The sequence below is a fragment of the Luteibacter sp. genome, from assembly GCF_036499525.1.
Classification (GTDB): domain Bacteria; phylum Pseudomonadota; class Gammaproteobacteria; order Xanthomonadales; family Rhodanobacteraceae; genus Luteibacter.
This window is the reverse complement of the sequence record NZ_DASYDO010000055.1, coordinates 1-52,887: the sequence shown is the minus strand read 5'-3', so window position 1 is coordinate 52,887 and position 52,887 is coordinate 1. Positions and strand designations below refer to the sequence as shown.

Annotated in this window: 48 protein-coding genes and 3 tRNA genes; 18 read left to right on the top strand and 33 right to left on the bottom strand. The window is 64.6% G+C overall.

Going from position 1 to position 52,887, the window contains the following annotated elements:
• The first annotated feature begins 56 nt into the window (after positions 1-56).
• Both VGM71_RS10440 and VGM71_RS10435 read left to right on the top strand, forming a co-directional pair.
• Positions 57-132 (top strand) — tRNA-Glu (locus tag VGM71_RS10440).
• A gap of 70 nt (positions 133-202) precedes the next feature.
• Positions 203-279 (top strand) — tRNA-Asp (locus VGM71_RS10435).
• Positions 280-514: 235 nt separating this feature from the next.
• Here the strand turns inward: VGM71_RS10435 and VGM71_RS10430 are convergent.
• Entirely contained in the window at positions 515-994 is a 480-nt protein-coding gene (locus VGM71_RS10430) for a DUF1249 domain-containing protein (RefSeq protein ID WP_331544785.1), read from the bottom strand.
• A gap of 30 nt (positions 995-1,024) precedes the next feature.
• The gene (ppsR, locus tag VGM71_RS10425) at positions 1,025-1,840 is read right to left on the bottom strand and encodes a posphoenolpyruvate synthetase regulatory kinase/phosphorylase PpsR (RefSeq protein WP_331544783.1); all 816 of its coding nucleotides are present in this window, start codon (positions 1,838-1,840) and stop codon (positions 1,025-1,027) included.
• A gap of 188 nt (positions 1,841-2,028) precedes the next feature.
• On the opposite strand from ppsR, the gene ppsA reads away from it, so the two are divergent.
• Entirely contained in the window at positions 2,029-4,401 is a 2,373-nt protein-coding gene (gene ppsA, locus VGM71_RS10420; RefSeq protein ID WP_331544781.1) for a phosphoenolpyruvate synthase, read from the top strand.
• Positions 4,402-4,540: 139 nt separating this feature from the next.
• Here the strand turns inward: ppsA and VGM71_RS10415 are convergent, their stop codons facing one another.
• The 3 genes from VGM71_RS10415 to VGM71_RS10405 are packed head-to-tail and all read right to left on the bottom strand — an operon-like array spanning position 4,541 to position 7,067.
• Entirely contained in the window at positions 4,541-5,311 is a 771-nt protein-coding gene (locus tag VGM71_RS10415; RefSeq protein ID WP_331544779.1) for a DeoR/GlpR family DNA-binding transcription regulator, read from the bottom strand.
• Positions 5,308-5,928: an HAD family phosphatase gene (locus tag VGM71_RS10410; RefSeq protein ID WP_331544777.1), complete on the bottom strand. Its 621-nt coding sequence runs from the start codon at positions 5,926-5,928 to the stop codon at positions 5,308-5,310. The genes VGM71_RS10415 and VGM71_RS10410 overlap by 4 nt, the downstream gene beginning before the upstream one ends.
• A gap of 20 nt (positions 5,929-5,948) precedes the next feature.
• Complete coding sequence (locus VGM71_RS10405; RefSeq protein WP_331544775.1) at positions 5,949-7,067, bottom strand: MFS transporter; 1,119 nt, start codon at positions 7,065-7,067, stop codon at positions 5,949-5,951.
• A gap of 109 nt (positions 7,068-7,176) precedes the next feature.
• Between VGM71_RS10405 and lexA the strand changes: the two genes are divergently transcribed.
• The 5 genes from lexA (at position 7,177) to VGM71_RS10380 (ending at position 13,713) form a co-directional block, all read left to right on the top strand.
• A complete protein-coding gene (gene lexA, locus VGM71_RS10400; RefSeq protein ID WP_331544773.1) occupies positions 7,177-7,803 on the top strand; it encodes a transcriptional repressor LexA in 627 nt (208 codons plus the stop codon).
• Positions 7,804-7,805: 2 nt separating this feature from the next.
• The gene (imuA, locus tag VGM71_RS10395; protein WP_331544771.1) at positions 7,806-8,435 is read left to right on the top strand and encodes a translesion DNA synthesis-associated protein ImuA; all 630 of its coding nucleotides are present in this window, start codon (positions 7,806-7,808) and stop codon (positions 8,433-8,435) included.
• Between the two features lie 72 nt (positions 8,436-8,507).
• Entirely contained in the window at positions 8,508-9,917 is a 1,410-nt protein-coding gene (locus tag VGM71_RS10390) for a DNA polymerase Y family protein (protein WP_331544769.1), read from the top strand.
• Between the two features lie 153 nt (positions 9,918-10,070).
• Positions 10,071-13,217 (top strand): error-prone DNA polymerase, encoded by a 3,147-nt coding sequence (locus VGM71_RS10385; protein ID WP_331544767.1) that lies wholly within the window; start codon positions 10,071-10,073, stop codon positions 13,215-13,217.
• A gap of 205 nt (positions 13,218-13,422) precedes the next feature.
• On the top strand, positions 13,423-13,713 hold the full coding sequence (locus VGM71_RS10380; protein WP_331544765.1) for a hypothetical protein: 291 nt from the start codon (positions 13,423-13,425) through the stop codon (positions 13,711-13,713).
• A 68-nt stretch (positions 13,714-13,781) separates the two neighbouring features.
• On the opposite strand, the gene VGM71_RS10375 is transcribed toward VGM71_RS10380, so the two are convergent.
• Positions 13,782-14,006 (bottom strand): RNA-binding S4 domain-containing protein, encoded by a 225-nt coding sequence (locus VGM71_RS10375; protein WP_331544764.1) that lies wholly within the window; start codon positions 14,004-14,006, stop codon positions 13,782-13,784.
• Positions 14,007-14,017: 11 nt separating this feature from the next.
• The gene (locus VGM71_RS10370; protein ID WP_331544762.1) at positions 14,018-15,130 is read right to left on the bottom strand and encodes an S-(hydroxymethyl)glutathione dehydrogenase/class III alcohol dehydrogenase; all 1,113 of its coding nucleotides are present in this window, start codon (positions 15,128-15,130) and stop codon (positions 14,018-14,020) included.
• A 538-nt stretch (positions 15,131-15,668) separates the two neighbouring features.
• Between VGM71_RS10370 and VGM71_RS10365 the strand changes: the two genes are divergently transcribed.
• Positions 15,669-15,821: a hypothetical protein gene (locus VGM71_RS10365; RefSeq protein ID WP_331544760.1), complete on the top strand. Its 153-nt coding sequence runs from the start codon at positions 15,669-15,671 to the stop codon at positions 15,819-15,821.
• Between the two features lie 53 nt (positions 15,822-15,874).
• Here VGM71_RS10365 and VGM71_RS10360 read toward each other — a convergent pair whose 3' ends face one another.
• Positions 15,875-16,447: a DNA-binding protein gene (locus tag VGM71_RS10360; RefSeq protein WP_331544758.1), complete on the bottom strand. Its 573-nt coding sequence runs from the start codon at positions 16,445-16,447 to the stop codon at positions 15,875-15,877.
• Positions 16,448-16,643: 196 nt separating this feature from the next.
• Here VGM71_RS10360 and VGM71_RS10355 point away from each other — a divergent pair, with 196 nt between their 5' ends.
• Positions 16,644-16,829 carry a CsbD family protein gene (locus VGM71_RS10355; RefSeq protein WP_331544756.1) on the top strand — a complete coding sequence of 62 codons (186 nt, stop codon included), beginning with the start codon at positions 16,644-16,646 and terminating at the stop codon, positions 16,827-16,829.
• Positions 16,830-16,922: 93 nt separating this feature from the next.
• On the opposite strand, the gene VGM71_RS10350 is transcribed toward VGM71_RS10355, so the two are convergent.
• A complete protein-coding gene (locus VGM71_RS10350) occupies positions 16,923-17,048 on the bottom strand; it encodes a hypothetical protein (protein ID WP_331544754.1) in 126 nt (41 codons plus the stop codon).
• A gap of 145 nt (positions 17,049-17,193) precedes the next feature.
• On the opposite strand from VGM71_RS10350, the gene VGM71_RS10345 reads away from it, so the two are divergent.
• Together VGM71_RS10345 and VGM71_RS10340 are read left to right on the top strand one after the other, a co-directional pair.
• Complete coding sequence (locus VGM71_RS10345; RefSeq protein ID WP_331544752.1) at positions 17,194-19,215, top strand: hybrid sensor histidine kinase/response regulator; 2,022 nt, start codon at positions 17,194-17,196, stop codon at positions 19,213-19,215.
• Positions 19,216-19,279: 64 nt separating this feature from the next.
• A complete protein-coding gene (locus VGM71_RS10340) occupies positions 19,280-19,429 on the top strand; it encodes a hypothetical protein (protein WP_331544750.1) in 150 nt (49 codons plus the stop codon).
• 5 nt (positions 19,430-19,434) lie between these two features.
• Here VGM71_RS10340 and VGM71_RS10335 read toward each other — a convergent pair whose 3' ends face one another.
• From VGM71_RS10335 to VGM71_RS10315, 5 genes are all read right to left on the bottom strand, one after another.
• Entirely contained in the window at positions 19,435-22,269 is a 2,835-nt protein-coding gene (locus VGM71_RS10335) for a TonB-dependent receptor (RefSeq protein ID WP_331544748.1), read from the bottom strand.
• Between the two features lie 202 nt (positions 22,270-22,471).
• Positions 22,472-22,708 carry a hypothetical protein gene (locus tag VGM71_RS10330; RefSeq protein WP_331544746.1) on the bottom strand — a complete coding sequence of 79 codons (237 nt, stop codon included), beginning with the start codon at positions 22,706-22,708 and terminating at the stop codon, positions 22,472-22,474.
• Between the two features lie 65 nt (positions 22,709-22,773).
• A complete protein-coding gene (locus VGM71_RS10325) occupies positions 22,774-23,013 on the bottom strand; it encodes a DUF2188 domain-containing protein (RefSeq protein ID WP_331544744.1) in 240 nt (79 codons plus the stop codon).
• A 165-nt stretch (positions 23,014-23,178) separates the two neighbouring features.
• Positions 23,179-23,940: an NADPH-dependent F420 reductase gene (locus VGM71_RS10320; RefSeq protein WP_331544742.1), complete on the bottom strand. Its 762-nt coding sequence runs from the start codon at positions 23,938-23,940 to the stop codon at positions 23,179-23,181.
• Positions 23,941-24,035: 95 nt separating this feature from the next.
• Positions 24,036-25,046 (bottom strand): DUF4105 domain-containing protein, encoded by a 1,011-nt coding sequence (locus tag VGM71_RS10315; protein ID WP_331544740.1) that lies wholly within the window; start codon positions 25,044-25,046, stop codon positions 24,036-24,038.
• A 109-nt stretch (positions 25,047-25,155) separates the two neighbouring features.
• Here VGM71_RS10315 and VGM71_RS10310 point away from each other — a divergent pair, with 109 nt between their 5' ends.
• Positions 25,156-25,833 carry a BON domain-containing protein gene (locus VGM71_RS10310; RefSeq protein WP_331544738.1) on the top strand — a complete coding sequence of 226 codons (678 nt, stop codon included), beginning with the start codon at positions 25,156-25,158 and terminating at the stop codon, positions 25,831-25,833.
• Positions 25,834-25,845: 12 nt separating this feature from the next.
• Here VGM71_RS10310 and VGM71_RS10305 read toward each other — a convergent pair whose 3' ends face one another.
• The 3 genes from VGM71_RS10305 to VGM71_RS10295 form a co-directional block, all read right to left on the bottom strand.
• On the bottom strand, positions 25,846-26,217 hold the full coding sequence (locus VGM71_RS10305) for a hypothetical protein (protein WP_331544736.1): 372 nt from the start codon (positions 26,215-26,217) through the stop codon (positions 25,846-25,848).
• Between the two features lie 151 nt (positions 26,218-26,368).
• A complete protein-coding gene (locus tag VGM71_RS10300) occupies positions 26,369-28,078 on the bottom strand; it encodes a patatin-like phospholipase family protein (RefSeq protein ID WP_331544734.1) in 1,710 nt (569 codons plus the stop codon).
• 76 nt (positions 28,079-28,154) lie between these two features.
• On the bottom strand, positions 28,155-28,514 hold the full coding sequence (locus VGM71_RS10295; RefSeq protein ID WP_345786173.1) for a DUF1304 domain-containing protein: 360 nt from the start codon (positions 28,512-28,514) through the stop codon (positions 28,155-28,157).
• A gap of 105 nt (positions 28,515-28,619) precedes the next feature.
• Between VGM71_RS10295 and VGM71_RS10290 the strand changes: the two genes are divergently transcribed.
• Positions 28,620-28,907: a hypothetical protein gene (locus VGM71_RS10290; protein WP_331544732.1), complete on the top strand. Its 288-nt coding sequence runs from the start codon at positions 28,620-28,622 to the stop codon at positions 28,905-28,907.
• A 43-nt stretch (positions 28,908-28,950) separates the two neighbouring features.
• Here VGM71_RS10290 and VGM71_RS10285 read toward each other — a convergent pair whose 3' ends face one another.
• The 6 genes from VGM71_RS10285 to tpiA form a co-directional block, all read right to left on the bottom strand.
• Positions 28,951-29,382: a hypothetical protein gene (locus VGM71_RS10285; RefSeq protein WP_331544730.1), complete on the bottom strand. Its 432-nt coding sequence runs from the start codon at positions 29,380-29,382 to the stop codon at positions 28,951-28,953.
• A gap of 29 nt (positions 29,383-29,411) precedes the next feature.
• Positions 29,412-30,581, bottom strand: coding sequence for an RloB domain-containing protein (locus VGM71_RS10280; RefSeq protein ID WP_331544728.1), 1,170 nt, complete (start codon positions 30,579-30,581; stop codon positions 29,412-29,414).
• 2 nt (positions 30,582-30,583) lie between these two features.
• Positions 30,584-31,816, bottom strand: coding sequence for an ATP-binding protein (locus VGM71_RS10275; RefSeq protein WP_331544726.1), 1,233 nt, complete (start codon positions 31,814-31,816; stop codon positions 30,584-30,586).
• A 169-nt stretch (positions 31,817-31,985) separates the two neighbouring features.
• A tRNA-Leu gene (locus VGM71_RS10270) sits at positions 31,986-32,070 on the bottom strand.
• A gap of 23 nt (positions 32,071-32,093) precedes the next feature.
• Entirely contained in the window at positions 32,094-32,525 is a 432-nt protein-coding gene (secG, locus tag VGM71_RS10265; RefSeq protein ID WP_331544724.1) for a preprotein translocase subunit SecG, read from the bottom strand.
• A 25-nt stretch (positions 32,526-32,550) separates the two neighbouring features.
• The gene (gene tpiA, locus VGM71_RS10260; protein ID WP_331544722.1) at positions 32,551-33,303 is read right to left on the bottom strand and encodes a triose-phosphate isomerase; all 753 of its coding nucleotides are present in this window, start codon (positions 33,301-33,303) and stop codon (positions 32,551-32,553) included.
• Positions 33,304-33,461: 158 nt separating this feature from the next.
• Here tpiA and VGM71_RS10255 point away from each other — a divergent pair, with 158 nt between their 5' ends.
• A complete protein-coding gene (locus VGM71_RS10255; protein ID WP_331544720.1) occupies positions 33,462-35,864 on the top strand; it encodes a DUF3772 domain-containing protein in 2,403 nt (800 codons plus the stop codon).
• Here VGM71_RS10255 and VGM71_RS10250 read toward each other — a convergent pair.
• From VGM71_RS10250 to VGM71_RS10230, 5 genes are all read right to left on the bottom strand, one after another.
• Entirely contained in the window at positions 35,818-37,452 is a 1,635-nt protein-coding gene (locus VGM71_RS10250; protein WP_331544718.1) for a serine hydrolase, read from the bottom strand. The two genes, VGM71_RS10255 and VGM71_RS10250, sit on opposite strands and share 47 nt — an antisense overlap.
• A 66-nt stretch (positions 37,453-37,518) precedes the next feature.
• A complete protein-coding gene (locus VGM71_RS10245) occupies positions 37,519-38,421 on the bottom strand; it encodes a DMT family transporter (RefSeq protein ID WP_331544716.1) in 903 nt (300 codons plus the stop codon).
• 68 nt (positions 38,422-38,489) lie between these two features.
• On the bottom strand, positions 38,490-40,322 hold the full coding sequence (locus VGM71_RS10240) for an ABC transporter ATP-binding protein (RefSeq protein ID WP_331544714.1): 1,833 nt from the start codon (positions 40,320-40,322) through the stop codon (positions 38,490-38,492).
• A 120-nt stretch (positions 40,323-40,442) separates the two neighbouring features.
• Positions 40,443-41,084: a Pr6Pr family membrane protein gene (locus tag VGM71_RS10235; RefSeq protein ID WP_331544712.1), complete on the bottom strand. Its 642-nt coding sequence runs from the start codon at positions 41,082-41,084 to the stop codon at positions 40,443-40,445.
• 11 nt (positions 41,085-41,095) lie between these two features.
• Positions 41,096-43,015, bottom strand: a complete 1,920-nt coding sequence (locus tag VGM71_RS10230) for a M1 family metallopeptidase (protein WP_331544710.1) — start codon at positions 43,013-43,015, stop codon at positions 41,096-41,098.
• Positions 43,016-43,184: 169 nt separating this feature from the next.
• Here VGM71_RS10230 and gnd point away from each other — a divergent pair, with 169 nt between their 5' ends.
• Positions 43,185-44,189, top strand: a complete 1,005-nt coding sequence (gnd, locus tag VGM71_RS10225; protein WP_331544708.1) for a phosphogluconate dehydrogenase (NAD(+)-dependent, decarboxylating) — start codon at positions 43,185-43,187, stop codon at positions 44,187-44,189.
• Between the two features lie 122 nt (positions 44,190-44,311).
• Here gnd and VGM71_RS10220 read toward each other — a convergent pair whose 3' ends face one another.
• From VGM71_RS10220 to VGM71_RS10200, 5 genes are all read right to left on the bottom strand, one after another.
• A complete protein-coding gene (locus VGM71_RS10220) occupies positions 44,312-45,253 on the bottom strand; it encodes a cation diffusion facilitator family transporter (RefSeq protein ID WP_331544706.1) in 942 nt (313 codons plus the stop codon).
• 92 nt (positions 45,254-45,345) lie between these two features.
• Entirely contained in the window at positions 45,346-46,329 is a 984-nt protein-coding gene (locus VGM71_RS10215) for a malate dehydrogenase (RefSeq protein WP_331544704.1), read from the bottom strand.
• Between the two features lie 34 nt (positions 46,330-46,363).
• A complete protein-coding gene (locus VGM71_RS10210) occupies positions 46,364-47,563 on the bottom strand; it encodes an aminotransferase class I/II-fold pyridoxal phosphate-dependent enzyme (protein WP_331544702.1) in 1,200 nt (399 codons plus the stop codon).
• A gap of 190 nt (positions 47,564-47,753) precedes the next feature.
• Complete coding sequence (locus VGM71_RS10205) at positions 47,754-48,260, bottom strand: peptidylprolyl isomerase (protein ID WP_331544700.1); 507 nt, start codon at positions 48,258-48,260, stop codon at positions 47,754-47,756.
• A gap of 124 nt (positions 48,261-48,384) precedes the next feature.
• Entirely contained in the window at positions 48,385-50,130 is a 1,746-nt protein-coding gene (locus VGM71_RS10200; RefSeq protein ID WP_331544698.1) for a 3-hydroxybutyrate oligomer hydrolase family protein, read from the bottom strand.
• A gap of 164 nt (positions 50,131-50,294) precedes the next feature.
• On the opposite strand from VGM71_RS10200, the gene typA reads away from it, so the two are divergent.
• Complete coding sequence (typA, locus tag VGM71_RS10195; RefSeq protein ID WP_331544696.1) at positions 50,295-52,139, top strand: translational GTPase TypA; 1,845 nt, start codon at positions 50,295-50,297, stop codon at positions 52,137-52,139.
• 213 nt (positions 52,140-52,352) lie between these two features.
• Positions 52,353-52,887: hypothetical protein (locus tag VGM71_RS10190; protein ID WP_331544694.1), on the top strand; the 535-nt coding region annotated here is incomplete at its 3' end.

Sequence of the window (52,887 nt, the reverse complement as noted above, 5' to 3'; positions counted from 1 at the left end):
ATGGCATGCAGGAGGTCGCCGGTTCGATCCCGGCTGGCTCCACCAACTTCTAGTACGTCCCCATCGTCTAGAGGCCTAGGACATCACCCTTTCACGGTGGCGACCGGGGTTCGAATCCCCGTGGGGACGCCACTTTCCGGTCCGCCGGAGAGTGTAAAGGACTAAGGAAGTTGGTTTGTTGTTGGAAGTTGGAAAGTAGTGTGGAGCGGTAGTTCAGTCGGTTAGAATGCTGGCCTGTCACGCCGGAGGTCGCGGGTTCGAGTCCCGTCCGCTCCGCCATTACTTCCAAAGAGAATCCGCCGTCTGGCGGATTTTTTTTGCCTTGGATTCGTGCTCGCCCACCTTCGGTGGTACCAACCTGCCTTTGGTTGGTGCTGGCCTGCGTTCGGTGGTCCTGACCTGCTTCGGTGGTAGGAGCGCGCCTTGCGCGCGACATGTTTTGGGGCCGTCACCCCCGAGCTGGCGCGCAAGGTTGTCGATCGGGGCGAAAAGATGTCGCGCGCAGGGCGCGCTCCTACAACGGCGCTTTTTCGCCGTCGAGGCGCTCCAGGGTGCCGATCGAATGCCCCTGCTCCGCCAGGTATTCCAGCCAGCGGCTGAGGAAGCCGTTCATGCGCAGGCGGTGCTGGAGCACGGTGTGTGCGGGCGGGAACGGGCCCAGTACCTGCCACAGCTTGCGTCCGGGATGGCAGTGCATGGCCTCGGCCACGTGCGCATCGGTATACATGCGCAGCTGCGCGGACGGCGACCGCTGGCCCGTGGTCTCGTCGAGGAAGTCGTAGGTCAGCTCGAGTTCGAGCGTGTACGGGTGCTTCTCCTGCACGTCCAGAAGCACCTTCAGCCCGTCGTCCACGTCGGAAACGTATCGCCCCGGTGCCAGCCGCTGCGGCGCGAACAACCGCGCCAGGCGGTGGTAGTTCTCCGCGTACAGGCCCATCAGGAACTCGAAGCGTCCCGGAATGAGGGCGATTGGGCGTTCGATGACGGCAGTCATGAGTGTGGCGTTGCTCCGTGAGGTTCTCGTCTAGTACATGTGGCGCTCGATACCGAGGTATTCGAAGATCTTGCTTGAAATTTCCTCGATCGACGTATGCGTGGTGTTGAGGACCGGTATGTTCTCCCGTCGCATCAGCCGGTCGGCCTGCTCCAGTTCCCAACGGCATTGTTTCAACGTGGCGTAGCGGCTGCCGGGACGGCGCTGCTCGCGGATCTGCGCCAGGCGGACGGGATCGATGGTGAGCCCGAACAGCCGGCTTCGATAAGGGCGGAGGCGCATCGGCAATTCGAGCTTGTCGAGGTCGTCGTCCGTGAGGGGGTAATTGGCGGCGCAGACCCCGTAATGCAAGGCCATGTAGAGGCAGGTGGGGGTCTTGCCCGAACGGGACACGCCCACCAGCACCACGTCGGCCTGGTTGTAATCCACGTCCAGCCCATCGTCGTGGGCCAGCGCGTAGTTAGTCGCCTCGATGCGGGCTTCGTAACGCTCGAAATCCACCAGGCCATGGGAGCGGTTCACCGCACCGGACTGCTTCGCGCCCAGTTCCGCCTCCAGCGGCTCGATGAAGGGGGCGAACACGTCCAGCATCAGCGCCCCGCTGCCGGCGACGATGTCGCAAAGATTCCTGGAAGTCATGGTATTGACCACGATGGGGCGCTGGCCGTCCTGGGCGTACTTGGTCTTGATCCGCAGGCAGGCCGCCTCGGCCTTGGAGGGGTTGTCGATGAAGGGCAGCCGGTGGGTATCGAACTGGACCCCCTCGAACTGGGCGAGCATGCTGTTGCCGATGGTTTCGGCCGTGATACCGGTGGAATCGGAGATGAAGAACACGGTGCGGCGCATCGGGCGTTTTCCCTGCGGTGGTCCATGGAACCACCATAGCTCAAGACGCCACCATGACAATCCACCCCGCATGATCGCTGAACGTTGGTGCGTCGCGCCTTGTTTCTGCGCCGACTGCCCCACGACAATAAGCGGATTTTCAAGCGCGGCCCGCCGCCGATCCGACGAACCGATGTGAGGACTTCCCTTTGAGCGACCTGGTACTTTGGCTCGACGCGCTACGCATGACCGACCTGGGCAAGGTGGGCGGCAAGAATGCCTCCCTTGGCGAGATGATCGGCAACCTGGCGAAATTGGATGTCTCCGTGCCCGGCGGCTTCGCCACCACGGCGGACGCCTTTCAGGCCTACCTCGAGAAGAGCGGCCTCGCGAAGCGCATCGCGGAGCGCCTTTCCATCCTCGACGTGGACGACGTGGACGAACTGACCCGCGGCGGCAAGGAGATCCGTGGCTGGATCGTCGACACCGCCCTGCCCGCCGACCTCGAGCAGGCCATCCGCGAGGCCTACATCAAGCTCTGCAAGGACGCCGGTGCCACCGACATCGCCGTGGCCGTGCGCTCCTCCGCCACCGCGGAAGACCTGCCCGACGCCTCGTTCGCGGGCCAGCAGGAAACCTTCCTCAACGTGGTGGGCATCGACGACGTGCTGCACAAGGTGAAGGAAGTCTTCGCCTCGCTGTACAACGACCGCGCCATCGCCTACCGCGTGCACCAGGGCTTCAAGCACGAGGACGTGTTCCTCTCCGCCGGCGTGCAGCTGATGGTGCGCTCCGACGTCGGCGCCTCTGGCGTGCTGTTCACCCTCGACACCGAATCCGGCTTCCGCGACGTGGTGTTCGTCACCGGTTCCTACGGCCTCGGCGAGATGGTCGTGCAGGGCGCCGTGAATCCGGACGAGTTCTACGTGTTCAAGCCCACCCTGCGCGACGGCAAGCCGGCGGTGCTCCGCCGCAGCCTGGGTGCGAAGCAGCAGCGCATGGTCTATTCCGACCAGCCGGGCGAACGTGTGCGCATCGAGGAAACCCCGGCGCAGGACCGTCATCGCTTCTGCATCGACGATGCCGACGTGGAAGAGCTGTCGCGCCAGGCCCTGGTCATCGAAAAGCACTATGGCCGCCCGATGGACATCGAATGGGCGAAGGACGGCCACACCGGCAAGCTGTACATCGTGCAGGCGCGTCCGGAAACGGTGAAGTCCCGTTCCCATGCCACCACGCTGGAGCGCTTCCAGCTTGGCGAAAAGGGCAAGGTGCTCACCGAAGGCCGCGCCATCGGCCAGAAGATCGGTGCCGGCAAGGCCCGCGTCATCCGCTCGCTTTCCGACATGAACAAGGTGCAGCCCGGCGACGTGCTGGTGGCCGACATGACCGACCCCGATTGGGAGCCGGTGATGAAGCGTGCCGCGGCGATCGTCACCAACCGGGGCGGCCGTACCTGCCATGCCGCGATCATCGCGCGCGAGCTCGGCGTCCCGGCCGTGGTCGGTTGCGGTAACGCGCTGGATACCATTCCGGACGGTGCCGACGTCACCGTGTCCTGCGCCGAGGGCGATACGGGTACGATCTACGAAGGCATCCTGAAGTTCGAACGCATCACCGCCGACCTGGGTGCCATGCCCGAGGCACCGCTCAAGATCATGATGAACGTGGCCAACCCGGAGCGCGCGTTCGACTTCGGCATGCTGCCGAATGCCGGCATCGGCCTCGCCCGCCTCGAGATGATCATCGCCAGCCATATCGGCGTGCATCCCAAGGCGCTGCTTGAATACGCGAAGCAGGACGCAGAGACCAAGGCGCGCATCGACACGCGCATCGCCGGTTACAAGGATCCCGTCTCGTTCTACGTGGACCGCCTCGGCGAAGGCATCGCGACCATCGCCGCCTCGGTGTATCCGAAACCGGTGATCGTGCGCCTGTCCGACTTCAAGTCCAACGAATACGCCGGCCTGCTCGGCGGCTCGCGCTACGAGCCGCACGAAGAGAACCCGATGATCGGCTACCGCGGCGCCAGCCGTTATGTCGATCCGGACTTCGCCGAATCCTTCGCGCTCGAGTGCAAGGCCGTGAAGTACGTGCGCGAAACGATGGGCCTCACCAATGTCTGGGTGATGATCCCGTTCGTGCGCACGCTGGACGAAGGCCGCAAGGTGGTCGACGTATTGCGCAAGAACGGCCTGGTCCAGGGCGAGCACGATCTGAAGGTCATCATGATGTGCGAAGTGCCGTCGAATGCCTTGCTGGCGGACGAATTCCTCGACATCTTCGACGGCTTCTCGATCGGTTCGAACGACCTCACCCAGCTCACCCTCGGCCTCGACCGCGATTCGAGCATCGTCGCCCACCTGTTCGACGAGCGCGACGCGGCGGTCAAGAAGCTGCTCGCGATGGCGATCCGCACGGCACGGGAAAAGGGCAAGTACGTGGGCATCTGCGGCCAGGGCCCCTCAGACCATCCGGACCTTGCCGAGTGGCTGATGGAACAGGGCATCGAATCGATGTCGCTCAATCCGGATACCGTGGTGGATACGTGGTTGCGCCTGGCCAGGAAAAAGGCGGGTTGATACAGGAAACGGCGAGCTAAGGCCCGCCGTTTTTTTGTAGGAGCGCGCCCTGCGCGCGACATCTTTTCGCCTCTGTCCGCGAGTTCACGCGCCAGCTCCATGTCACGGCCTTAAAACATGTCGCGCGCAGGGCGCGCTCCTACATGTGTACGGTGACACCTGCCGCGCGATAGCGCGCCAGCATCGCCGGATCAGTATCGGTGGACACCACCAGGTGCGCGATACCCGCCACCGGCACCGTATGGTGCGTCGCCGAGGCCACCAGCTTGTCCGGCGTGGCGATGGCCACTGTCTCCCCGCTGGCCTCGATGATGGCCTGCTTGAACACGGTCTCCTCCTCGTCGAAGGTCCACAACCCACGTTCGGGATCGATAGCGCATACCCCGGGAAAACACAGGTCGGCGCGGATGTCCTGCGCCTGGCGCACCGTGCGCGAACCGATCGCGCCGCCGATCCGCGGATCCACGCGGCCGCCAAGCAGGATCACCTCGAAGCCGGGGCGACCAAGCACCGCCATCGCCACGTCCGGCGCATTGGTCACCACCGTGAGGCCGCGATGATCCGGTAGCGCCTTGGCCAGTGCGGTATTGGTCGAGCCGGCATCGATGAACACGATCTGTCCTTCCCCGACCAACCCCGCGGCGACGCGCGCGAGGGTGCGTTTCAACTCCGCCCGCTCGCGATGACGCTCGTCCAGCGGCGCCACATGCTGCATGAGCAAGGCACCACCGTACACGCGCCGGCACAATCCCCGTGCAGCGAGGTCGCGCAGATCGCGCCGGATGGAATCCTCCGAGATGCGGAACTCCAGGGCGAGATCAGTGGCCACCACCTTGCCGTCGCGCCCCAGCCGCTCGAGGATCAGCTGCTGTCGCTCGCGCGGCAGCGTGGTGTCGAACGTCGCGTTCATCGCGGTAGGAATCCGAGTTCCACCAGTTCGGCGCGCAACTGAACCGGCGTATGGAAGTGAATGCCATGGATGCAAAGGGCTTCCGCGGCTTCCACGTTTGCCTTGTTGTCGTCGATGAAGACGGCGCACGACGGATCGATGTCGTAACGCTCGAGCAGGGTTTCATAAAGCTTCGGATCGGGCTTCACCATGCCCTCCTTGCCCGACACCACGATGCCGTCGAACAGGGCGAGGAAGTCGAAGCGCTCCACCGCCACCGGGAAGGTTTCCTGCGACCAGTTGGTGAGGCCGTAAAGCGGATGCCCCGCTTCCTTCAGCTCGCGCAGGATGTGCAGGCTGTCGTCGATGGGCCCACCGAGCGTCTCCTCCCAGCGGTGCTGGTAGGCCGCGATGAGTTCCGCCTTGGTGGGGTGTTCCGCCGTGAGCAGGCGCACGGCCTCGTCCCACGAGCGTCCCGCGTCCTGCTGCAGGTTCCATTCCGGCGTAGTGACTTCGGCAAGGAACGTTTCCATCGCCGCCTCGTCGTCGCCGAACAGCTTGCGGTAGAGGTAACGCGGGTTCCAGTCGATCAGGACACCGCCGAAATCGAAGATCACGACATCGCGCTTGCTGTGCATGGTGGTTCCCCCTGTAACAGTTAACGCCGCGCGATGGACGCGCAGGCGGAGACGACGACCAGCAAGGCGGCCACGCCGCCAAGGGCGATGGAAAGGCTGCTTTGCTGGGCCACGAAACCGATCGCCGCCGGCCCCGCGAGCATGCCCGCATAGCCCAGCGACGTCACCGTGGCGATGGCGATGCCCGGCGAAGTATGGGGCTGGCGGCCGGCGGCACTGAACAGCACTGGGACGATGTTGGACGCGCCGATGCCGACGAGAACGAAGCCCAGCAGCGCCATGGGCCCCCAGGGCAGCGCGGTGGCGAGGCAGAAACCCAGCGCCGCGAGGAAGGCACCGCCGCGCACGATCGTCACCGGCCCCACCGAGGCCGTCATGCGATCGCCGAGGAGGCGTCCGCAAGCCATGGCGATGGAGAACGCCGCATAGCCCAGACCAGCCAGCGAAGGATCGAAGCCGCGTGAGTAACGCAAAAAAACCGCGCTCCAGTCCAGCATCGCGCCTTCGGCCAGGAACACCACGAGACAGAGGAAACCGAGCAGGAGCACGGCGGCGGAAGGCAGGCGGAAGATGGAATGCGTTTCGCCCGTATCGTGCAGCCGGACGATGAAGTGCCGCCACTGCGTGGCCACGATCGCCAGCAAGCCACCCGACACGGCCAGCGCGCTAGCCGTGAGGGGCGCACCCGCTTTCAGCAAAGCGGCCATGCCTGCCGAACCGACCAGGCCACCCACGCTGAAGAGGCCATGGAAACCCGACATCATCGGCTTGCCGACATGCGTCTCGACATCCACCGCATGCGCGTTCATGGCTACATCCACGACACCCAGCGACGCGCCGAAGAACAGCAGTGCGGCGCCCAGCCAGTACGCGTTCGGCGCGATCGTCAGCAAGGGCAAAGCCACGCACACGAGCAAGGCGCTGACACCGATCACGTCGCGGTTTCCGTAGCGATGGGTGAGAAAACCTGCCAGCGGCATCGCCACCACCGCACCGCAACCCATGCATAGCAGCACCAGGCCGAGCGTGCCCTCGTCGAGGCCCAGCCTGGCCTTCGCGTAGGGAACTATCGGCGCCCAACTGGCCATGCCGATGCCGGAGAGGAGGAAGATGAGGCGGGTCGCTCGTGCGGGACGCATGGGGCTTCCTTGCGGGGAGAGAGTGCGCATCACTGTACGAAATCGTGCAACAACGTGCAAATCACCTCGCCTCTTGCGCCGCCCTCCGGACACCTGTACAAATGTACACATGTCGACACCTTCCCTTACAGAGCGTCAGCTAAAGACCCTCGCCTTCCTGCGGGAATACTTGCAGAGCCAGGGACTTCCTCCCACGTTGCGCGAGATCGCCGAGGCCATGGGCTTCTCCAGCCACAGCTCCGCGCAGGCTTGCGTGGAGTCGCTGGTGAAGAAGGGTGTACTGGAACGCTCGCCGCAGCATCGCGGCCTGCGCCTGCCGGCCGGCGACACCGGTTACCGCGGCATCGCTGCCGCGAACGACCTGCCCTTGATCGGCCGCGTCGCCGCAGGGTCGCCCATCCTTGCCGAAGAGAACGTCGAATCGCAACTCGAGGTCGATCCCGCGTTGTTCCGCCCGCGCGCCGATTACCTCCTCCGCGTGGTGGGCATGAGCATGCGCGACGCCGGCATCCTCGATGGCGACCTGCTCGCCGTGCACAAGACCGCCACGGCTAGCGACGGCCAGATCGTCGTGGCGCGCCTCGACGACGAAGTCACCGTAAAGCGCCTGAAGCACGAGCGCGACCGCCTCCTGCTGCTACCCGAAAATCCCGACTTCGATCCCATCGAAGTCGATCCTCGTCGCCATGCGTTCGCCATCGAAGGGCGTTACGTCGGCATCATCCGCAGGACCTGACCATGAACGCCATCGCCACCCCGACCCTTGCCCAGGTGCTCGACCATCCCGGTATCTGGCGTCGGTCAGCCGATCGCCAGCCGCGCGTGCGCGCGCTGTCCACGGGCTGGACCTCGCTGGATGAGAAGCTTCCCGGCGGCGGCTGGCCGCAGGGTGCGCTGAGCGAGATCCTGTTCGAGCACGACGGCCTCGGCGAACTGGACCTGGTGATGCCCGCACTGGCCGCGCTTACCCAGGAACACCGCCGGGTGATCTTTGTCGCCCCGCCCTATCTTCCTTATGCGCCCGCGCTCGCGTCGGCCGGCGTCGACCTGCGCTTCCTGCACGAAATCCACGCCGGCAGCACCGAGGCCGCATGGAGCATGGAGCAGTGCCTGCGCTCGGGTTGCTGTGGCGCCGTGGTCGGCTGGTTGCCCGACATCGATTACCGCAGCCTGCGCCGACTGCAGCTGGCTGCCGAAAGCGGCGACGCCTGCGCCATGATTTTCCGTCCCGCCGCGCAGGCCGCGCAGAACAGCCCGGCCGCACTACGCCTCAAGGTCAGCAACAGCGACGAAGCCACCTACGTGGACGTGCTCAAGTCGCGGGGGCTGCTGACCACCACCGCTCCGCTGCTGCGCATGCGGGCCTGATGGAAGCCGTCATGACGAAGCGCATGCACGCCGTCATGACGAACGTACCGTCGTCGCCATTCTTACGCAGCCATGCTTTGGGCCTGTCTCCGTTTTCCCGGCCTGGCGTTCTCCGCCGCCTTCGCCGCGACACCGGAGGCAGGCCCCTCCGCCCTGCTGGACCACAAGGCGCGCCAGCGTCTGATCGCCGCGGCGAACACCGGGGCCTCATCCCTCGGTGTTCGTCGCGGGCAAAGCCTGGCCGCTGCGCGCGCCTTGTGTCCCGCTCTCGAAGTACGCCCGCGCGATCCCGATGCGGAAGCGCGCCTGCTCGCCGAACTGGCCGCCTGGTGTTACCAGTTCAGTGGCCACGTGAGCCTCGTGCCGCCCAACGCGATCCTGATGGAAGTCGGCGCCAGCCTGCGCTTGTTCGACGGATGGCCCCTGCTGGCCGGACGGCTGCGCGAAGGCCTGACCGGACAGGGTCATGCGCATACGCTGGCAGCTACGCCGTTCGCCGCCGCTTCCTGGGTGTTCGCCGCTAGCGCCGACGGCATGGTGTTGCCCGAGCATGAGGGCGTGCGGCGCATGCTCGGCACTTTGCCGCTGAAACAGAGCGGGCTGCCTGCCGCCACGGTGACCTCGCTGCAGGCGATGGGCTTCCGCCGCCTCGATGAAGTGATGCGCCTGCCGCGTCCCGAACTGACGCGGCGCATCGGGCGCGAGGGCGTGAACTGGCTCGACCGCGTGCAAGGCCATGCGTCCGACGTGCTGCCGGCATGGCAGCCGCCGGCAAGCTTCCGGCAGAAGATCGAGTTCGATGGCGAACTGGACGGCAACCAGCCACTGCTCTTCCCGCTACGCCGTCTCACGCGAGCACTTGCCAACCAGCTTGCCGCGCGCGATGGGGGTGTGCAGCGCTTCACCCTTACCCTCGAACATGCCCGCGGCGAGGCCACGTCTGTCGTCGTCGCCATGGCCGCACCGCAACGCGAGGCCGAGCGCTTGTTCGAACTGGCGCGCACGCGCCTGGAGCGCACGTCCCTGCCCGCTCCCGCGCGGTCGATCGAACTCGACGCCGCCGAACTGCCGGTGTTCCGGCCGCCCGTGCGCGACCTGTTCGAACCCGTGCGCGGCGACGGCCTGGACTGGCCCACGCTTGACGAGCGCCTGCGCGCACGCCTCGGCGACGCGGCATTGCGCCAGATCACGCTGGTCGCCGATCACCGGCCCGAATACGCGTCCCGCTACGGCAAGCCCACCGGCACCGTATCGCCACCGCGCCGTCGCCGGCCGCTGTGGCTTCTGCCGCGACCGCAACCGATGCGGCCCGAACCGGCTGCCGTGCTCGCCGGTCCCGAGCGCATCGAAAGCGGCTGGTGGGACGGCGGCGACACGCGCCGCGATTACTACATCGTTCGCACTACGGAAGGGCAACAAGCCTGGGCCTACCTACCTCCCGGTACCCTCGATGGCTGGATGCTGCATGGCTGGTTCGCCTGACATGCGTAGAACCAGACGCAAAAGCCATTGTAGGAGCGCGCCCTGCGCGCGACAGTCTTTCGCGCCAGTTCCCGGCTTTACGCGCCCGCTCCGGGTCACGGCCTCAAAACATGTCGCGCGCAAGGCGCGCCCCTACAGGTCTGCCCATCGCTGATGAAGCAGATTGATACGAGCTGCCTGGTACCGGCCAACGACGGCGACGTCGAGGTTCCCGGCTATGCCGAGCTTCATGCGCTCAGCGACTTCAGCTTCCAGCGCGGCGCGTCCAGTGCGCGGGAACTGTTCGAACGGGCGCGTGCCATCGGTTACTCGGCGCTCGCCATCACCGACGAGTGTTCGCTTTCCGGCATCGTGCGGGGGCTGGAGGCGTCGATCGAGACCGGATTGCCCCTGATCGTGGGTAGCGAGCTCCGTCTTTCCGACGGAACCGTCGTGGTCCTGCTCGTCGAAAACCAGGTGGGATACACGGAGCTTTGCAGGCTGATAACGCTTGGCCGACGACGCGCGCCCAAGGGACATTACGAACTCCATCGCGGCGATCTCGAAGCGCTCGGCCCGGGCCTCTGCCTGCTCTGGGCGCCAGGCTCCTACGCCGCCACGGAAGCGGCGACGCACGAAGCGCGCGCCAGCTGGGTAGCAACGCATTTCCCGGGACGCGCATGGCTTGCCGTGGAGTTGCATCGCGGCCAGCACGACGACGCCGAGCTGGCCGCGCTACGCCAGCTCGGCGAACGTTACGGCCTGCCTTGCGTGGCCGCGGGCGACGTCCATATGCACGTGCGGAGCCGCCGCGCCCTGCAGGACGTGATGACCGCGATCCGCATCAACACGCCATTGTCCGAAGCCGGGCATGCCCTCTTCCCCAACGGGGAACGCCACCTGCGCAAACGCGAAACGATCGCCCGCATCCATCCGCGCGACATCGTGGAGGAAACCCTCGCCATCGCCGCGCGCTGCACCGGATTCGACATCCGCAGGATCAACTATGTTTATCCACGCGAACTGGTACCCGCAGGACTCGACCCGGCCACCTACCTGCGACGCCTGACCTACGAAGGCGCCGCCACACGCTGGCCGGACAAAGTGCCCCCGCTCATCGTCGAGCGCATCGAAAAGGAACTGGCGCTCATCGCGCGCAAGGAATACGAAGCCTTCTTCCTCACCGTCGAAGATATCGTCCGCTTCGCGCGTTCGAAGCAGATCCTCTGCCAGGGCCGGGGTTCGGCGGCCAACTCCGTGGTCTGCTTCTGCCTCGGCATCACCGAGGTGAATCCCGTCCAGGTTTCGATGCTGTTCGAGCGCTTCATTTCGATCGAACGCAACGAACCGCCGGACATCGACGTGGACTTCGAGCACGAGCGGCGCGAGGAAGTCCTCCAGTACGTGTTCAACAAGTACGGGCGCGAACGCGCCGCCCTCGCCGCCACGGTGATCAGCTACCGCTCCAAGAGCGCGGCGCGCGACGTCGGCCGCGCTCTTGGTCTTTCCGAAGACCAGCTCGACCAGCTCAGTCGTGCCTATTCGCATGCCCATGGCGACGTGTCCATCGTCGAACGCCTGGCCGAACGTGGCTTCGATGTCACCAGCCGCACCATCCGCCAGCTCATCCTGCTGGTGGAGGAGCTGGTCGGCATGCCTCGCCATCTCTCGCAGCACGTCGGGGGCTTCGTCATTTCCGACACGCCGTTGCACTACCTCGTGCCGGTGGAGAACGCCGCGATGGACAATCGCACCATCATCCAGTGGGACAAGGACGACCTGGAAACCATGAAGCTGCTCAAGGTCGATTGCCTCGCCCTGGGCATGCTCACGTGCATGCGCAAGGCGATCGACCTGCTGCGCGCACAAGGAGGCCCGGATTACCGGCGACTTGCCGATATTCCCGCGGAGGATGACGCCACTTACGCCATGATCCAGGAAGCGGACACCATAGGCGTGTTCCAGATCGAATCCCGCGCGCAGATGTCCATGCTGCCGCGTCTTCGACCCGAGACCTATTACGACCTGGTGATCCAGGTAGCCATCGTTCGCCCCGGACCCATCCAGGGCGGCATGGTCCATCCCTATCTGCAACGGCGACAGAACAAGGAAAAAGTCGTCTACGAAAAAGGCGTGAAACCCGTGCTGGAACGCACACTGGGTGTGCCTATCTTCCAGGAACAGGTCATGGCGCTCCTGCAGGTGGTGGCGAACTTCACCGCCGACGAATCCGACGACCTTCGTCGCTCCATGGCCGCATGGAAACGCCGCGGCGGCGTGGAAAAATTCGAACCGAAGATCCGCGAGAACATGGCGGGGAACGAATATTCGCCGGAGTTCACCCAGCAGATCATCGACCAGATCAAGGGCTTCGGCAGTTACGGCTTTCCGGAATCGCATGCGGCGGGCTTCGCGCTCATCGCCTATGCGTCGTCGTACATGAAATGCCACCACCCGGAAGTCTTCACCTGCGCCCTGCTCAACAGCCAGCCCATGGGCTTCTACGCACCTGCGCAACTCGTCGCCGATGCGCGCAAACACCACGTGGAGGTTCGGCCACCGGACGTCACGTCCAGCCACTGGGATTGCACGCTGGAACCCGTCGACGGGAAACCCGGCAGGCATGCGCTTCGTCTCGGGCTGCGTCTGGTGAACGGTCTGTCCGCCGGCCTGGGCGAGCGCATCGTCGCCGCGCGCGACGCGGCGCCCTTCCGCGACCTCGCCGACCTCTCCCGCCGCGCGGACCTCACCCGGTTCGAACGCGAGCGTCTGGCCGATGCCGGTGCCCTGCGCGTGCTCAGCGGGCATCGCCATCGTGCACGCTGGGAAAGCTCCGGCATCGAACGCAGCCTGCCCCTCATCGACGCCGTCGCGGAAGCACGCCCGACCTTACGACCGCCCACCCTGGCGGAAAACGTTTTCGCCGATTACGCCACCCACGGGCTTTCGCTCACCGCGCATCCGCTTCGTCTCATTCGCAAAAACCTGCTGGCCCGCCGTGTGCGGCGGGCCAGCGATCTCGATCGCGAACGCAACGGCGCCTGGTTGCGCCACGCCGGCCTCGTTACCGTGCGCCAGCGCCCGCAGACCGCCAGCGGCATCACCTTCGTCACGCTGGAAGACGAGACCGGACAGGTCAACGTGATCGTTCGTCCCAAGGTGGCCGAGGCCTGCCGCCACGCCTTGCTGGATGCTGTTTTGCTCGCCGTGGATGGGCAATGGCAGGCCATCGACGGTGTACGCCATCTCGTGGCGACCCGCTTGCACGATTTCAGCGACCTGCTGCCGGCCATGGGATCCGTGTCCCGCGACTTCCACTAGCCATGACGTAGACCATGCCATCACTTAACGGACGCTGTGTTTCTCCTGAACGGTTGCCGAAGATTTGTTGCTTTGCGATCACCACGCGAGCCAGAAAAGGAATAGCTTCAGCAAACCTTTGCAGGTCCGGTCTTACCGGTGAGCGATGCCTTCGCGCCGAACATCGCAATGCTTCCCCAGGCGCACCCGTTCCAGGAGACTCGTCATGCGCAATACAAAACTGATCGTCGCCATGCTCGCCGGCTGCATGGCCGTCAGCGGCGCCGCTCTCGCCCAGCAGTCCGCTCCCACCCCCGCCTCGACCGCCGCTACCCCGACGAGCACCAGCCACGACTCGATGAAGAAGAGCGGCGACTCGATGAGCCACGGCACGATGGGCCACGACTCGATGAAATCCGACGAGAACGGCTCGATGAAGTCGACCCACAAGAAACACAAGATGAAGAAGGACGGTTCCATGTCCGAACCGGCGAAATCCTCCACCTCGGGCATGTGATCCCTCGCGTGCGAATAAAAAACCCGGCGCCTCGCGGTGCCGGGTTTTTTGTTGGCGCGGGAAAAAAGTCAGTCGAGTTCGGGCAGGACGCTGATTTCCTCATCGCCGATCGTCACCACCTGGCCTGCGCGTACCTTGTAGGTCTTGCGCAGTTCCTGCGCGCCGTCGACGGCGACGCGGCCGTCGGCGACCATACGTTTGCCCTCGCCGCCGCTGCCGGCGATACCCACCAGCTTCAGCAGGAGGTTGAGTTCGACATAGTCGCCTTCGAGGCGAAATTCCTGGAATGCCATGGGACGGGGCCTCAGTAGATGATGACGGAACGGATGGACTTGCCCTCGTGCATGAGGTCGAAGGCGCGGTTGATGTCTTCCAGGCCCATCGTGTACGTGATCATCGGATCGATCTTGATCTCGCCACCCATGTAGCGCTCCACATAACCCGGCAGCTGGCTGCGGCCCTTCACGCCGCCGAAGGCGGAACCGCGCCAGACACGGCCCGTCACCAGCTGGAACGGCCGTGTGTGGATCTCCTGCCCCGCACCAGCCACGCCGATGATGATCGACTCGCCCCAGCCCTTGTGACAGCACTCCAGCGCGGCGCGCATCACGTCCACGTTGCCGATGCACTCGAACGAATAATCGACGCCACCGTCAGTGAGGTCGACGATCACCTGCTGGATCGGCGTGTCCGGGTAGTCGCGCGGATCCACGCAATCCGTGGCGCCAAGCATCTTCGCCATGGCGAACTTGGACGGATTCCTGTCGATCACCACGATGCGCCCGGCTTTCGCCATCACCGCACCCTGGACCACCGACAGGCCGATGCCGCCCAGCCCGAACACGGCCACCGTGGCGCCCGGTTCCACCTTGGCGGTGTTGAGCACCGCACCGATGCCCGTGGTGATGCCGCAGCCCAGCAGGCAGACCTTCTCCAGCGGAGCGTCCTTGTTGATCTTCGCCAGAGAGATCTCCGGCAGCACCGTGTATTCGCTGAAGGTGCTGGTGCCCATGTAGTGCAGCAGCGGCTTGCCGTTCAGCGAAAAGCGCGAGGTGCCGTCCGGCATCAGCCCCTTGCCCTGGGTGACGCGGATCTTCTGGCACAGGTTGGTCTTGCCCGAGCGGCAGAACTTGCACTCACCACACTCGGGCGTATAGAGAGGAATCACATGGTCGCCGGGCTTCAACGAAGTGACGCCCTCGCCCACTTCCTCGACGATGCCGCCGCCCTCATGACCGAGGATCACCGGGAAAGCGCCTTCCGGATCATCGCCGGACAACGTATACGCGTCCGTATGGCAGACGCCGGTGGCAACGATGCGGACCAGGACTTCGCCAGCCTTGGGGCCCTGGACGTCGATTTCCTCGATGGACAGCGGCTTTCCTGCTTCCCAGGCGACGGCGGCGCGAGACTTCATGGGTGGGGTTCCTCTGTTCGATGGCGGTCCGGCTTCGGTAGCCGGCGTAACCCTGAATTCTAGCTCGGCAGCGCGCGTCGGGACCGCTTCCATGGACATTCGTGAACGGTTTCACAGGGCCTGGGTAGCGAAGGGGACGGCCTTGAGTTAAACTAGGGTTAACGGATAAGCCCAAGACGGCGAACGAAAGGCTCGGGTAAGGGTCCGAGGAAGACGAGGGACGGCTCCAATGAGGATTCTCCCTTGAACCTTTTGCTTACAAACGCTGTCGAACCTTTTTATGCCGCGAAGCCCTTGTAAAGCCTCGGGCCGCCCATAGGAAGGGGGTCGTAGGAAACTCGTTAGTTCAGAAATTCGGCCTGAAAACCGCGTGACGAAAGCCTAACGAACCGATTGTTCACCCAACGAAACGGACCAGTGCACCCGCGCGACTTCTTCGGAACGTCCAGGGAGCGTAAGGTTCTCGCCACGCCAGAGACCGGCGGCGTCGGCGACAGAGCATCGAGACATCCGGTCGGTACTGACTGGGAGACATCACATGAACGAACTGCGCAACGATTACGGCATCTCGACCTACGAATTCGCCGCTGGCGCCAGCGACAACGGCAGCTTCGACCTGTTCGGCGGCGAGATGGACGGTTACGACTGGCTGGGCGAAGTGGCCAGCCGCCTGAGCGGCGACGCCATCTAAATACCGTTCGGCCCCCTACCGGAAGGCCCGCCTCGCGGCGGGCCTTCCTTTTGTCAGGACGCTTTCCGCGACCTTGTCCTCGCCGCTTTCTTAGCGGCCGTCTTACGGCCCGCCGCCCCCTTCGTACGTGCCGCCTTCTTCGCCGAGGCCGAGCGGCTGGAGGCGCTGCGCTTGGCCGCCGCCTTATGTCCCTGGGCCGACAGGGCCCGCTTCGACGCCGCGGAGCGCCCTTCCCGCTTCAGGGCCGCTGTAGTCGCCCGCGACCTGGCCGACGACTTTTTCGCCGTGGCCTTCTTTGCCGTGGATTTCTTCGTCGACGCGCGCTTGCGCGTGGTGGACTTCTTCGCCGCCGTTCCCGACGAACGCTTACGAGTGGCGGCGCGGGAATCCTGCGCCGCCTTCTTCTTCGTGGCCTTGCTGGCGGTCTTCGACGGTTTGGCCTTGACGCCCGCACGCCGTGCCTTGGACAGGCCTATGGCGATGGCCTGCCTGGCCGAACGTGCGCCATGCTTGCCTTCGCGAACGTGATCTATTTCCTCGCGTACATATTCCCCCGCCTGCGTCGAGGCCGACTTCCCTTCGCGCTTGTCCTTTTGTGCCCTGGCGGTGGTTTTCTTCTCAGGCATGACTCGGGTTCCTCCGGGAGCTGGCAGTGTCGTCAACAAACGAGACTGCGCGGACAAATGTGATGCGCGCGTCGTGTCCGCGTCAGCACCTCCGGAACAGTGAAGCGCGACGCACGCACGCTTCACGCATCGCTAATCCACGGCCGGAGTACACAGGTCGCACTGCGAAAGGCGCAGCAGCAGCGAGGGAAACACCGTGGACAAGAACCGTACCGAAGGCATGAAACACGAAGTCAAGGGCAGTATGAAGGAAGCGGCCGGCAAGATTACCGGCAATCCGACGAAGGAAGCGGCCGGCAACATCGAAAAGAATGCCGGCAAGGCACAACGTGAAGTCGGCAAGGCGTCGGACCGCGCCCGCGACACCAATCGTCATCATTGATACCGCGGTGCGGGAGCCTTCGGCTCCCGCACCCTCCGCGGAACGCGATGCCCACGAGCCCTTTCAACAAGGGTGCCGGAAGGACCCGTTGCCTCACGTGCAGCCGCGCACCAGCGCGATGAGGATCAGGATGGGAATGGGGACGCCCAGGATCCACAGCAGTATGTAACCGATACCGCCCTTCTGTCTGCCGGGTTGCGGCGTGATGTCGTCTTTCATGCAGTCCCTCCTCGGGGTGGATGCGTGGACGACGTTCCATCGAACGGCGTGGATCGCGCGTGACAGCAACGCCACGGTACGTTTCGCAACGACGCGGCCTTCGCGGCTGTTGCATTATTCCGGATGTAGCCATCGGTCTCCGGACATGTCGAACCAACGCCTACCCGATCCCTTCGCATTCCTGCCGGCGGACTCGCCGACGGCGGCCGAGATCCGCACCGTCGCGTGGGACCGGTCCCCTTTGGGGCCGGTAGAGGCCTGGCCGGTGGGACTCCGCGCCATGCTCGCCACCATGTTCGATTCGCCGCAGCCCATGTTCATCTCGGCAGAGCCGGGCCAGGTCTTCTTCTTCAACGATCCTTACCGCCCGATCCTCGGCAAGCGCCTCTCCGGCGCCATCGGGAAACGTTTCGACGAGCTCTGGGCCGACGTCTGGGACGACATCGCCGGGCACGTGGCGCAGGCGCTGGCGGGCCGGGGCAGCATGCATCGCGACCTGCCGCTGGCGATGACCCGCCACGGTTTTGTGGAAAGCACGTGGTGGACTTTCTCGTTCACACCCCTTCGCGACGAGTGCGGCAAGGTCATCGGGATGTATGCGGTTACCAACGAAACCACCCGTGGCGTGCGCTCGGCCATGACCTTGCGTGAACTGAACGCTTCACTGGAGCGGGAGATCAACGAACGCACGCGCGAACGCGACCAGATCTGGGCCGTATCCCCCGACCTCTACATCGTGATGGCACGCGACGGCCGCTATCGCAACATCAACCCGGCGTGGCAGAGGGATCTGGGATACGAAATCGGCGAACTGACCAGCATGGCCTTCGGCGATCTGGTGCACCCGGACGACCTCGACCGCGCACGCGACGCCATGACCCAACTGCTGGACGGCGAGGTGGTCGAGGACCTGGAAGTGCGCCTGCGTGCCAAGGACGGCAGCCATCGCTGGTTCGCCTGGACCTGCGTGCCCGACGGCGAGGTCGTCTACGGCATGGGCCGCGACGTGCAGCGGCGGCGCGACATGGAAGACCAGCTACGCCATGCGCAGAAGCTGGAGGCGCTGGGCCGGCTGACCGGCGGCATCGCGCACGACTTCAACAATATCCTTGGCGGCATCGGAGGCGCCATCGAGATCGTAAGCGAACGCATCCAGAACGGCCGGCTGGAGAACACCCGGCGCATGCTGGATGCGGCGCACGGCGCGGTCAACCGAGCAGCCGGCCTCACCCATCGCCTGCTTGCCTATGCCCGCCAGCAGGCCTTGTCGCTATCGGACGTGGACGCAAACGGCATCGTGCGTGGGCTGGACCTGTTGCTGCGCCCGCTGCTGGGCGAGCAGGTGTCGCTTGAACTGCGTATGCAGCACGACCTCTGGCGCACGCTCTCGGATGCCAGCCAGCTGGAAAGCGCGATCCTCAACCTGGCGATCAACGCCCGCGATGCCATGCCTGGCGGCGGTACGCTATGCATTGCGACACACAATGCATCGGCACAGGACATCGGCATGGGAGCGGCCGACTACGTCGTGATCTCGGTGACCGACACCGGCACCGGCATGTCGCGCTCGGTGGCGGAGAAAGCCTTCGATCCGTTCTTCACCACCAAATCGATCGGCCAGGGCACAGGCCTCGGCCTTTCGATGGTCGATGGCTTCGCCCGCCAGACCGGTGGCCGGGCGATCATCGAATCGGTGCCCGGCAAGGGCAGCACGGTGAGCCTCTGGCTGCCGCGCCACGCCGGCGAGGCAACGGCGGCCCACGCGCATATCGATCGCCACTCGTGCCACGGCGCGGGCAGGCACGTCCTCCTCGTGGAAGACGAACACATGCTTCGCTCGCTGGCGCGCGAGGTGCTCGAGGAAGCAGGCTACGCGGTGGAAGATCACGCCGAAGGCGCCGAGGTGCTTCGCCGCCTGCGCACCGGCGCCCGGCCGGACATCCTGGTCACGGACATCGGCCTCCCTGGCATGGACGGCAGGCAACTGGCGCAGTTCGCTCGCGAGGCCATACCCGACCTGCCCGTATTGTTCATCACCGGCTATGCCTGGGAGGCCTTCGCCGACGCGCCCCGCCTGCCGCCCAGGGCGTCCATCCTCAGCAAGCCGTTCTCGCTGCATGCGCTCGTGGGAGCCGTGGCGGACCTGCTCGACGGCACGAACCCGTAACAACGGGCATCCATTCCCTTGACCGGCCGCCCCCGAGACTCGTCTCGTCCCCATGGAGCGTCCGATGAACCGTTCGCGTTACTACGCCCTTATCGCGCTGATCGTCGCGCTGTTGGCGATCTTCGTGATCGGTGCCATCCATCGCGGCGGGCCGGCCGGCGATGTACCCGACGACGGCGAGCGCGCACCGGCGGCACGGCCCGCGGACCGCTAGGCTTCCTACAGCTTCACCCTTACGCCAAGGGTATAGAACCGCCCGATTACGCCGTTCTGCGCATAGGTCGGGTTGTAGTTCAGCGCGGCGTAGTTCAGCGGATCGAAAGGCGCCTTCTTGTCGAACACGTTCATGACGGAACCGGTGATCGCCACCTTCTCCGTGAGGTCGTAGCGCCCGGTCAGGTCGAAGTCCGTGAACGAGGCCATCCGACAGTCGGCAGGCACGTTCGCGCCCGTGTCGGTATTGGTGGAGAAACACTCCGGCGCGATGTCCGGCGCGGTGAGCTTGATGGCGCTCGTGTAATACACCGTACCGGTGATGGTCGCCTTGCCGAACTGGATGCTGTTGGCCCAGGACCCACGGTAACGCGGTGTGCCCGCGCCCGAGGAAAGGCCATAAGGCCCATGCGTGCCGACGAACTCGAGCTTGGTGCCGTCCTCCAGGGTCAGCTTCCAGCTGATGATCTTCGTTAGATTCAACTCGCTGGTGAAGCGCACATTGGGGGTGAAGTCGAAACCGGCCTTGAGGTTGAGGTCCAGGCCATTGGTTTCCAGGGCGTTCTGATTGACGTAAGGCGCCGAAACGATCAAAGGCCTCGGCAGCGCGCCGGGCGCCGCGGGGTCGGGCACGTCGGGCACGATGGCCGACGCCTCCGGCAACGGCTCACCCGCATAATATGCATCCAGCACCGCACTTGGGCTCTGCTGCGCAATCACGCCCGTCTTCTTGATCCGATAGTAATCCAGCGACGCACTGAGGTCCTGCGTGGGCTGGTAGAGCACGCCGAACGTCCAGCTCTTGGAGCGCTCGGGCTTCACGTTCGGATTCGCCCGCGTGAGGAACGCGAGGCCATAGGGCTGCACGTAACCGCTGTTGTTATGCAGGGCCTGGAAATCTTCGGGCGGCGTGTACGTGGCGAAGCCCTGCGCCTCGCTCGAGCCGTTCTCCGCGAAGCTCGGTGCGCGGAATCCTTTCGAGAACGTGCCACGAAGGGCCAGTTCCTCGATCGGCTTCCATTTGATGCCGATCTTCGGGGAGAAGTTGTTGCCGAAATCGGAGTAGTGGTCGTACCGGCCCGACACGTCTACTTCGAGCGACTCCAGGAACGGCGCGTCAAGTTCCATGTAAGCGCCGGACACCGTGCGGTCGCCCTTCACGTGCGCGATGCCGAGGCCCTGTGCCCGCAGGCCCGGATTGAGGTCCGGATCGTCCTGCTCCTCATGGCGCACGTCGATGCCCGCGGCAAGACCCAGTGCGCCGCCACCCAGGTCGGCCAGCGGACGCGTGACGCGGAAATCGAACTGCTGCAGGTCGCTGGTGGAGGTCTTCTTCAGCTGCGGCGACAGCGCGCCAAGCAGTTCACGCGAGTTGGCACTCGGGTCGAGGAAGTTGTACGTGCCGTTGGTGACGACCTCGATCAGCTTGTTGTAGTCGAGAAAGCCGTTCAGCCAGGTATCCAGCGACGAGTGGTTGAACACCAGCGCGGTGTCGTAACCCCAATCGCCCCAATAGCCGGTGAACCCACCCACGATGCGCAGGTTGTGGTTGTCGCTTCCGCCGCTGGCCAACGCGCTGGGGAAACCGAAGTTGATCAGTGCAGCCTGGCCGCTTGCCGCGAACGGGTTGTTGGGATTGAGCGAACCATCCGGCAAGGTCGCCGGCAATGCGATGGAGTTCGTGTTGCGCGGCGTGCCTGCCTGGATCTGCGCCGGCCCACCAGGGAAGGTGGTCTTTACCTCGTAGTAGCTGGCGCCGATGTAGGCCTTCGACCGTTCGCCCACCTTCAGCGTAAAACGGCCATACAGGCCACGCCGGTCCATGGTCGGCTGGATCGCGGTGTAACGTGCGAAGTTCTGCGCGCAATAACTCCCGGGATTCGCAGGATCGTCGGTTACCAGTGTGGACTTCGGGCCGCAAGCCGCCAGCGGTTGCGCGACGCCGTCCGGATCGGCCACGCCTGAGGTCACGTCGCCCGGCCTCGACAGCGTCCCCGGGGTGACCGTGCCGTAGATCGAACCGGAATTCTGCGATGGTTGGCCGCCTATCAGGTTGTTGCCGCCGCTGCGGCGAATGTCGGCGGTGTTGTACGGATAGCCACGCTGGCGGGTGAGAATTTCCTCGTCGCGCTGGTATTCCGCGCTCAGGTAAGCATTCCAGCCGTCCTTCTCCAGGTCGCCGCCACCGAACAGCACCGTGGCGCGCTTCGTGGTGCCGCCGCCGCGTTGCGAGGTACCGATGTCGGCCGTGAATTCCGTGCCCTGGTAGCCCGGGCGAAGGATGATGTTCACCACGCCGGCGATGGCGTCCGCGCCGTACAGCGACGACGCGCCGTCTTTCAGCACTTCGATCCGCTCGATGGCATTGGATGGAATCGTGTTCAGGTCGACGAATGAACGCTGGCCGTCGTCGGTGAGCGGATAGCTCGCCGCGCGCCGCCCATCGATCAGCACGAGGGTGGAATTGACGGTGAGGCCGCGTAACGCAACGCCGGACGACCCTGCCGCGAAGCCGGCGGTGAACGATGCCGGGATCGATCCACTGTTATCGGCGGACACCGCGCGAACCACATCGGACACCGTGGTCAGGCCGCTCTTCTGGATCTGTTCCGCGGTGATCGTGGTCACGGGCGACGGCGTTTCCACGTCGATGCGCGGAAGGGCCGAACCGGTGACGGTGATGGTGGCGAGTTCAGTGGTCTGGCCACCCTGCGCGCTCTGTGGAGGCGGCGGCGGAGGTTGCGGCGATTGCTGCGCGCCCGCGGCACTGCACGCGAGAGCGGCGGCGATGGACAAAGCGAGGCCGTGGCGCCGAAGCACCTTCTGCGACGAGGTTTTCATGGTAAGTCTCCGAAGCCTTCAGGGGAGTTGGGCTGGGACTCGCGGCTCCGGGAATGGACCGGAAAAGAACGCTTCATTCACAGGGACGCAAGGAAAACTTACGCCGTGTAAAGGAAGCGCACCATCGGCCATTCGGAATATATTGCGGCACCTGAAAACACAGGCGCGTGGCACGCCCTATGCAAGAAGGACCGGTCCCCTCTTACTCTTCGCCGGGGTCGAAACCTTCGCGTTCACGCATCAATTTGCGGGCCGCCTCCACGCCCAGGCGCATACCCTCCGCGCAGGCGTCGTCTTCGTTCTCGTGCAACGTAATGCACAATTTCTCCCTGACTTCCTCGCCGTCTTCGCTGATGACGTATTTGCCACGCCAGTGGCCTGGCTTGGCGACGTAACACGTGCCTTCCACGTCGAAGTAACCGATCTTTCGATGCGTCATGAGTGGGGTGATCCTCCGTATCCGACCCCAATCCTAAGCATCGCGCATCAACGCGACGTGCAGCGCTATTGCAGGCCGCTGACGGGCCGCTTCGCGTTCGATTCGAACTCGCGCCAGATGCCATCGGCACCCTCCACCGAAACCAGCACCTGCAAACCGTTCTGCAGGCCGAGCAGTTTCGACTGCTGCACCGCGTACGCGATGGCGGCGATGCGCGTCTCGAAGTTTTCCGTGGGCACGCCGTTCATCTGCACGTGCCATAGGCCCGCCATATCGGGATGGAAGGGAATGTCGTAGATCACCATGGCCATGGAAGAAGGTGAGAAACCTCGCAAGGCGTAGGGCCGGCGATCCCAGGGGGAGTGGGCGGGACGGCTGCACGAACAGAGGCGCAAGATTATCCGTTCCCTGACGTTCCCACAACGGAAAACACCTATGCCGTTCCTTCACGCAAGGATCACGCCCGCGCTTCAGCGAGGTGCCTCGAATGTGCCCGGGCTATGCTCCGTAGCGCGCCATTCCGGCGATCGCTCGCGCTGCGCGTCGAGCAATCCCTGGCGCACGCCTTCCTGGTCGCGGTCAGCCCCATAGACGGGCGAGCCCGGCTGCTGTCGCCAGGAATCGGACAGCGAGCCTGCGTCGACGCCATCGAAACCGAGTTCGTCGATGAGCTTCAATACCTTCGCCTTTGCGTTCTCGTCGTCGCCAGACACCGGCAACGCGATCCTCTCTTCCGCGGTAGAGGGTTTGCCCAGCGTTCCCAGGTGCTCGGCGTAAATGTTGTTGAACGCTTTGATGACCGGCCGTCCAAGCTGGTCGGATGTCCATTGGCTTTCGGGCACGCCGTCCTCGATGGGTCCGATTCGCCCGTCGCGTTGCTGCGGATAATAATTGCCCGTGTCAACCACCACCGTGTCCTCCGGCACACCGTCGAACAGATCGCGCGGCAGTTTCGCCACGTTCGCTTCGGGAATGGTCACGATCACGACCTCCGCGCCGCGTGCGGCTTCACGCGACGTGACAGCGACCGCGCCGGTTTCCTGCTCGATGTGGGTGAGTGTTTCCGGGCCGCGCGAGTTTGCGATGAGCACGTCGTGGCCGAGTTCCCGGAAGCGCCGTGCGAGCGTGTGGCCGATGTTTCCAGCGCCGATGATGCCGATCTTCATGGTATGGACTCCGCTTGAGGTAATCGCTGACATCATCACCTGCTCGCGTGAAAAACGGGCGAGCAAAGAGTGAGCTCCCCATATTTCAACGATGCGTTTGCCTGCCCTGACAGCCATACTCGATGATCTACCTGGGCCCGGCGGTTACCTCGAAGCGCTGGCTATTGAGCGGGCGGCACGCCGCGCCGTATCGCGGCGGAGAAATCATCGTCCGGTCCGCTCGCCAGGGCCCGCGACGTGATTCTTCCCAACCGCCGCCATTCCTCCACGCCAAGGCGCCGGTCCAGGGCACCGGCATCGCGAAGGTACTCCGGCAGGTATCCCGTGAGCAGCAGCCGCAGGTCGAATGGCAGCGCGCCGTCGATGCGCTTCGCCATCCGGTAGACGATGGTGGTGCAGTTCGAGGTGACCGTGTTGTAGAAGCGCGGCACGCGTACCAGCTCGTTCGCCGCCTCCACGTAGGAAACGAAGAGAGAACGCATGGCTTCGCGCGTCATCCGCAACGGGAAGAGGTACGCTTCCTCGCCACGCACATTGGTGCGCACGCGCACGATGTCGCGCTCGTCGGCGGCAATCAGCACCAGCTCGAACTGGCGGAAGAAGCCGCCGATCTCGGAAAACGCCTCGCCGCACTTGCGGCGGATCTCCACGGAAAACACGACATGCCGCCCGTCGTCGAATCCAAAGGAAAGCATTGCGTGCGCGATCGCCTCGCCTGACCAGTAGGACAGGATCGCGTCCGCACCCACCAGGCTGTCCAGGTCGTATTCCCGCGTCTCCCAGCGCACGTCGTAATCGTCATCGCCGCGCCAGTCGAAATCGCGCACGTTGTGAAGCACCGCGCACGATCCCTGCACCTCGCCGCGCAGCAGGCAGGCCACGTCGTCGGCCCACACATGATCGTTGCGTGGGCGCATCGACGCCCACCAGGCCAGCAGCACGGCATGGGCGACGGCGAAGACCGATGGGCCCCACCCCGCGCTCCAGCCGAGCCATGCCATCCATGCGGCACCGCACCCGGCCACCCACGCCACGGCAGCCGCAAGACGCGCTGCGCGAGGCCCCGGGAAGCGGAACGCCAGCGCGAATGCGCCCCAGGCACCCGAGACGAACAACAACACGCCCGCGAGAAGGCCCGCGGCGCCGCGGGCAAACAGGCCACACCGGGTCATGGAATAAGGCTCATCGTCATGAACTTTCCCATGACGTTGACACGCGGGCAACACACATTGCATGTCCCGGCGGGAACACTGGGCACATCTTTCACCGCGGGAGCATCCGATGAGCCGCTTCGACGATCGCTACGGCAAGACACGTCATCCCGGCGACGATCCCGTCTGGACCCGGCCAGGTGCGCGTCGCGACGACACCCGTTACCCGGGTGACGAGTTTGGCGGTACGTACGGCCATCGGGACCTCGGCGGCCGTCCCTACGACGCTGGTCACGACATGGCAGGCGGCCGGGATTACGGCCCCGGTGACGACTTCGCCGGCGGTGGCTGGGGAGGCCAGCGCGATGACCAGCGAGGCGATCGCCGCTATCCCGGGCACCGCGAGTTCGGCGGCCACCACCGTTATGGCGGCAACGGACCGCAGCCCGGCCATCGCGACTTCGGGCGTGGCGACGAGGGTAAACGCGACTGGAGTGGCTCTGGCTATCCCGGCGGCCTGCGCGGCGTCGGCCCGAAGGGTTACGAGCGCAGTGACGAGCGTATCCGGGAAGACATCTGCGAACGGCTGACCGAACACGATGCCATCGATGCCTCGACTATCGAGGTCCAGGTAGCCCAAGGCGTCGTCCAGCTCAGCGGCGACGTGCCCGAACGCTACATGAAACACCTGGCGGAAGATGCCGCGGTCGACGCCGTGGGGGTCAGGGACGTGGATAACACCCTGCGCGTGCGCGGCAGAAACCGACCCGAGGATCGCGGCATGTTCGACGAGCCTTCGCCAGGGTGACGGAGCGTCCGCTCAGCCTGCGCGTGACAGGCTTGCTTCGCGGATGGCGCTTTCGAGCTGGTGCGCGCTGTAGGGCTTGCGCACCAGCGGCGCCTGGTAGCGACGGGGAATGTCGACCGCCAGCGAGCCGGTGGCCAACACGTACGGAATGCCGCGCCGCTTGAGTTCGTCCAGCGCGGGATAGGCCATGACACCCTGGAGGTCGAGATCGACCACCGCCACGTCGCAACGCTCAACGTGGGCCACGCGGATGGCCTCCTCGATGCAGCCGGCACAAGCCGCCACGTCGTAGCCTAGTCGCTCGGCGAGGAGGTCGGTCAGCGCGGAGGCTAAACCGGAATGGTCTTCGAAGACGATTGCCCGCGGCGAGGCTGTCATGTTCATGCGAAAACCCGCAATCAGTGGCCCGGACGACCAACCTACTCCCGTTTCTACGCCGCGACCATATACCTTAAGCAAATTCGGCTAAGAAATTTTTCCCTCTTCACGAATGCGACAGGGCGGTGTCGTTTGCCACGATTTAAGCGCTTTTCACTCACCAGAGGTCATGTTTCCGCAATGCTTCGAGGAGTTTCCGGGAGGTGAAATCGAGCAGTTTCCGGCGAGCATAGGTATGCCACGCGAGCCAGGTGAGGATCTTGTCCTTCCACTGGTCCGTGGCGACCGAATACAGGGCATCCAACCGCTTCTTTATGGCCGGGCCCAGGCTCGACGGATCGAAAGCGCCCTTGGGCCAGTCCGGCAGGCGGTCTTCACGCTGGCCAGGATCGCAAGGCCCCACCAAGGGAACGACCGGCGCATGCAGCACGCCGTCGCGCTCGCGCAGGTAACCGGCCAGCACCGGATCGGCGGCCCAGCCGGCGACGATCGGGTTGTTCGCCGGAACGAGGAAATGCTCGGCCAGGAAGCGCTGGGCATTGCGCCGGCCGAGCAGGAAGTCGTGGCGCCGGTAGGCTTCGGCGAAAAAGCCCGAGAAACCGCCGAGGGCCCCTGCCGCGATCGCGCGGCCGCCCAGCCAGCGTGTGGCTCCATCCGCCGAGGGCCGGGTAGGAGCGATCAGGAAGCGGCTGTAAACGGCATCGTCCATGGCCAGCGCGATTTCCCGTGGCTTGAACCGCGCCTGCTGCTTCCATGAAGAGAAGAGTGCCGTGAGCGCCTCCACGATGTTGATCGATGCCGCGAACTCGGGGCCCAGGTCGTCCGGTTCCGGGAACGGATCCACCATCAGCACGATGCGGTTCACCTCGTCGCCGCGGCGCGGGTTCCGGCCGAGGGTGCCCGCCAATTCGGTACGGGCAAGTTCGAACGGTTCGTTGTCCATCGCCCCGCCGTCCACGCCGACGAAGCGATAGGTGGCCCCGTGGCGATCCCAGGCATCGCGTCGCGGCTCGATGGGAATGACCCGGGAGATGCCGTGTTCGTCGGGCACCACCACGCTGCGCTGCATGTAGTCGCTCCAGCGCCGCTCCACTTCGCGGTAACGCAGGCCACCGGGGAACGCGGAGGACGCGAGCGCGGCGTTCATCAGCGACGTCCAGGCGCGATCCGGCAGCTGCTTGGGATGGGGCACGTAGAGGTCGTCGGGATACTGCCAGGCGCGGTCGTAAGGTCCCTGCCCCGTGTCGACCGCGAAGCGCAGGTAATCCTCGTGCGCGACCATGCTGTGCACGGCATCCGCGCTTCTGCCCGCAAACGGCACCGCGTACGGCACGCCGCGCAGGTTCGTCACGGTGAAGACGAACTTCAGCGGATTGGCGACATAAGGCCGCGCCAAGGGCTGGCCCTCGAAGCGCAGGACCTGGGCCGCTATCTCGTCCAGGCGGCGGGTGTCGAGCAGGGAGGCGATCGGGACGTTCTTGTCCACGAGGTCGTCCGTACCGAGGAAACCGCGGATGTCGACCTGTTTGACCCACACGTCGTAGAACGGGTTGGCCGGCGTATCCACGTCCGCGATGTGCACGTGGGGAAACGCATAGGGCAGCGCCACCGCCGAGATGACGCCGTTGATGCTGCCAGCCGATGCCCCGGAGATATCCCTAAGGAGAACGTCATGCGTAGGCACCGGCAGCTTGCGCGCCTTCGCGTCGTACCAGTGTTCCAGCGCCTCGTAGAGGAAATCCAGGACACCGGCGGCATAGGCGCCACCGGACACGGCGCCGGCCAGTGCAAGGCCCAGTTCAAACGTATGGGCCCGCGGGGGTGGCGTGATTTCGGGATGCGCCAGGGGCAGGTCCGTATCGGGCATGTCCGCTCCATCGCCTGAGTTCAACGCATTATGGGCGACGGGAGTCTCCGGAAACCCGAACGCTCCCCACGTTTTTCTATCGTGCCATCCACTGCGCCGCAAGCGCGAGGGCCGCCGGCAACGCCTGTACATAGAGGATGCGCCGGCTGGCGGTGAGCGCGCCCCACAGTCCGGCCACCACGACGCAGCCGAGACCGTAGAACACGAAGGCCGTGGCTAAGGGCTCACGCAGCGCCAGGCCGAGAACGAGGGCGACGACGAGGAACGCGTTGTAGAGCCCCTGGTTGGAGGCCAGCGCGGCGCTGTCCCGGGCAAAGTCGGCGCTTATGCCGAAGACCCTCGGCCCGCGCGAGCGCCAGAGGACCATCTCCAGCAGCACGATGTACACATGGATGAGTATCACCAGCATGGTGAGCACGGTGGCGACGATGGTCATGCTTCTGTCCTTGCACGGAGGGCTGGCGCCCGAGGATAGCCGCTAATCCGTTCTTAGGCCGGATGGTGGATTGCATCCTGACGCGTGTCCGGCACTATGGCGGGAATGTGCAAGGACACGGCAGCCCAGGAGATCTCCCTGGAGGCCCTCGGGCTGCTCCAGGCATTGCTGCACCATGACTACGACGAAGCCCAGCTTCGCGCGAACCACATGGTCCGCTGCGCGCTGCAGCACGACCACCTCAAGGTCGCCGACGCCGCCGAAAAGATAGAGGCCTTGCTGTCCTGCGGCTGTCCGAATTCCATGGAACTGCGCATTGCCTTACGCTGCCTGACGACGTCGGTCGACGGGATGCAGGAGGCTGCCCCGCCTCTTCCCGGCCTGCCTTCGTAGCCCGAATCGACGGCGTAGCAAGCATGAAAGTCGGAATCGCAAGTCAGACGAAGAACTCGGGATCTATTTCAACCGCAAGAGGTTCGTGCAGGCGCACCTGCTGGTGCTCCCCGGTAACGAATTCGTAAGGCACGTAAACCATGCGTGCGAACCCGGGGGCCTCCACGTGAACCCTGATACCGCTCTCGACGACAGGCTCGAGTTCCTCGGGAATGAGGACGTTGGCAACGAGCGCCACGGCGGCGATGTCGCTGCCGGATGCCTTGGACGCCAGCCCCTGCGCGACCAGCCGGTACACGTCCTGTGCGTTCGGATTCCCCGGGCCGTCCGGCGTACCGGCTGCCGCCGCAATCTCGCCGGCTTCGGTAATCGACCCGCCGAACGGGAAGAATTCGCCGCTCTTCGCCAGCATCTGCTCGGCGAACTCGACCACGAAGCCGAACAGGCGGTTTACCGGATTCTGTGTCTCTTCCATACATCCATCCCCCAGGCGATTAGCGGGAGCTATCGTACGACATCTGCGTGCCTGGCTTGCGAGTCCGTGCCGCTACTGAAGACGGCATAGTCGATGCGATCGAGAATGAATCCCGCGACTTCACGCATGCCGAGTCGTTCGTGGGCGCGAATGGAAGCGGCGTTGTCCCGCCGGATGAAGAGGATGGCGTCGCGATTCGGAAGCTGTTCCTGCAACACCGCATAAAGTTGCGGGAGCAAGCCTCTCCCTCTCTCGGTACCGGCGATGCAGACGGGGCCGTAGACATAGGACTCCGGACCACCGGGCCACGCGGTGAGCATGGCCCGGACTGATGGCGGTGCCGGAGCATCGATGGCCGCGCTGAACAGCACACCCACGACCCTACCCTCGCGACGCGCAATGACAACCGGCATCCCGCCAAGAATCATTTGCTCGACCTTCCCGGCCGGGAATTCGCCGGTCAACGAACCACCCCGCGACGGGGCATTCGCTTGCAGCAGCACGCTTATTTCCCCGGCGTCCGCCGTGGTTGCGGAGGCCATGTCGTAAGTCATGTGTCCGAACCTGATAGCAGCTTTGGATTCAATTCCGTTCTCCAATGCGTCGAAGAAGAGAATCAATTCGTGCAGCCTTGTGCTCGGGTTGAATTCGTTGGTTGCTTTCGCGTCCTCGAGAATTCCCTTCGACCGCTTAGTTGCATTGTCGAGGCGACCGACAAGCGACTGGAATATCCTTCCCACCTTCCCTTTGTCATAATCCTGCATCGATTCGCACTTCTTCAGATCAGATACACAGCAGTCAGCAGGCGACTTATTGCCCTCTGCGGCGTATGGCTTCCTGTTGCCGTTGAAGTGAAGGATGAGCCAGAACTCAAAGCAGGGAAACGAAGAAATGACTTCCAGGCCTTCCTGTCCTTTCGCCAGGCGCATCGCCTCGTCCCATCCAGGATGAGTATCGCGATCGACCACGCAGAACACCTTGTCGAAGCGCGATCGCCTGCGGAGTGCCTCCTCGACGATCCCTTTGGGATCGGTCTTGCCGCAATGCGTGACTTCCACTTTGGCATGCACGCGGAAATGAATCGCTGCATCTTCGAGATAGTTCCGGCTTGACTTGGTGTCTTCGCAGATGATCAGTACAGTCGGCCGCGGCGCACGGTTCGGCTTACTACGATTGAACGAGTTCCCTGTTCGCGCCACGATCAACCTCGTCTACGTACAGGCAGGCCGCGATAGCGGCCTTCGAAATATCGCTTTTCGACGTCCTCGCCCTCACGTCCTTCGTAGGAGTGAATCGAAGTCAGACGCGTGGCGCCGTCACTGTTCCGGTCTGCGACCCAAAGCTGGTCTCGCCTGAGCAAGCGAGTGCTCATGAGGTGCGTGTCGTGCGTGGTGAAGATAAGCTGCGTTGTCGAATCCGAGGAAATGTGCCTGCTCACGAGGTGTTCGACAATCTCAGGGTGAAGGCTCGCATCGAGTTCGTCGACGATGATCAGGCCGAACTTTTCCGGGGATTTCCCCGCGGCTCCTATAAGGACATTCCACAGCGTCCAGAAGCCGATCAGGTTCCTCGTGCCATTCGATTCCTCCGACAGCTCGAAGTCGGCTTCGCCGAGCCTCGTGCGATGAGTCAGGATGGCTCGCCTCCCCTTTTTCGATTCAGATGCCTCCCAGCGGATGTTCGTGACAGGCACATCGATATCCTGAAGATAGGTACTCATACCTTCATTCCAGGAATCGCTCATGTCCTCGCTCCAGGAATCGTCTGTTTGCACCTCGGCAAGAACACCCAGTTGCTTTGGGCCATCGTCAAGAACGAATGCGCCCGAAGAAAGCCATGAATGCGGAGTACGTAGCTGGCGGAGGTCTTCGCTGCTATTGGCTACGGCTTGCGATATGAACAACGACTGGGGCCCTGTCAGGCGTCGCCAGACGTCCCGAACACCCACCTCTCCCTCGAACGACTCGCCGAACACGTATTCGTCGGCTGCCTGGAGGTAGTTCCGCGTATAGAGCAACGTTTCCTTTCCGCGGGGGAATGCCCTCAGCGCTTCGTGCACGATGCGCTCGCGAGTAGCGCCTACGTTGAACTGGTAGCGTATGCCGTCTCTTAGGAAATGCACCTCGAAGGTACTGGGCTCGTTCGCGAGCGATGTGTCGAACCGAAACGGTTCCACCGGCAGGTTGCGTGCCTTGGCATCCGGACGGAGCTTTGCCAACCTGAAAATTACGCCCAGAGCCTTGATGAAGTTCGTCTTTCCGGAGGCGTTCCCGCCGTAAATCGCCCCCACCTTCAAGAGTTGGGGCAGCTTTTCGCCTGCGACATCAGGGCTGAAAGCGTTTTCCTTCTTCCCCAGGCGCGGAGCCGCCGTCATCTGGAATGTCTGGCGTTCCCGGAACGAACGGAAATTGGCGACGGAGAATTCGATCAACATGCAGAAATTCCGCAGCAAAAGTGGAAAAAGTCCCGATAAATCTAGCACCTGTTAGCGCCATCTGCAAAAAAATTGCAGATGACGTGAGCCACGTGCTTTCATCAGATACAAAAAAACCCGCTTTCGCGGGTTTCTTTGCAATCCGGTTGAGGTTGTCCGGATCTTGCGTTGGTGCCCAAGGGGGGACTCGAACCCCCACGACCTAAGCCGCTACCACCTCAAGGTAGTGCGTCTACCAATTCCGCCACCTGGGCATAACTTTTACTGCGTGTTGCGATTACTTCTTGGCCGGTTCCGCGGGAGCCTGTGTGGCTTCCTGCTTCGGGGCCGGAACATCGTTGTTCGCTGCCGGAGCGGTGGCGGCGGGTGCGCGGGGCACATCCGACGCGGCCGGGGCTACCGGAGCGTTGTTGGCGGGAGCGGCCGGCGTGGTAACGCCCGACATCACGCCAAGATCCGCGGCCGGCTGGGGATTGCCCGTGCGACCGAGGTACATGCCCATGCCGAGGCTGAGCAGGAAAAACAGGGCGGCGAGCACCGCGGTGGCGCGCGTCATGAAGCTGGACGAACCGCGCGCACCGAACACCGTGGCGGAAGCACCGCCACCGAAACCGGAACCTGCCTCCGCACCGGCACCGCGCTGCAAAAGAATCAGCACGATCATCGCCGCGGCGATCAGGATATAAAAAACGCTGAAGAGAATGAACATGTCTTCTAGTTTTGCCGTGTCGCGTTTATCGACGCGCCGCGGCGCATATATCCAGGAAATCGGAAGCCACCAGGGAGGCGCCACCGATAAGTCCCCCGTCTACATCCGGCTGGGCGAAAAGTTCGGCCGCATTGGCCGGCTTGACGCTTCCGCCGTAAAGCACCCGGGTCAGGAGCGAGATATTAGCATCCTTTTTTGCCAGTTGGCTACGGATGGCGGCATGAATCGTCTGTACCTTCCCGGGGGTGGCGGTAAGCCCCGTACCGATGGCCCAGACCGGCTCGTAGGCGACCACGGCAGTGAGGAAACTCTCGATGCCGCAACAGTCGAGCACGGCCCCCAGCTGGCGGCCGATGACCTCCTCGGCCTGCCCCGCTTCATGTTCCTCGAAGGTCTCGCCGACGCAGAGGATGGCCTGCAGTCCGGCCTTGCGCGCGGCCTGGAATTTCTTCGCCACCAGCTCGTCGCTTTCCCGCTGGTACTGACGGCGCTCGGAATGGCCCACCAGGACGCAGCTCGCGCCGACGTCGCGCAACATCTCGCCAGAGACTTCACCCGTGTAAGCGCCCGGCACGTGGTGCTCGGAAAGATCCTGCGCGCCAAAGCCGAGGCCGCGGTCACCGTAGCGGTCGCTTAATTCCCCCAGGTACACGTCCGGCGGGAAAACCAGCACGTCCACCCCGTTGGGCAGGTTCTCGACGATCTCGCGGACGACGGCGTCGGCCATGGCGCGGGAACCGTGCATCTTCCAGTTACCGGCGACCAGCTTTTTGCGCATACGAGGCTTCCAGGCGTGGAGAAAGGGGCGGCAGGATAGCGACGGCACCCCCACCGGCAAAGCTGCATTGCCGCATGGAGCGGCCGCAGGCCGTTCACCGAGGGTAACGTATCGGTCGGGCATTTGACCTGATCGGCAGCACCTTCGAACATGCGCCCATGCACATTCTGAGAATTTTCTTTATCGCCCTGCTCCTGGCCTGCTCCGGCGGCGCCCTGGCGCAGACCGACGAGGCCACGCCCGCCCAGCAGATCGACGACATGCGCAGCCAACTCGACAAGATCGAGAAGGCGATGAAGGACGACAAGATATCCAACCAGGACGTGGATGACCTGCGCGGGAAGACCATCGATGTGGCGAGCGCCGCGCAAAAGGTGTCGGGCACGCTGCAGCCGGAGCGGGACGGCGCAAAGGCGCGGCTCGACCAGCTCGGCCCCGCGCCGGCCGCCGGCGTTAAGGAAGCCCCTGAGCTTGCCGCCACCCGTAAGGAGGCACAGAAGGCCTTCGACATCGTCGATGCGCGGATCAAGCAGGCGGACGGCCTCGCGCTGGAGGCCCAGCAAACAGGCAACCAGCTGTCGGACCTGCGCCGCACGCGCTTCCAGGAAACGATTTCGCAGCGCACGAGCTCCCCGCTCTCGCGCCCCTTCTGGTCCGACCCGGCGGCGGCGTTCCCGCGCGATTCGGCGAACCTGCGGACGTTCGCCGGTGCGGTGAAGAGCGATCTCGCCAACAGCTGGTCCACCGGCAACCGCACGGCGCTGATCATTTGCGTCCTGCTTGGCCTCCTGCTCATGACCGGCGTGCGCTTCTACATCGAATCGCGCGTGCGCAGCCTCACCGCCAATCGCATGCCGCCCGGGCGGCTCCGTCGTTCGGCGTTGATCGTCGGCATCGCGCTCACTTCCACGCTTACCACGGGCCTCGGTACGCAGCTGCTTTATCTTGGCCTTAACTGGAACGACGTTTTCAGCGACGAGACCGACGAGATCGCGCGCGCCATCGTGCGCATCGTGTTCTTCGGTGCTTTCGTGGCCGGGCTCGGCCGTGCGCTACTTTCGGCGAAGCGGCCTTCCTGGCGCCTGCCCGCCATCGCAGACGAAACAGCGCTGGCACTGCGCCGCTTCCCCATGCTGATTTCGCTGGCGGTGGTGCTCTTCTATTTCCTGAAGGAATTGAATCGCACGATCGGCACCAGCCTGGCCGCCACCGTGCTCACCAGCAGCCTGCAGGCGATCGTGCTGACGGCGCTCAGCGCGGTGGCGTTGCTGCGACTGAGCCGCACGCACCACTACGGCGAGGACGGCACACCGCCGCCACCACGGCCGATCTGGGCAAGCCTGTTCATCGCGGCCGCGTGGATCGCCATCGTCGCGTCCTGGATCGGACTGCTCGCCGGCTTCATTGCCTTCGCCTCCTTCATGGCGGGCCAGGTCGTGTGGACGGCGATCGTCATTGCCGCGACGTATCTCGCGATGCGCCTCGTCGACGACCTGTTCGAGACCGTGCTGTCGGAAAAGGGCCCGATGAGTGCGCGCGCGCAGGCAGTGTTCGGCACGCACCCGAAGCTGCTCGACCAGGCGGGCGTGCTGCTTTCCGGCGTGGTGCGCCTGGGTCTGTTCCTGTTCGGGCTCACCGCCGTGATGTCCGGCTTCGGTGCCGGTGCCTCGGACATCGTCGCGCTGGGCAGCAAGCTGCAGTCGCTGAAGATCTACAACGTCGAGCTGAAGCCCAGCCAGATCCTGAGTTCGATCGTCCTCTTCTTCCTCGGCCTTCTGGCCGTGCGGGTGATAAAGAACTGGATGTCCGAACAGTACCTGCCGCGGACCAACCTCGATCCAGGGATGCGCAGTTCGCTCACCACTCTCCTGGGCTATGTCGGCATCGTGATCGTCGTGGCCATCGCCCTGCTGGCGATGGGACTGTCAGTGCAGAACGTGGCCTGGGTCGCCTCCGCGCTCTCGGTCGGTATCGGCTTCGGCCTCCAGGCGATCGTGCAGAACTTCATTTCTGGCCTGATCCTGCTGGCGGAGCGGCCGGTGAAGGTGGGCGACTGGGTAGTGCTGGACGACGCCGAGGGCGATATTCGCCGGATCAACGTGCGCGCCACCGAAATCCAGGTGGCCGACCGCTCGACCATCATCGTGCCCAACTCCTCCTTCATCACGAAGCCCGTGCGCAACATGACGATGGCCAATCCGCAGGGCCGCGTGCTGTTCAAGCTGCCGATGCCGCTGGACACCGATCCGGTCGACGTGCGGAACCACATGCTCGAGGCGATGCATGCCCATGCCTCTGTGCAGGAAACACCTGCGCCGCTGGTGATGCTGGATAACATCGACCATGCGGCGATGACCTTCCTGGCCATCTGTTACGTGGGCAGCCCGCGCGACGTGGGAGGCGTGAAGAGCGATCTTCTCTTCGACATCATCGCGCGGCTGCGTACTGGCGATATTCCACTGCTGCGACCGCAGGACCTGGTGCTGCGGTCGGCAGGTGGCCTGGGCGACCTCGTCAGTCCTTCACCGGAACCAGGCGCAGATCCTGGAAATCGAAGCTGAAGTCCGTCAACGGCGAGACCGGTTCCATGCGCACCTCGCGCACCTTGCCGTCTGGATCGAGCGCGAAGTTCACGAAGGCATCGCCGTTGAGCGAGCGGTCTTTCCAGTGCGCGATGAACGTGTCGTGCTGCCACGGCTCAAGCGTGCCCCTGAGCTGCGCCGTCTTCGTGAAGCTCATCACCAGCTTGCCGCCCTCCTTCGTCACCTTGACGTCGCCGTACCAGGGATCGCGGTAGGTGCCGGCGTAGCCATCCAGCGGGAGCGACGGCTTCGAACCCTTCGTGCGCGCGGCCTCGTGCTTCTTCATGCTGTCGTCGGCGTTGGCTTCCGACTTCTTCCCGCTCGCCGCGTAAGCCGCGTTCCAGTCGGTCTTCGGCGCATCCATGAAGGCGTCCAGCGCGCGGAACGTGACCGCCTGGAAAGCCGAGCCGGATTCCTGGTTGGTCAGCACCACGATGCCGAGCTTGAGATCCGGAACCAGGGTCACGCGCGACACCATGCCGGGCCAGCCGCCGGTATGCCACACCAGCTTATGGCCGCGGTAATCCGACACGAACCAGCCTTCGCCGTATCCGGAGAAGTTTGGCTTCGTGGCCTCGAGTTCAGGCACGCTGGGCTCTGAAATCCGGATGGGAGTGATCAGCGACCACATTTCCGCCTGGCGCTTCTCGCTGAAGAGGCGCTGTTCCTTGCCCGAGGCATCGGTATAGGTACCGCCGGCCAGCTGCATGTTCATCCACTTCGAGAGGTCATGCACGCTCGAATAGATCCCGCCGGCGGCCTGGTTGTTGTTCCACGACATCGGCGCCACCGGTTTCAGGTCCTTGAAGTCGAATTTCGCGTGGCCAGTGGCGATGTCGTCGTCCGGACCGATGCTGTCGGGCGCATGGGTCTGCGATTCGGTCATGCCGAGCGGCGTGAAGATGCGTTCGCGCACGAAGTCCGCCCAGGGCTTGCCCGAAACCTGTTCGATGACGAGGCCGGCCACGGCGAAGAGGATGTTGTCGTACGCGTACTCGGCGCGGAAGCTGTTGGTCAATGGCACATGGCGCAGGCGCTGCACCACCTCCTGCGTCGTATAGGTCGTGGCCGGCCAGTACAGCAGGTCGCCCGCACCCAGGCTGAGACCGCTACGGTGCGCGAGCAGGTCGCGGATGCGCATTTCGCGGGTCACATAGGGGTCGGACATCTGGAACCACGGCAGCCGGTCGACGACGCGGTCGTTCATGTCCAGCTTTTTCTCGTCCGCGAGGATCGAGAGGGACGCGGCGGTGAAGGCCTTGGTGTTCGACGCGATGGCGAACTGCGTATGCGCATCCACCTTCGCCGGCTCGCCTAGCTTGCGCACGCCGGAACCCATCTCCAGCACGGTCTTGCCGTCCTTCACGATTGCCACGCCGATGCCCGGCACGTCGAACTGCTTGCGCGTGGCATCCACGTAAGCGTCGAAGTCGGCGAGCGCGGCAGGACGCACGGCGGTTTCGTTCGCCGCGGGAGAAGTCGGCGTATTGGCCTGCTGCGCTTGCGCAACGAGCGCGAAGACGAAGCTGGTAACGCCGAAGGCGAGGAGATGGCGAAGGCGCGACATGGAGGGTCCCGGCAGCTGAAGAGAGCCGAGCCTAGTCCATGCCGCACCTCCGGCGAAAGGGATCGATCAGGCCTTGCGTTTCTGGCTGAAGATGACGCTGCCCAGGATGACGACGCCCGCGAGGCCCATCGTCGGGGTCAGTGCCTCGCCGAGGAACATCCACGCCCAGGCCACGCCGAACAAGGGCACCAGATAGGTGGAGGTAGCCGCGCGCGGTGCGCCGATGCGCTGGATCAGGCGAAAATAGAACGCATAGGCCAGGCCGGTGGAGAGCACGCCCAGCGCGACGACGGCAACCCATGACTTTGTCGGGATGGGGGCCTCCGGCCAGGTCATCCACGCAAGCGGCGCCATCAGCAAGGTCGCGCCGAGCAGGCACCCGGCGGCCACCGCCGTGGGCGAAATATCGGCGAGGTACTTCTTGATGAGGTTGGCGGCCAAGCCATAGCAGAACGACGCGGCGGCACCGGCGACGGCGGCAGGCGCGACGTTCTCGCCGGCCGTGCGGCCACTGGCCAGGATCACCACGCCAACGAAACCCGCCACGAGGGCAATGGCCTTGCGCGTACCGATCTTCTCGCCGAAGCCGATGAAGGCGACGAGGGCCGCGAACAGCACCGTCATGCTGTTGGCGATGGCACCGATACCAGCGGGTGCGCGTTCGGCCCCCCATGCGAAGAGAGTGAACGGGATGGCCGCGCTCAGGGCACCCATCACCAGCATCTTCCACAGATGGGAAAAGCGGATGGTCGAACGCGCGCGCCACAACAGCGGCAGCAGGATGACCGAGCCGAACGCCAGGCGCGTCGCGACCATGGGGAACGGACCGAAGTCCTTCGCCGCCACGCGCATGAAGAGGAAGGACCCACCCCAAATCGCGCCCAGGGCCACGAGTTCCGCCAGGGTGCGCCAGTCGCGCTCCGCGGGCGGGGCGAGCGAATCGATCGGGGTATCTGCGGCGGACGACATGCGAACCTCACTCGTGGCTGACCATTATTGTCGCTGGAACGGGGGGGCCGACCCTGTCGGCGATACTGTTACTCGACGCCTACGAAACCGCCGGTCTGGTGGGCCCACAGGCGGGCATACAAGCCGCCATGCGCGATCAGTTCCGCATGCGTACCGGTTTCCACGATGGCGCCGCGCTCCATCACCACCAGCCGATCCATCTTTGCGATGGTGGACAGGCGGTGGGCAATGGCGATCACCGTCTTGCCCCGCATGAGGATTTCAAGGCTTTCCTGGATCGCTGCTTCCGCCTCGGAATCCAGTGCCGAGGTGGCCTCGTCCAGCACCAGGATCGGCGCGTCCTTCAGCAGCACGCGCGCGATGGCGATGCGCTGCCGCTGTCCGCCGGACAGCTTCACGCCGCGCTCGCCCGCATGCGCATCGAAACCGGTGCGCCCTTCCCCGTCGGAAAGCCCGGGAATGAACTCGTCCGCGCGCGCCTGGCGTACCGCGGCCAGCATCTGGGCTTCGGTGGCGTCGGGGCGACCGTACAGCAGGTTGTCGCGAATCGAGCGATGCAGCAGCGAGGTGTCCTGGGTCACCACGCCGATATGCGAGCGCAGGGATTCCTGGGTCACCTTCGCGATGTCCTGCCCGTCGATGCTGATGCGGCCGTCTTCGAGGTCGTAGAGGCGCAGCATTACGTTGACCAGGGTGGTCTTGCCGGCGCCCGAGGGACCGACCAGGCCAATCTTCTCACCCGGCCGAACGATGAGGTCCAGCCCGGCGATGACGCCACCGGCCTTCCCGTAATGGAAGTGGACATCGTCGAAACGCACCTCGCCGCGCGTGACCCGCAGCGGCACGGCGTCGTCGCGATCCAGCACCGTGCGCTCCTGAGAGATCGTGGTGATGCCGTCCTGCACGGTGCCCACGTTCTCGAAGATGCCGTTGACCACCCACATGATCCAGCCGGACATGTTGTTGATACGGATCACCAGGCCCACGGCGAGGGCCACCTGCCCCGTCGACACCTTCCCATGTACCCACAGCCACAGTGCCAGGGAGCTGGTGCCTGCAATCAGCAGGCCGTTGAGCGACGTGATCGACACGTCCATCCCCGTGACCATGCGGCTGGACGAGCGCACTTTGTCGGTCTGCTCGCGCATCGCTTCCTGTGCGTAGGCCTCTTCGCGATGCGTATGCGCGAACAGTTTCAGCGTGATGACGTTGCTATAACCGTCGACGATGCGGCCCATCAGCTTAGAGCGCGCCTCGGAGGCGCGCCACGAGCGCTCTTTCACCCGCGGAACGAAGAACAGGAGCATGCCGATGTAGCAGAGGATCCACCCCAGCAGCGGCAGCGCCAGCCGGATATCGGCCTTCGCGAACAGGTAGACCGAGGTGCCGGCGTATACGCTCACGTACCACAGCGCATCCACCACCTGCACCGCGGATTCGCGCAGCGACGGAGCAGTCTGCATGATGCGGTTCGCGATGCGGCCGGCGAAATCGTTCTGGAAGAACGCCAGGCTCTGCTTCAGTACGTAACGGTGGTGCTGCCAGCGAACCATGTTGGTCATGCCGGGGCTCAGCGCCTGGTTCACCAGCAGGTCGTGCAGGGCCATCGCCAGCGGGCGCAGCAGGACGACCACGAAGGCCATCCAGGCCAGCGTGCGCCAATGTACCTGGAAGAATACGGCCGCCGGCGTCTTCTGCGCCATGTCCACGATGCGGCCGAGGAAGTCGAACAGCGCCACTTCGATCAGCGCCACCGCCAGGCCGACGACGAGCGTCGCCACGAAGATCTTCCAGACCTGTCCGAGGTAATACGTGTAGAAGCGGAGGACACTCTTCGGGGGGGCCCGGTCAGGCGCCTCGCGGAAGATGTCGATGAGGGATTCGAACCAGCGGAAGATCATTCCGCCATTCTAGTCCCGTAGGAGCGCGCCCTGCGCGCGACAGGTTTTGAGGCCATGACTTGAAGCTGGCGCGCCAGCCCAGGAACAGGTGCGAAAACCTGTCGCGCGCAGGGCGCGCTCCTACAATTCAGCGGGTCGCCTGCCGAGCGCCTTGTCCAGGGCGACGAAGCCCAAGCCCAGGACCAGGAACAGCACCGCGACCAGCGCCGCGTTGAGTAACGCCACGGGGTAGCCCAGCCGGCCCACGTCGAGGAACGGGTACGGGTATTCGTCCACGATGGCGCCCCTCACGAAGGTCCAGAGTGCGAACAGCAACGGGAACCACAGCCAGCGCAATGCGTCACGCCAGCGAAGAGTGCCGTGCGGCAACAGCGCGAACCACCATACGAGGTACAGCACCGGCACCACGTAATGCAGCGAGCGGTCTGCGATCAACTGCGGTCCCAATGGGTGCCATGACGACCGCAGCACCGCGAAGTAGACCAATCCCGTCACCGCAATGCACAACGCAGCAAGGCCCCGCACCCGCGGTACGCGCAGGATTCGCAGGGGCGTCCAGTTACCGCCCATCGCCGCGGACGCGGCGACGAGCGCGACCAGCAGGTTCGAAAGGATGGTGAAGAAGCTGAAATAACGCACCGTCACCGCGCCCAGCGAACCAGACCACACGATGAGCCAGTACTGCAGGACGAGGCTCGGCCACGCCACCGCCGCGACGACGATGGCGAAGAGATTGGACACGGCGGCGGTGCGAGTCGACATGGAGCATTCCGTCAGCGGGGCCACCCATTATTGCCGCGATCCCGATCCGGAATCTTGTGGTCCGCATCGATTTCCGCGCGAACGATCTTGCGGCTGCCGGGAACGTCCACGTCGAAGCTCTCGTGCTGCTGCCAGGTTTCTACCGGGATGCGGATATCGCGCGTGGATTTGTCATCGAAGGTGATCCGGAGCGTCGCCGGCATCACCAACTGGTCGAGGTTGGACACGGTAACCATCGTGCCTTCCACCTTGTCCACCGACATGTCCAGTTGCCAGTTGTGTTCGAACCAGCCGCGCCAGAACCAGGACAGGTCCTCGCCCGCTTCGCTCTCCATCAGCCGGAAAAAGTCCGACGGCGAGGGGTGCCTGTAGGCCCAGGTGGCGATGTACTTGCGGAAAGCGGGATCGAAGCGCTCGGGACCGATGATTTCTTCGCGCAGCAGCACCAGGCCCAGCGCGGCCTTGAAGTACGTGGCCGGATGGCGGTACTTCTCCTTGATCATGTCGGCGCCGATCAGCAGCGGCGGGGCGTCCTTGTCGGCCAGCAGAGGCAGGATCTCGTCGACCGGGTTGCCGCCCTTGGGCGCGTATTCGCCGTCGCGCTTGGGCGCGAACTCGCCATGGTTGAACGCGTCGGCCTCGTACACGTCGATGAAGGTGTTGAAGCCTTCGTCCATCCACGCATTGCGACGCTCGTCGCTGCCTACGATCATGGGGAACCAGGTGTGGCCGATCTCATGCGCGGTCACCATGTGCAGCGGCTTCGCCGGCGCCTTCATGGGATCGAACACGATGCCCGGATACTCCATGCCGCTGGCCGCCGTGCCCGCCTCGTTGATCGCCACGGGATAGGGATACGGGTACCACTTCGTGGAGAAGTGCTCGACGGACGCCTTCATGTATTCGGTCGAACGGCTCCAGCGATCCTGGCCCACGCTCTCCACCGGATACACGGACATCGCGAGGGCGGTCTTGCCTTCCGGCAGGTTGATCCGCGCGGCATCCCACACGTATGCCGTGGAGGCGCCGAAGGCCACGTCGCGCGTGTTCTTCATGCGGAACTTCCAGGTGAGCGTGCCGCCCTGCCTGGGACGGCTGGCCGGATCGGTGACCTCGGCGGCGGTGCGGATCATGACTGTCCTGTCGCTCTGGCGTGCCTTGGCGAGCCGATCGCGCTGCGTGGCGGTCAGCACGTCCTCGGGGTTCACCAGTTCGCCGGACCCGGCAACGATCATGTCGGACGGTACCGTGACGGCATAGTCGATGTCGCCGTATTCGAGATAGAACTCGCTGTTGAGGTAGGGCGCGGTATCCCAGCCACGCAGGTCGTCGTAGACGCACATGCGCGGATACCACTGGGCCATCTCGTAGATAGTGCCGTTCTTCGAGGGCGCGAAGCCGGTCCGGCCACCGAAGTCGCCAGGCAGGTCGTAAGAATAGGCGACGATCAGCGAAATCTTGCCGCCCTTCGCAGCCACTGCCTGGGGCAGGCGCACCTGCATGCGGGTGTCGCTGACGACGTAGTCGACCTTCTTCCCGTCGATCGTGACCGAGGCGATGCGGTAGCCGTCGGTATGGCGCTTTTCCGTCTTCCCCGAGGTGAAATTGCCGCGCGCATCGGCGGTGAAGCGATCCTCGTCCAACTGCAGCCACAGCACGTCGAGCGCGTCAGGGCTGTTGTTCGTGTAGCGAATGGTGGCCTTGCCGTTCAGCGTGTTCTTCACGGGATCGAGCGTCGCGGCCAGCTCATAATCGGCGCGATTCTGCCAGAACATCGGGCCGGGCATGCCGCTCGCGGAGCGATAGGCGTTTACCGGTTGAGGGTAGGTGAACGGCGCGAAGGTCTCGCGCGGATCGAAATGGGAGGCCATGGCAGTACAGGCACCTGCGAGGGCGACGGCAGCGAGCGACAATCGGACAAGGTTTTTCATCGGCTACACTCGTGGGGCGACCCCCCAGCGTAACCGGCAACCGAATCCGGACTCCACCATGCCGGAAGTCAGGTTCCTATCCTGGGTCAGACGGCATCCGTATGTATATCTTGCGTACGGCCCGGATAACCGCATATTTCCCATTTGCACACATCGAGGACCCCGAGGCATGAAAATCGGTTTGATCGGACTGGGCCGCATGGGCGGCAATATCGCCCGCCGGCTGATGAGGGATGGTCACGAGACCGTGGTCTATGACAACAACGCCACGGCCCGCGATGCGCTGGCGAAGGACGGCGGCCAGGCCGTCGACTCACTCGAGGCACTGGTCAAGGCCCTGCCCTCCCCCCGCGTGGTGTGGGTCATGCTGCCGGCCGGCGAGATCACCGAAACCACCATCGCGAAGGTGAGCGACCTGCTGGGCAAGGACGACATCGTCATCGACGGCGGCAACACGTTCTACAAGGACGACGCGCGCCGTGCCGAAACGCTCGCCGGGAAGGGCCAGCACTATGTCGATGTCGGCACCTCCGGCGGCGTGTGGGGCCTTGAGCGCGGCTACTGCATGATGATCGGCGGCGACAAGCCCACCGTCGACTACCTCGATCCCATCTTCAAGACGCTGGCCCCGGGTGCCGGCGACATTCCGCGTACCGAGGGCCGCGAAGGCCGTGACGCACGCGTGGAGAACGGCTATATGCACGCCGGTCCGGCGGGTGCGGGCCACTTCGTCAAGATGATCCACAACGGGATCGAGTACGGCATGATGCAGTCGTTCGCGGAGGGCTTCGACATCCTGAAGAACCGCAACGCCGCACACCTGCCCGAGCGCGAGCGCTACCAGCTCGACATGGCCGACATCGCCGAGGTGTGGCGCCGTGGCAGCGTGGTGTCGTCATGGCTGCTCGACCTCACCGCCAGCGCGCTGGCGAAGGGCCCGGAACTCGACAACTACTCCGGCTACGTGGACGATTCAGGCGAAGGCCGCTGGACGATCAACGCCGCCATCGAGCAGGCCGTGCCGGCCGAGGTGCTCACCTCCGCCCTCTTTGCCCGCTTCCGCTCGCGTCAGGACCACACCTACGCCGAGCGCCTGCTGTCCGCGATGCGCATGGGCTTCGGCGGCCACATCGAAGGCCGCGGCAAGCCGCCGAAGGAAGGCGAGCACTCCTGAGGATGATGTAGGGGCGCGCCCTGCGCGCGACATGTTTTGAGGCCGTTCCCCGGAGCTGGCGCGCCAGCCTGGGGACTGGCGCGGAAACATGTCGCGCGCAGGGCGCGCTCCTACACAGGTTCTCAATCGCCATCCAGTTCGCGCATCCGCTCGCGCCATCGCTCGGGCGTCTGTGGCTTGATGAAAAGCGCCACGATCGGCAGGCTAGCTTCCTTGGTGCGCGCCTCGATGGTGCGCACGACGTCCTCGATCTCCACCGTCGTCAGGCGATCGTCGAAAGCTGCCGAGATGGCGACCAGCACGTGGTCGGGCCCCACCTGCAAGGTGAGTACGCCATTCACCGCTTCCACGCCTTTCACGCGACCGGCGATGCGGCAGACCTTAGCCAGCAGGTTCGGCGTGGCAGGTTCGCCGATGAGCAGGGCCTTGCTCTCACGGGCCAGCAGCGCGGACGCCAGCGCAAGCACCAGCGCGATGCCGATCGAGGCCCAGCCGTCGATGCGCGGATCGCCGAGGGCATGCGACAGGTAAATGCCCAGCGCGGCAATGGCAAGGCCCAGTAACGCGGCGGTGTCCTCGAACAGCACGGTGAAGGTGGTCGGATCCCGGGTACTGCGGAAGGCTTCGAAATAGCCGAGTGCTCCCTTCTTCCGCTGCACGCTCTTCAGCGATAGCCACCACGACGTGCCCTCGAACAGCACGCCCACGGCCAGCACGATGTAGTTCAACGTCGGATCGCGCAGGGGTTCCGGCGTGAGGATGTGGCTGACGCCCTCGTAGAGGGAAAAGCCCGCACCGAGGGCCAGCACCAGCAGGGCGACGATGAAGCTCCAGAAATACAGCTCCCTTCCGTAACCCAGCGGGTTCTGCCGATCGGGCCGCCGCTGCGAGCGGCGCAGGCCGTACAGCAGGAGCACCTCGTTGACGCTGTCCACCAGCGAATGCACGCCCTCGGACAGCATGGCCGAACTGCCGCTTAGGGCCGCGGCGATGAATTTCGCCACGGCCATGCCGACGTTGGCGGCCAGCGCGGCGTAGATGACAAGACGAGGACTGTGGGCCATGGCGACGTGAAGGTTGCAAGGTCATAGGTGATAAAAAAGAAAAAAGCCGCGCCTTGCAGCGCGGCCTCCTCATTTGCAGAAGCCTGCCGCGATCACTTCGCGAACAGGTGCTCCACGCCTGCGCGTTCCTCGCGCAGTTCCTTGTCGGTTGCGTCGATGCGCGCCTGCGAGAACCCGTTGATCTTCAGGCCCTGCACGATAGCGTACTTGCTGTCCTTCACCGTCACCGGGAAACCGAAGATCACGCCCGGCGCGATGCCGTACGAGCCGTCGGACGGAATACCCATCGAGGTCCAGTCACCCTCGGCCGTGCCGAGCGCCCAGTCGCGCATGTGATCGATGGCGGCCGACGCGGCCGACGCGGCCGACGAGGCGCCGCGGGCCTTGATGATGGCTGCGCCACGCTGCTGCACGGTCGGGATGAAGGTGTCGGCGTACCAGGCCGGGTCGACCTGCTCCAGTGCCGCCTTGCCCTTCACCGAGGCTTCGTGCAGGTCCGGGTACTGGGTGGAACTGTGGTTGCCCCAGATGGTGAGCTTCCTGATCTCGGTGGTGTGGGCACCGGTCTTCTCGGCCAGCTGCGACAGCGCACGGTTGTGGTCGAGGCGAACCATGGCGGTGAAGCACTTCGGATCGAGGTCCGGGGCATTCTGCTGGGCGATCAGCGCGTTGGTGTTCGCCGGGTTGCCGACGACCAGCACGCGCACGTCGCGCTTGGCGTAGTCGTTCAGCGCCTTGCCCTGCGGGCCGAAGATGGCGCCGTTGGCCTCGAGCAGGTCCTTGCGCTCCATGCCCGGGCCACGCGGACGCGCACCGACGAGCAGTGCGTAATCGACATCCTTGAAGGCGACGTTCACATCGTCCGTGGCGACCACGCCCGCGAGGGTCGGAAACGCGCAGTCATTGAGCTCCATCACCACGCCCTGCAGCGCCGGAAGCGCCGGGGTGATCTCGAGGAGGTGCAGGATCACCGGCTGGTCGGGACCGAGCATGTCGCCGGCGGCGATACGGAACAGGAGGGCATAGCCGATCTGGCCGGCTGCGCCGGTGACGGCGACGCGAACGGGTGCTTTCATCTTTCGACTCCTCAATTGTCGCTTGGACTGACGATCAGGTGAGCTCGGCGAAGAACTCGACGATGCGGGCCATGCCCTTGTCGAGCGCCTCGTGCGGGCAGGAATAGGAAATGCGCAGCGCGCGCGGCTCGCCGAAGGCCGAACCCGGCACGCAGGCCACGCCCTTGGCTTCGAGCAGCACCGCGCAGAAGTCGACATCGGAATCGATCGCGACGCCGTTGTGCTTCTTGCCGAAGGCCACCGAAATATCGGGGAATGCGTAGAACGCACCCTGCGGACGCGGGCAGACCACGCCGGGGATGGACACCAGCGCGTTGTACACCCGGTCGCGCTTTACCGCGAATTCGGCGCGCTTCGCGGTAGGAATGTCCTGCGGACCGGACAGCGCGGCCAGGGCCGCGGCGTTCACCACTTCCGGCAGGCTGGTGATGTGATTGGAGTTAAGCGTCGTGACGGCCAGGGCCACGGATTCCGGCGCGGCGATGAAGCCCACGCGCCAGCCCGGCATGCCGTAGGTCTTCGAAATCGAATCGACGAAGATCACGCGGTCCTTCAGCTCCGGACGGGCGTGCACGAAATTGTGGTAGCCCATGCCGTCGAACACCATCGTGTTGTAGATGTCATCGGTGACGACCCATGTGTCCGGATACATGGCGATCACGTCGGCCAGCGCGGCAACTTCCTCCCGCGTATAGACCATGCCCGTGGGATTGGACGGGTTGTTGAACAGGAACACGCGCGGCTTGCGCGCCAGCGCGGCGTCCAGCTGCGCCGGCGTGAGCTTGTAGTGCTGCTCCGGCGGGCACGGCAGGATGTTGATCTTCGCGCCGACTATCTCGGCGATATCGAGGTAGCTGGTCCAGTACGGCGCCGGGAAGGCGATTTCGTCGCCTTCGTCGAGCAGCGCCTCGGCCAGGTTATAGAGCACCTGCTTCGCGCCGACGCCCGTGGTGATGTTCTTGCGGGTGTAGCCGGTGAGGCCCAGGGCCTCGATGTGCGCGAGGAAGGCGTCGATGAGCGCATCAGGACCGCGGTTGCTGCCGTACTGGCCGGAATCCCTCGCCAGGGCCTCGCGGGCGGCGGCATAGACGTGCTCGCCAGGAAGGAAATTAGGCACGCCGATCGAGAAGTTGACGATGTCGCGACCTTCGGCCTTCAGGCGCCTGGCCTTCTCGGCAATGACCATGATCGCGCTGGGCTTGGCACGACCGATACGCTTGGCGAGCTGCGGCATCGTTTCCTCGACGGGGGCTGGGGCAAAGGCCGCCATTTTAACACGGCCCCGCAGCCCTCCGCTCTGTCCAAGGGCGCGTAGGAGCGCGCCTCGCGCGCGACATGTTTTCGCCCCGGTCCGAAAGCTCACGCGCCAGCTCCGGGGATAGTCTTAAAAGATGTCGCGCGCAGGCGCGCTCCTACAAAGGGCTTTAGCGCGCGTCCAGCGTCTCGTTCCACTTCGCCACGTTGTCAGCCTGCTTCTCGAGGAGCGCGTCCACGTCGCCCGAAACCTCCACCTTCTCGATGGTGTCTTCCTGGCGAATGGCGTCGATCACCTTCTGGTCTTCCGCGCCGACGATTTCGCCGAACACGCTGTGCTTGCCGTCCAGCCACGGCGTTGGGCCGTGGGTGATGAAGAACTGCGAACCGTTGGTCCCCGGGCCGGCATTGGCCATGGAGAGGACGCCCGGCTTGTCGTGCTTCAGGCTGCTGTCGAATTCGTCGCCGAACTTGTAACCGGGGCCGCCCCGGCCAGAGCCCTCGGGACAGCCGCCCTGGACCATGAAGTCGGTGATGACGCGATGGAACGACAAGCCGTCGTAATAGCCACGCCTGGCCAGGTTGACGAAGTTGGCCACCGTCATCGGGGTCTTCTCGTCGTGCAGGCGCAGGTGAATGTCGCCCTTGTTCGTCTTCATGGTGACGTTGATGGTCATCGCGATTCCTGTAACACGTTGAAATGCAGGCCGGCTCGCTCGTCGCAACCGGCCCGGGGGCTGCAAGGCTACCGAAGATGGCGCCCCTGTCACAGGACTTCAAGCAACAAAGCGTGACGGCGGCTCAGGCGGCCGGAAGGGCCAGGGCAGTGGCCGTGAAGGCGGCGGGCCCGCGCGGCTGCGTGTCGCGCACCGCCGCGTCCTCGGGCAGGGGGCGGCCTTCCGTCACGTAAGCCCATGCCCGGTCCAGGGAGGCATAGCCGAAGGGAAGGAGCGGTGCATGGCGGTCGCCGAAATCAGGGAAAGCCAGGAAGGCGTCGAAGTGCTGGGCGTAAGGCACCTTCCAGAATACGGGTGACCGACCGGAGGCGCGCAGCCACTTCACGTATGGTTTCGATGTGAAGGCCATGGGAATCAGGCCGTCCTGCGCGCCGTGCACCACGAGGATCGGCAGGTTTTCGCGTGGCAAGGTCGCCGCCGTGGCATCCACCGCCTCATGCAGACGCTGCGCATCCGTCCCCTGCCCCGTCCACAACTCACGCAGGCAAAGGTTGCCGGGCAGGGTCGGGTCCATCGACAGGTCGCTCCCACCGGCGAGCAGGATGCCCGCGCCAGGGGGCGAACCGGAGCCGTCAGCCCACCAGGCGGCGCGGACGATGGCATCGACCGGCCCCGCCAGGCCCCCCGTATGCTGCGGGCGATAGGAAAAGCCGCAGGGCATGTCTCCCACCAGGCGCCGCAGGTACGCGGAGGCGTAGGCCACCGTCACCGTGCGCCACAGGTCCAGCGACGTGGAAGATGCCCCTGCCGCCAGTGCATCGTCCTGCCACCCGGATGCCCGCAACATCGCCAGAGCCTCCGCGGCCTGGGCGACCGGAGTGGCGCCGGCCAGCCTGCCGTGGGCCCGCAACGAAGCACCGCGCAGGGCCCAGGCGGGAGGTTGCGCGCTGGCGATGCGGGCGAAGGGGAGACCGTCGAAGTCAGGCGCCGCCAGGGCGGCCGGCAACAGCAAGGCGGCTTCCGTGGCGTAGTCATAGAACGGCCGGCCATGGCCGGCCACGTGGATGTTCGGCGCGAGCGCCACGACGGCGGCGAGGATGCCGTCCGTGTCCTCCCCGGCCGCGCGCAACACCGCGCCGCCGCCATTGGACAGGCCGGTGGCGATGATGCGCGTGTTGACGGGCGTGAACGGAGCTTCGTCGGGAAAGGCCTGGTCGAGCATGGCAAGCCCGAAGCGGGCTGCCTGCAGGACGTGGCGACCCCAATCCGCTTCGGGGTGATCGCCGGAATGCGCATGCTTGACGGCGATGCCGGCCTGGGCGCTCACCCCTTTTGGCTCGAACTCGAGTGGGGCCTGGCCCGCCTTCGCACGTGTGCCGTCAAGCGTGACGCCGCTGCCGTCCGAGCTATCGAAGTAACCGCTTCCCGCAGCCTTGTCGGTATAGGCTACGGCACAGCCGCGCGGCAGGCCCCAGGCCCCGGCGAGGGCGATGGAACCATAGATCCCGCGCGTGCCCGGGGAGGCCGTGACGACGAGGCAGCGCTTCGTGCGATCGAAGCCGTCCGGCACCTGGACCAGTACGCGATGCGGCGCACTGGCGCCAGCCAGCGTCGCGAAGGCGGCGAACTCCCGGCCCGGTATATCGGGCACCTGCCCATACAGCGTGCCGAAGCCGCCGAGCGGACCGAGGTCGGCAATGCCCTTCCAGCTGCTCTGGACGGCGCGACGGCGAAGCTCGGCGGTCGTGGGCGCGGCCGGCTGGACGAAGGGTGCCGGCGCACCGGCGAGGCCGCGGAGGCCCAGGCCGGCGCTGAGCAGGTCGTCGCCGTCGCGATGCGTGGTGACGCGTACTTCGCCGGAGCTGTCCATGGGGCGCATCGAGCCTTTCGCCGGGAAAACCAGCAAGATGCGGGAGCCGGGCAACCGGCGCAAGGAGGCGGCCCGCCCAGTCATGCGAAAGTCGCCAATTTCCTTTATAATCGGCGGCTTCCCAAACCAATGAGGTGCACCGGCTGAAGGCCGGCGCATGACGCATGTCGATCGAATTCCTGCGCAATATCGCCATCGTGGCTCACGTCGACCACGGCAAGACCACCCTCGTCGATCAGCTCCTCAAGCAGTCCGGCACGCTCAACGAGCGCACCGTGCTTGCAGAGCGCGTGATGGATTCGAACGACCAGGAAAAGGAGCGTGGCATCACGATCCTGGCCAAGAACACGGCCATCACCTGGGAAGACAAGAAAAAGGACGTCAAGAACCGCATCAACATCGTCGACACCCCGGGACACGCCGACTTCGGCGGTGAGGTGGAGCGCGTGCTGTCGATGGTCGACACCGTGCTGATCCTCGTCGACGCGATGGACGGCCCGATGCCGCAGACCCGCTTCGTGACCCAGAAGGCGTTCGCGATGGGCTTCAAGCCGATCGTGGTCGTCAACAAGATCGACCGTCCGGGCGCGCGCCCCGAGTGGGTTGTCGAGCAGGTGTGGGACCTCTTCGAAAAGCTCGGCGCCAACGACGAGCAGATGGAATTCCCGATCGTCTACGCCTCGGCCCTTAACGGCTATGCCTCGCTCGACGAGAACGCCCGCGAAGGCGACATGACCCCGCTGTACGAAGCGATCATGCAGCACGCGCCGAAGCCCGACGTCGATCCGGAAGGCGCCTTCCAGATGCGCATCAGCCAGCTCGACTACAACAACTTCGTCGGCGTCATCGGCATCGGCCGCATCCAGCGCGGCACCCTGAAGAAGGGCATGCCGGTCGCCGTGATCGACCGCGAAGGCAAGAAGCGCCAGGGCAAGGTCGCCCAGGTACTCGGTTTCCTCGGCCTCGAGCGCATCGAGCAGGATTCGGCCGAGGCGGGCGACATCGTCGCCATCTCGGGCATTACCGAGCTGACCATTTCCGACACCGTCACCTCGCTGGACGTACCGGAAGCGCTGCCGGCGCTGAGCGTCGACGAGCCGATGATCAGCATGACCTTCCAGGTCAACAACTCGCCGTTCGTCGGCAACAAGGACCTGTCCGGCGGCAAGTTCCTCACCAGCCGCCAGTTGCGCGAGCGCCTCGACCGCGAAAAGGTGCATAACGTCGCCCTCCGCGTGGAAGACGGCTCCGACGCCGACAAGTTCCTGGTGTCCGGTCGCGGCGAACTGCACCTCTCGGTGCTGATCGAGAACATGCGTCGCGAAGGCTACGAACTGGCCGTGTCGCGTCCGGAAGTCATCATCAAGGAAATCGACGGTCAGAAGATGGAGCCGATCGAGGAGCTGGTCGTCGATCTCGAAGAGGTCCACCAGGGTCCGGTCATGGAGCGCCTGGGCATCCGCAAGGGCCAGCTCAAGAACATGGTGTCCGACGGCAAGGGCCGCGTGCGCCTCGAGTACAAGATTCCGGCGCGTGGCCTCATCGGCTTCCAGAACCAGTTCAAGACCCTCACCCAGGGTAGCGGCCTGCTGTTCCATGTGTTCGACAGCTACGGCGCTATGGAAACCGGAGCGATCGCCAAGCGCCAGAACGGCGTGATGATCGCGAACGCTCCAGGCACCACCCCCGCCTATTCGCTCGGACCCCTGCAGGAACGCGGCAAGCTGTTCGCCGCCGAGGGTGACTCGGTGTACGAAGGCCAGCTGATCGGCATCCACGCGAAGGACAACGACCTTACCGTCAACGCGATCAAGCCGAAGCCGCTGACCAACATGCGCGCATCGGGCAAGGACGACGCGATCCAGCTGACCCCGGCGACGAAGTTCTCGCTGGAGCAGGCACTGGACTTCATCGACGACGACGAGCTGGTCGAAGTGACGCCGAGGGAAATCCGCATGCGCAAGAAGCATCTCACCGAAAACGACCGCAAGAAGGCCTCGCGCGGCTAAGGTCGATCCAGCGGTTGTTGCGTATACGAAGAGGCCCGGCTGACGCCGGGCCTCTTCTTTTGTGTCGTGTCAGGACCTGTCCCGCACCAGCTTCATCAGCAGGTCGATATGCTCCTGCTGCGTCGCCACAAAACCCTACGCTGGCTGACGCAGTCGCCCGCTCTCGTTGCCTCGTTCCGGATACTAACGTAGCTCCCTTCCAAGGAGCTCGCCATGGCACATGCCCTTTCAAGACTGTCTGCAATCCTTCTAGTGCTGGTCGTGCCGATTTGTCTGGATGTCAAAGCCGCGCCGGCACCCACATGGTCAATGATCTCCTGGCGCACATGCTCCGGATCGGACGTCGACGAAAAATGGATTGCCTATTGGAAAAAACGATTGGAGTGCGGTGTCATGCTCGCACCCATCGCCGATGACCAGGGCAGCGGCAAGGGCCTCATCGGCGTAGAACTCGTGCGGATCAACGCAGGGAAACGCCCGGATCGTCAAGGCGCCATCTTCTTCAACTTCGGCGGCCCTGGCAGGGATCCCCGCCGCGTCCTTCCCGATTTGGCCTATCTTTGGTCGCTGGACGACGGGACCGCGGTGGATACGTGGTTGCGTACGCTATCGGAGCGCTTCGACCTTGTGGCGGTGGTTCCAAGAGGATTGTCGCCGTCTCAGTGCGGTTCCATGCCGCCAACGAATGCATCCTTCCCCGATGTCGACGAGACTGGGTGGGCCAACGTCGTGGATGCAGGCAAAGCCG

What these genes read in the sequence shown, in the direction of transcription:
- VGM71_RS10430 (WP_331544785.1), bottom strand. Translation starts at nt 994, where the DNA reads ATGACTGCCGTCATCGAACGCCCAATCGCCCTCATTCCGGGACGCTTC.
- ppsR (WP_331544783.1), bottom strand. Translation starts at nt 1,840, where the DNA reads ATGCGCCGCACCGTGTTCTTCATCTCCGATTCCACCGGTATCACGGCC.
- VGM71_RS10415 (WP_331544779.1), bottom strand. Translation starts at nt 5,311, where the DNA reads ATGAACGCGACGTTCGACACCACGCTGCCGCGCGAGCGACAGCAGCTG.
- VGM71_RS10410 (WP_331544777.1), bottom strand. Translation starts at nt 5,928, where the DNA reads ATGCACAGCAAGCGCGATGTCGTGATCTTCGATTTCGGCGGTGTCCTG.
- VGM71_RS10405 (WP_331544775.1), bottom strand. Translation starts at nt 7,067, where the DNA reads ATGCGTCCCGCACGAGCGACCCGCCTCATCTTCCTCCTCTCCGGCATC.
- lexA (WP_331544773.1), top strand. Translation starts at nt 7,177, where the DNA reads ATGTCGACACCTTCCCTTACAGAGCGTCAGCTAAAGACCCTCGCCTTC.
- imuA (WP_331544771.1), top strand. Translation starts at nt 7,806, where the DNA reads ATGAACGCCATCGCCACCCCGACCCTTGCCCAGGTGCTCGACCATCCC.
- VGM71_RS10390 (WP_331544769.1), top strand. Translation starts at nt 8,508, where the DNA reads ATGCTTTGGGCCTGTCTCCGTTTTCCCGGCCTGGCGTTCTCCGCCGCC.
- VGM71_RS10385 (WP_331544767.1), top strand. Translation starts at nt 10,071, where the DNA reads ATGAAGCAGATTGATACGAGCTGCCTGGTACCGGCCAACGACGGCGAC.
- VGM71_RS10380 (WP_331544765.1), top strand. Translation starts at nt 13,423, where the DNA reads ATGCGCAATACAAAACTGATCGTCGCCATGCTCGCCGGCTGCATGGCC.
- VGM71_RS10375 (WP_331544764.1), bottom strand. Translation starts at nt 14,006, where the DNA reads ATGGCATTCCAGGAATTTCGCCTCGAAGGCGACTATGTCGAACTCAAC.
- VGM71_RS10370 (WP_331544762.1), bottom strand. Translation starts at nt 15,130, where the DNA reads ATGAAGTCTCGCGCCGCCGTCGCCTGGGAAGCAGGAAAGCCGCTGTCC.
- VGM71_RS10365 (WP_331544760.1), top strand. Translation starts at nt 15,669, where the DNA reads ATGAACGAACTGCGCAACGATTACGGCATCTCGACCTACGAATTCGCC.
- VGM71_RS10360 (WP_331544758.1), bottom strand. Translation starts at nt 16,447, where the DNA reads ATGCCTGAGAAGAAAACCACCGCCAGGGCACAAAAGGACAAGCGCGAA.
- VGM71_RS10350 (WP_331544754.1), bottom strand. Translation starts at nt 17,048, where the DNA reads ATGAAAGACGACATCACGCCGCAACCCGGCAGACAGAAGGGCGGTATC.
- VGM71_RS10345 (WP_331544752.1), top strand. Translation starts at nt 17,194, where the DNA reads ATGTCGAACCAACGCCTACCCGATCCCTTCGCATTCCTGCCGGCGGAC.
- VGM71_RS10340 (WP_331544750.1), top strand. Translation starts at nt 19,280, where the DNA reads ATGAACCGTTCGCGTTACTACGCCCTTATCGCGCTGATCGTCGCGCTG.
- VGM71_RS10335 (WP_331544748.1), bottom strand. Translation starts at nt 22,269, where the DNA reads ATGAAAACCTCGTCGCAGAAGGTGCTTCGGCGCCACGGCCTCGCTTTG.
- VGM71_RS10330 (WP_331544746.1), bottom strand. Translation starts at nt 22,708, where the DNA reads ATGACGCATCGAAAGATCGGTTACTTCGACGTGGAAGGCACGTGTTAC.
- VGM71_RS10325 (WP_331544744.1), bottom strand. Translation starts at nt 23,013, where the DNA reads ATGGTGATCTACGACATTCCCTTCCATCCCGATATGGCGGGCCTATGG.
- VGM71_RS10315 (WP_331544740.1), bottom strand. Translation starts at nt 25,046, where the DNA reads ATGACCCGGTGTGGCCTGTTTGCCCGCGGCGCCGCGGGCCTTCTCGCG.
- VGM71_RS10310 (WP_331544738.1), top strand. Translation starts at nt 25,156, where the DNA reads ATGAGCCGCTTCGACGATCGCTACGGCAAGACACGTCATCCCGGCGAC.
- VGM71_RS10305 (WP_331544736.1), bottom strand. Translation starts at nt 26,217, where the DNA reads ATGAACATGACAGCCTCGCCGCGGGCAATCGTCTTCGAAGACCATTCC.
- VGM71_RS10300 (WP_331544734.1), bottom strand. Translation starts at nt 28,078, where the DNA reads ATGCCCGATACGGACCTGCCCCTGGCGCATCCCGAAATCACGCCACCC.
- VGM71_RS10295 (WP_345786173.1), bottom strand. Translation starts at nt 28,514, where the DNA reads ATGACCATCGTCGCCACCGTGCTCACCATGCTGGTGATACTCATCCAT.
- VGM71_RS10290 (WP_331544732.1), top strand. Translation starts at nt 28,620, where the DNA reads ATGTGCAAGGACACGGCAGCCCAGGAGATCTCCCTGGAGGCCCTCGGG.
- VGM71_RS10285 (WP_331544730.1), bottom strand. Translation starts at nt 29,382, where the DNA reads ATGGAAGAGACACAGAATCCGGTAAACCGCCTGTTCGGCTTCGTGGTC.
- VGM71_RS10275 (WP_331544726.1), bottom strand. Translation starts at nt 31,816, where the DNA reads ATGTTGATCGAATTCTCCGTCGCCAATTTCCGTTCGTTCCGGGAACGC.
- secG (WP_331544724.1), bottom strand. Translation starts at nt 32,525, where the DNA reads ATGTTCATTCTCTTCAGCGTTTTTTATATCCTGATCGCCGCGGCGATG.
- tpiA (WP_331544722.1), bottom strand. Translation starts at nt 33,303, where the DNA reads ATGCGCAAAAAGCTGGTCGCCGGTAACTGGAAGATGCACGGTTCCCGC.
- VGM71_RS10255 (WP_331544720.1), top strand. Translation starts at nt 33,462, where the DNA reads ATGCACATTCTGAGAATTTTCTTTATCGCCCTGCTCCTGGCCTGCTCC.
- VGM71_RS10250 (WP_331544718.1), bottom strand. Translation starts at nt 37,452, where the DNA reads ATGTCGCGCCTTCGCCATCTCCTCGCCTTCGGCGTTACCAGCTTCGTC.
- VGM71_RS10245 (WP_331544716.1), bottom strand. Translation starts at nt 38,421, where the DNA reads ATGTCGTCCGCCGCAGATACCCCGATCGATTCGCTCGCCCCGCCCGCG.
- VGM71_RS10240 (WP_331544714.1), bottom strand. Translation starts at nt 40,322, where the DNA reads ATGATCTTCCGCTGGTTCGAATCCCTCATCGACATCTTCCGCGAGGCG.
- VGM71_RS10235 (WP_331544712.1), bottom strand. Translation starts at nt 41,084, where the DNA reads ATGTCGACTCGCACCGCCGCCGTGTCCAATCTCTTCGCCATCGTCGTC.
- VGM71_RS10230 (WP_331544710.1), bottom strand. Translation starts at nt 43,015, where the DNA reads ATGAAAAACCTTGTCCGATTGTCGCTCGCTGCCGTCGCCCTCGCAGGT.
- gnd (WP_331544708.1), top strand. Translation starts at nt 43,185, where the DNA reads ATGAAAATCGGTTTGATCGGACTGGGCCGCATGGGCGGCAATATCGCC.
- VGM71_RS10220 (WP_331544706.1), bottom strand. Translation starts at nt 45,253, where the DNA reads ATGGCCCACAGTCCTCGTCTTGTCATCTACGCCGCGCTGGCCGCCAAC.
- VGM71_RS10215 (WP_331544704.1), bottom strand. Translation starts at nt 46,329, where the DNA reads ATGAAAGCACCCGTTCGCGTCGCCGTCACCGGCGCAGCCGGCCAGATC.
- VGM71_RS10210 (WP_331544702.1), bottom strand. Translation starts at nt 47,563, where the DNA reads ATGCCGCAGCTCGCCAAGCGTATCGGTCGTGCCAAGCCCAGCGCGATC.
- VGM71_RS10205 (WP_331544700.1), bottom strand. Translation starts at nt 48,260, where the DNA reads ATGACCATCAACGTCACCATGAAGACGAACAAGGGCGACATTCACCTG.
- VGM71_RS10200 (WP_331544698.1), bottom strand. Translation starts at nt 50,130, where the DNA reads ATGGACAGCTCCGGCGAAGTACGCGTCACCACGCATCGCGACGGCGAC.
- typA (WP_331544696.1), top strand. Translation starts at nt 50,295, where the DNA reads ATGTCGATCGAATTCCTGCGCAATATCGCCATCGTGGCTCACGTCGAC.